The following is a 55,336-nucleotide window of genomic DNA, read 5'->3' as shown; positions in this document are numbered from 1 at the left end:
CCCGCACTGGGCATCGGCGCGGACGTGTCCGTGCCCGAGGACACCGAGCGCTACCTGGCCGCGGCCGTCGAGGAGTTCGGCAGCCTCGACCGGGTGTTCCTCAACGCCGGCATCGGCGGCGCGACGCCGTTGCTGGAGGAGACGGTCGAGCGCTTCGATGCGATCGTGGCGGTCAACCTGCGCGGGGTGTTCCTCGGACTGCGCGGCTCGCTGCGGCTGATGCGCGAGCAGGGGAAGGGTGGCGCGATCGTGGTGACGACGTCGACGGCGGCGCTGGCCGGCTCCGAGCTCGCGGCCTACAGCGCGGCCAAGCACGGTGCGTGGGCGCTGGTGCGTACCGCCGCCATCGAGGGTGCGCCGTTCGGTGTCCGGGTGAACGCGATCGCTCCGGGCTCGATCGACACACCGATGATGCGGGCGCTCGAGGGCGTCCTCGGAGGAGGAGAGGCGGCGGCACGCGCGCTTCACGCGACAACACCGCTGGGGAAGGCGCAGGACCGGTACGGCACCGGTGAGGAGGTGGCCCGGTTGGTCGGGTTCCTGCTCGGCGACGACGCGGGTTGGATCACCGGCGTGACGGTCCCCGTCGACGGTGGTGTCCTGACCGCCGACCCCTACCACTTCCCGGAGCTGCCCGCATGAGTGACGACCTCGGCTCCCGTTTCGCCAATCCCGAGATCCGCTGGTCGCCCGACTCGGTCGTGCGTCCGCAGGACGCCGACGACGTGCGTCGTTCTGTTGGCGACGCAGTTCGCCACGGCCGACGGGTCGCCGTCCGCGGTGGTGGGGTCGGCTTCTCTGGCGCTCGTCCGGGCAGCGTGCTGCTCGACCTGCGCGACCTCGACGACGTCGTCGTCGACCCTGGGAGCCGGCGGGTGCGCGTCGGCGGCGGCGCGGTGTGGCGAGACGTCAGCCGGATCCTCGCGACCTCGGGGTTCGCCGGGGCGGCGCCGCAGTTCCCACGGCTCGGCGTCGCCGGCCACGCCCTGGGCGGTGGCCACGGCTGGCTCTCGGGGAAGCTGGGCTGGGCGTCGGACACCGTTCGCGCGGTGGAGCTGGTCACCGCCGACGGCGAGCTGGTCCGTGCCGACGTCGACCACGAGCCGGACCTGTTCTGGGCACTGCGCGGCGCCGGCTCGAACTTCGGCGTGACCGTCGCGATAGAGCTCGAGGTGATGCCCCTGGCCGAGGTCGCCTTCGGGCTGGTGTGGTTCCACCCGGACGAGTCCCGGCAGGCGCTCGCCCACTTCCGCGACTGGGTGGTGGCCCAGCCCGACGAGGTGACAGCGATCGGCTCGCTCGCCGTGCCACCGCCGGACTGGAACGGACCCGCGCGCCTGGCCGGACGCCCCGCGGTTCATGTCATCGTCTGCCACTGCGGCACCGCCGAGCAGGCCGAGCGGGATCTGGCGGACCTGCGAGGTCATCGCGCCGTCGTCGCCGACTCGGTCCGGCGCATGCCGTGGGTCGACCTGGCGTGTGGCAACGACGTCTTCACCCCCGGGTTGCACCGACGTTCGCGGATGTACTACCTGCGCGCCTTCGACGATGCGGCCGTCGACCTGACCGTGGACAGGGCCGAGGAGCTGGGCCCGCTCGACATGATGTCGACCCACTACTACGGAGGTGCGATCCAGCGCGTCGCGGAGGAGGCCACCGCGATGAGTCACCGCGACAAGCCCTGGAACTACATGGTCCAGGTGACCTGGTCGGAGGGCGACGACGGCGAGGCGCGCCGTCGCTGGCACGAGGGGTACCTGGCCGACGTCGAGCGACTCTCCCACGACGCCTTCTACGTGAACTACCTCTTCGACGAGCCCGACCACGTGCCCGCGGCGTACAGCGCTCGCACCTGGCGACGACTGGTCGCTCTCAAGCAGCAGTGGGATCCGGCCAACACCTTCGCCGACAACCAGAACATCCGCGCGTGAGCACCAGGCTGCACCACCTCGCCCTGCCGGTGAGCGACCTCGAGCTCTCCGTCGACTGGTACGAGCGCGTTCTCGGTGCCGAGGTCACGCGTCGCACAGACGTGGACGATGCCGACCTCCGCGCCGGGCGCACCCGCCAGGCGTGGCTGGCGGTCGGGAGCGTCGTGGTCAACCTGGCGGAGGGCCGTGCGGTGCGACGCGAGGAGGACCAGCACTTCTTCCACTACGCCCTGAGCGCCGACGGCGATCTCGACGGCTGGCTCCGGCACCTGGGTGACACCGGTGCCGACGTCGTGGGTGTCTACGGTCACGGCGGGCTCTCGTTCGTGTCGGTCTACCTCGACGACCCCGACGGCTACCGCTGGGAGGTCGTCGTGGACTACCCGAGCTTCGAGGCGGCCCGGACAGCGGCGCTGCGCCACGGTGGGGTGCTCGGCAACCCGATGACCTCTTATGAGTGAGACGGCGCTACCTGAGGACCAGACCGCCGTCGACGCACAGCACCTGGCCGGTCAGCGCCGCGCCCCCGGGCCCGGCGAGGAACGCGACGGAGGCCGCGACGTCGGTGACGTCGAGCTCGCGGGCGAGCGCCTGTCGCCGCACGACGTCGGTGAAGGCCTCGGCGGGCATGCCCTCGCGAGCTGCCGGGGTGGGCGTGAGCCCGGGCGCGACGGCGACGACGGCGACCCCGTCACCGCCGAGCGCGTGCGCCAGCGACCGGGTCATCCCCACCACCGCCGCCTTGCTCGTCACGTAGGCGAGCAGCTCCGGGGCCGGCGGCGACCACACCGTGTCGGAGACGACGGGCACGATGCGGCCGAACCCCGCCGCGGCCATGCCGGGTGCGAAGGTCTGGGCGAGCAGCAGCAGTGCCTCGACGTTGACCGCCTGCACGCGGCGCCACAGGTCGAGGCCGACGTCGGCCAACGCCGCCTGCGAGAGGTCGGCGGCGGCGTGCACCAAGACGTCGACCCGGCCGTGCCGGGCGAGCACATCGTCGGCGGCGGCGCGTACGGCGTCGGCGTCGGCGAGGTCGACCCCGTCCACGCCGTCCATGCCGTCCACGCCGTCCACGCCGTGGCGGTCGAGGACGACGACCCGGTGCCCGCTCTCGCGCAGGGCCGTCACGATGGCACCGCCGATCGCGCCCGCTCCGCCGGTGACGACTGCGACGCGCGACTCAGCCACGAGCGGCCTGCTCGCCGGCGATCCGACCGAAGACGAGGGCGTCGGTGAGACCGCCGCCGTGGTCGATGAGATGGCCCCAGACGAGGCTCACGGCGCCCGCGGCGTACAGGCCCGGCACGACCGCGCCGTCGGTGCGCAGCACCTGGGCCCGGGCGTCGTGACGCGGACCGCCCGTGGTGCCGGCGACCCCGGGCCAGGTGGGCACGGCGTACAACCGGTCCAGCTCGAGGGGGACGAGGGTCTCGGGCTCCCGGTGGAAATCCGGGTCGACGCCGGCGGCGGCGTGCTCGTTGTAGCGCTCCAGCGAGGAGCCGAGCACACCGGCATCGAGCCCGGTGGCCGCGGCCAGCTCGACGACCCCGGCCCCGGTGCGGATCCAACCCCGCTCGACCTCGGCGCCGTTGTCCGCGCTCCACGTGTAGTCGTTGGGCGTGCCCAGGAGTCCGTTGAGCGGGCCGGCCAGCCGCGTCGGTTCGTCGAAGACCGCCCACGTGGGCAGCGCCGGTCGATTGGCGTTGCGGGGCAGGTACGTCGTGAGGGCGCGCAGCCGGTCGTGCACCTCGAAGCCGGTCTCGTCGGCGAAGCGGCGTCCCTCGGCGTCGAGGAGCACGTGGCCCGCGGCAAGGAAGTCGACGGCGAACGGCGCCGCGAACTCCGGCACCCGCACCGAGAACCAGCCGAAGAACCCGTACATGTGCCACAACGCGGCGCCGGCCTGCTGCGCCATCCGCAGGCCGGCCCCGTCGTTGTAGCCGTGCCCGACCGGGTACGTCGGTCCCAGCGGCAGATAGGCGTCGGCGAGGGCCGCGTCGCCCTCGAAGCCGCCGCAGGTCAAGACCACCGACCCGGACAGCGAGGAGCCGTCGGCCAGCACCACACCGGTCACGGCCGCTTCCGACATCATCAAACGGTCGACACGGGCCGAGCAGCGGACCTCGATCTCGCGCGAGCGCACCGCGGCCTCGAGCCCCTGCCACAGCCGGACGCCCCGCCGGCCCTCGCCGCCGGCCGCGACGGTGTAACGGACGTCCCGCCCACCCGGGAACCCTGGCCATGAGGGGAAGGTGGCTGGGAAGCGTCCCGGGGGAGGGGTGAACTCGGTCAGGTCGATGCCCAGCTCCGGAAGGCGGGTGGGCAGCTCGTGGACGCCACGACCGTAGGCCTCGAGGACGTCGAGCGGTGTGCGGTCGAAGGACAGCGATCGGAGATGGTCGACCATCCGGTCCTCCGGTAGGTCGAACAGGAAGCCGCCGCTGTACGGCGCGTTGCCGCCGCCGGCAGGGGAGGCCTCGAGGACGACGACGTCGGCTCCGGCGTCATGGGCCGCGACAGCCGCCGCGGCCCCCGCCGGACCGAAGCCGACGACGATTACGCTCACGCGCTCTCCGGTCGCTCCAGACCGCCACCGCCGAACGCCTTGTCGTGCTGCATGGTGATCTCCATGAAGGGGTAGACGTACTCGCGCATCCCGGCCTCGGCCCGGCCGACCGCCTCGACCACGTCGGTCCCGGCCCCGGCGGCGCCGCTGATCTCCTCCAGGAGGCGCTTGGCGTCCAGCAGGGCCAGGTTCGCGCCGATCCCGAGCGTCGGCAGCATCGCGTGGGCGGCGTCGCCGACGAGGGTCACGCGCGAGGGCGCCCACGGTTCGGCGGGCATCAAGAACCCGAACGGGATCTGGAAGATCGTGCTCGGCTCCATGGTGCCGACGAGCTCGATCACGCCAGGGTGCCAGCCCTCGACCGAGCGCAGCATCGACTCGCGCAGCTCCAGGGGGGTGCTCTCGGTCCACTGGTCGTTCGGCGGGATCACGGTGCCGGGGGACACCGAGGCGCTGGTCATGACGTAGTCGTCGACCGGCTCGAGCTCGACGTCGGGCGCGATGGTCCTCGCGGCCTCGTCCGGGCGCTGCCGGGCCTGGTAGGCCCCGATGAGCACCCGGCCCTGGCCGTCGGTGGCGAAGTTGACCCCCTGGAGCAGCTCGTCGGGCAGCAGCTCGAGCAACCGGGGCGTGATCGGGGTCCGTCCGAAGACCCCGATGCCCTGGACCCCGCCCGGGACGTGCGTGACGTCGGGCAGCCGCTGGGCGCGCACGGCGGAGTTGATGCCGTCGGCGCCGACCAGGAGGTCGCCCTCGGCCGAGGTGCCGTCGGCGAAGTGGGCGACCACGCGGTCGGGCAGCTCCTCGTAGGACACGATCGGCCTGCCGGGCTGGAAGGCGTCGCCGAGGCGGGCCCGCAGGATCGCCCGCAACGTGCGGCGGTGCACGCCGGTGTGCTCCCGGGGACCTGGGTTCGGCGGTCCCACGTGGGGCTGCGAGGTGATCTCGTGAAGGTCCTTGGACCACACCGTGGACAGCTTGCGCTCGTAGGACCGGCGTGAGGTCTCCAGGTACAGCTCGAAGAGATCCTCGGGCAACACGCGCCGCAGGGCCTCGCCGCCGTCGGCGTTCATGTGGAGCATGTAGCCGACCTTGCGCGTGAAGTCGGGGTCGCGCTCGTAGACCGTCGCCGAGTGGCCGTCCTTGCGCAGGCCCTGGGCCAGGGCCAGGCCGCTGAGGCCTCCTCCCGCGATGATGACGTTCAAAGGGGACGAGCTGGCCATCTGCGAGCCTCCTGGCGACGGGTCCGGTTACTTTCACTCTGCGAAAGTGACTATCTAACTGCTACGTTAGTGCGCGCCGTCACACTTGTCGAGGGTCGGAGGAGCCGGATGGACACGTCTTCGCAGCAGCTGCTCGCTGCCGTCGTCGGCCGGCTGATCCCCGGTGACGCCGCCTCGCCCGGGGCGCACGAGGCGGGCGTGCCCGACTTCGTCCGCGGTGAGCTCGGCGGTCACTTCGCCGCCGAGCAGGACGCCGTCGTCGCCGGCCTGCGATCGCTCGACGCCGCGGCTCGGACGGCCCACGGCGTGTCCTTCGTCGACGTCTCGGCGGCGGATCAGGACCACCTGCTGGCGGCGGTCGAGACGGCTCCGTTCTTCGAGATGCTGCTGCAGCTGAGCATCGACGGGTTCCTCTGCGACCCGCGACACGGTGGCAACCGCGACGGGGTGGGATGGCGCGTCGTCGGCTACCCGGGGGTCGTCCTGACGCCCACCGAGGAGCAGCAGCAGATCGGGACGCCGATCGGTTTCGGCGGGCTCACCGTCGAGGACGTCTCGCTGTGAGCGGCTACGACGTGGTCGTCGTCGGCCTCGGTGCCGCTGGCACGATCGCCACCCGCCGGCTCGCCGAGAGTGGTCTGCGGGTGCTGGCGCTGGAGGCCGGCGGCTCCTACGCCTCCACCGACTTCCTGCCCGACCAGCTGCTCAATCAGCGGCGGGGGGCCCTCACGAGCGGCAAGACGGCGGCCGAGATGCCGACCGTGCGTCGCGACGTCGCCAACGTCGCGGTCCGACCACCCTTCGGCGGGCTGACGATGAACGCGGTCGGCGGTACGAAGATCCACTCGGGCAATGGTCACCTGCGGCTGCCCCCGTGGCAGTTCCGCTCGCGCAGCAACCTCCTCGAGCGCTACGGCGAGCAGGTGCTGCCCCCCGAGATCAGCCTGGCCGACTGGCCGGTCACCTTCGACGACGTGGTGCCGTTCTACGACGAGCTCGAGCTCGTGCACGGGGTCTCCGGCGAGCCCGGGCCCGAACGCTTCGTGGGCCCCCGCACCCAGCCGTACCCGAACCCGCCGCTACGACGCTCGGGCTACAACGAGCTGATGACGGCAGCGGCCTCGCGTCTGGGTTGGACGCCGTTCGCCACGCCGGCCGCCATCCGGTCTCGGCCCTACGGCGGCCGCGGTGCCTGCACGTACTGCGGACAGTGCGTCTTCAACGGCTGCTACGCCGACGCCAAGGGCGTGCTGCGGATCGAGGACGTCCTGGGCAGTCGCGGCAGCGTCGAGGTACGTACGCACGCGCGGGTCACGCGGGTGCTCACGGGCTCGGACGGCACGGCCACCGGTGTGGAGATCGTGGCCGACGGGTCGACCACGACGGAGACCGTCCGTGCGCGGGCGGTGATGCTCGCGGCGTACACCTACGAGAACGTGAGGCTGCTGCACCTCTCCGCCGGGGGCGACCACCCGAGCGGGCTGGGCAACTCCACCGACCAGCTCGGCCGGCATTTCTCCACCCACGCGTTCGGCTTCGCCTTCGGGAGCTTCGGGGGTCGGGAGATGAACACCTGGACCGGGTCGATGTCGCAGGCCGTCTCGGTCGAGGAGTTCAACGCCGACCACGTCGACCACACCGATCTCGGCTTCGTGGGCGGCGGTTCGCTGCTGGCGATGATGGAGAAGCTCACGATGCTGATGGCCCGGCAGCCGCCCCCGTCGGCCGGGCGCTGGGGAGAGGGCTACAAGCGCTGGTTGGCCGAGGACTTCCGATCGATGGCCCACGTGCACTTCTGGGCCGACGAGATGCCGCACCGCGACGGACGTCTCGACCTCGACCCCACGCACGTGGACCCGACCGGCACCCCGGTGCTGCGGATCACCAAACCGCTGCTCGAGAACGACGCCAGGTCGTTCGCCTATCTCGCCGAGCAGGGTCACGCATGGTTGCGCGAGGCGGGTGCGAGCGAGACCTGGAGCTCGCCGTACCACCCCTTCGACATCAGCCCGCACGCCTTCGGCGGTGCTCGGATGGGCGACGACCCGGCCACGAACGTCACGGACTCCTGGCAGCGCCTGCACGACGCCGCCAACGTCTACGTGCTCGGTGGCGCCACGTGGCCGTCGTCGACCGGGACCAACCCGACTCCGACCATCGAGGCGCTCGCCATGCGCAGCGCCGGACATCTCGTGGAGGAGCTGTCATGAGATTCGACCACTGGGGCCTCAACGTCGCCGACCTCGACGCCGCGGAGGCCTGGTACGGCGAGGCTCTCGGCGTGCGGCGGGAGGTGGCGCTGCGGATCGACCCCATCTCGATGGACGTGCGCATGCTGCTGCACCCCGAGCACGGCTACCGGCTGGAGCTGCTCAGCCGCGAGGGCGCCGGCGGGGACGCGCCTGCCGATCCGGCCGAGGCGGCCCTGCGCCACGGCTACGGTCACGTGGCGCTCTCTGTCGACGACCTCGACGCCGAGCACGACCGGTTGGTCTCCCTCGGCGCACGCTCGGTGATGGCACCCCAGCCCTCGCCAGAGCCCGGGGTGAGGATGGTGTTCCTCGCCGATCCGTTCGGCAACCTGGTGGAGCTCCTGCAGCGGTGAGGTCGGCGCTCAGCGGAAGCGCTGGACGATCTCCCCGACGCCGTCGACACGGCTGACCAGGGTCTCCCCGGGCTGCAGAAAGCGCGGGGGAGTGCGGCGGTTGCCGACACCTTCCGGGGTGCCGGTGAAGATGAGGTCGCCGGGGAGCAGCCGACAGACCTCGGAGAGCCGGGCGACGAGGTCGTCGACGGGGAAGATCAGGTCGGCGGTGCTGCCGCTCTGCAGTGGCTCGTCGTCGAGGAACGAGGCGAAGCCGATGGCGTCGCGGTCGGGCAGCTCGCCGGGCGTGACCACCAGGGGACCGATGGGTCCGAAGCCGGGGTGCGACTTGGCCAGGCTGAACTGCGGCGGCTTCCCGGCGAGCTGCTGCACCCGCTCGGAGAGGTCCTGGCCGACCGTGATGCCCGCCAGGGCGTCCCACGCCTCCTCACGAGGGATGCGGTACCCGCCGCGGCCGACGACGGCCACGACCTCGATCTCCCAGTCCACGTGACCCTCGGGCAGTGTGACGTCGACGTCCGGACCCACGACGCAGCTGGGGAACTTGGTGAAGACGAGCGGCTGGCCGGGCGGGTCCCAGCCGGCCTCGGCCGCGTGGGGACGGTAGTTGAGCGCGATCGCGAACACCTGCCGCGGGGCGGGGACGGGAGCACCGAGCGACCCGGGCGCGAGCCGACGGGCCACGGACCAGTCGAGGGTGGGCTCGGCGGCGACGACGTCGTCCCAGCGAGCGAGCAGTGCGAGTGGGTCGTGGGGGAGCGAGTCGTCGGTGGCGCGGGCCAGATCCAGGAAGGTCTCGTCGCGGACGACCACCCCGCGGCCGTCGACGGTGCCGAAGCGCACTAGTCGACCGGGGCGTAGAGGTCGATGGAGTACGGCTCGGTGTCGTGGGCCGCGCTCCACGGCACGACGGTGTTGCGCAGGATGCCCAGGCCCTGCACCTCCGCCTCGACCACGTCGCCGGCCTGCAGGTAGAAGTCGAACGGGTTCGGCTGCACGGCCGCGACACCGGAGACGGTGCCGGTGCTGATCAGGTCGCCGGCCGAGTAACCCTGCGGCGAGTGGTAGGCCACCAGGTGCGGGATGGAGATGACCATCTCCTTGGTGTTGCCGGTCTGGCGGACCTGACCGTTGACCCTCAGCTCCATCGCCAGGTCGTGCGGGTCGGCGATCTCGTCGGCTGTCACGATGTAGGGCCCGATCGGGCAGAAGGTGTCGATGGCCTTGGAGAAGGAGAAGACGCCGGACTGCATCTCGCGACGCTGGATGTCGCGCGCGGTGATGTCGTTGAACACGGTGTAGCCCGCGATGTGCTCGACGGCCTCCTCGGGACTGAAGAACTTGCCGGCCCGGCCGAGGACGACGGCGATCTCGAGCTCGTAGTCGAGCTCGTTGGTGAGTCCCTCCGGGTAGACGATGTCGTCGTCGGGACCGATGATCGCGTCGACGTTCTGGAAGAAGACGATGCCCTTGTGCACCGGGTGGGACCAGTCGACCGCCGTGAGCTCCTGGTGGTGCGCGGTGAAGTTGCCGGCGGTGTGGAAGAACTTCTTCGGCGTGATGGGCGCCCGGAGCCGGACGTCCGCGACCGGGAGCCGCTGCCCCGTCTCGCCGACCTGCTGGTCGCGCTGGAAGAACTCGACGGTGCTCGCGCAGTCGAGCTCGATCACCGTGTCGAGGCCGTCGTCGCCGTCGAGTCGACCGACCCGTCCCTCGTCGAAGGTCACCAGCTTCATGGCCTCAGCCCACCATTCTCACATCATGAAAGTAACTTACAGATCCTGGTCGACGTTACACGTCGGGCGCGGCCACGCGGAAGACCCGCAGCTGCAGCGCGAGCGTCGCGTAGTAGCCGACGAGGGTCAGGAGCTCGAAGAGCTGGGCCTCACCGAGGGCCGTGACGGCTTCGGCGTACTCGGCGTCGTCGAGGTCGCCGTCGTGGGCGAGTCGCGTGGTCAACCGTGCGACGAGTGCCTCGTCGGGGTCCTCGACCACCAGTGGTTCACCGGCGCGGATGGCCGAGATCGCCTCATCGGAGAGCCCGGCCGCCCGCCCGACGGCCTCGTGCGCGTATCGCTCGAAATCGCTGTCCCATCGAGCGGCCACGACCAGGATGGCGATCTCCCGGGCCCGGTCCGACAACGCCGTGCCGTAGCGGACTGCGGCCCCGACCGCCTGCAGTGCGGCGCCCACTCGCGGGCTGAGCAGCATCGCGTTGAAGGGGCCCTCGAGGCCCCCGTCCTCGTCGAGGAGGGCGAACAGCTGCGGACCCTGGGCTCGCGGGCCGCGGGCGATCGAGGCGTACAGCTCCGCGGCGTCCGGCTGCAGAGCGGCGGGATCGAGCTTGGCGAGCCGCGTGCCGCGTGGTGCGGCGCTCACCGTGCGGCGCCGTCGGTCAGCAGCTCGGAGATCGCAGCGCAGGTCTCCAGCAGATGGGGCCGCAGCTCCTCGACGATCCGCTCGGTGGGCCAGTCGCGCGCCTGGACGGCGACGTTCGCGCCGGCCACCACGCGCTCGCCGATGCGCACCGGGGCGGCGACCGAGCGGAGCCCGAAGGCCACCTCCTCGTTCTGCAGCGACCACCCCTGCCTGCGCAGCTGCTTGAGCTCGGCCCGCAGGCCCTTCATCGTGCTCTGCGCGTTGGGGCCGTGGTTGAGCGAGAACGAGGCGGGGCTCACCCGCTCGCCGAGCTCGGTCTCGGGGAGGTAGGCCAGCAGCAGCTTGCCGATGGAGGTGTAGACCGCCGGCAGCGTCGACCCGACCTGGATGTTCGCGGTGACCAGGTCGGCGTTGCGCAGCCGCACGAGGTAGAGCGCGCGATCCTCCTGCAGCACCGCGAGGTTCACCGTCTCGCCGGTGCGCTCGGAGAGCTCCTGCAACCGTGGTGTCGCGATCTCGACCAGGTCGAGGCTGCGCAGCGCCGCGCTGCCGAGCGTGAGGACCTTGACCCCGGGACGGTAGTCACCGTTGGGCAACCGATCGAGGTAGCCCTCGGAGGTCAGCGTCATCACCACGCGGTAGACCGTCGGCAGCGGCAGGGTCGACTCGGTGGCGAGGTCGCTCACCCGCCAGGTGGGTCGCTGCTCGGTGAACATCGAGAGCAGTCGCAGTCCCTTGGCCAACGCCTCGACCCGGTACTCGGGCTTGTCGGGGTCGTCGGACGACGCGACCGCGGTCGTGCGCTTGCTGGTCTGCCTGGATTTGGGGGGCACCGGGATCTCCACGCGTCGGGGGGTGTGTCTGGACAGTGGTCGGACAGCGGTATTACTGTTTTGCGGAAGCCACTTTCACCAGACGAGAATACCTGAACCGGGAGAGCCGTGCCAAGCATGCCGACCGATTGGCTGTCGCTGACAGGACGCCGCGCACTGGTGCTCGGCGCCGGTGGCTTGGGCGGAGCGAGTGCGGCCGCGCTGGCGGCCGCGGGCGCCCAGGTCCTGGCCGTCGATCTCGACGAGAGCACCCTCGGAGCGCTCCAGGACGACGGCAAGCTGTCGGGTCACGACATCTGGACCCTGGCCGCCGACCTCTCGACGCCGTCCGGGTGCCGTGAGGCCGTCACCCGTGCGGTGGCCGAGCTGGGAACGCCCGAGGTGTTCCTCCATGCGGTGGGGATGAACATCCGCAAGCCCGTCCTCGAGCTCGACGATGACGCCTGGACCGACACCCTCACCCTCAACCTCTCCACGGCCTACTGGTCGGGTCAGGAAGTCGGGCGGCTGATGGTGCGCGCCGGCTACGGCCGCATGGTGTTCGTCTCGTCGGTCTCCGGCCTGCTCGCTCACGCCAAGCACGCGCCGTACGCCGCCACCAAGGGCGGCCTCAACCAGCTCGTGCGCGTGATGGCACGGGAGTGGGCGGCCGACGGTGTCACCGTGAACACGGTCGCTCCGGGCTACGTCGAGACCGACCTGACCAAGGACTATCTCGAGGTCGACGGCGTCCGCGCCGAGCTCACGTCGCTGGTGCCCGCCGAGCGTCTCGGCCGTCCCCAGGAGGTCGCCGACGCGGTGACGTTCCTGTCCTCGGATCGAGCCGGCTTCATCACCGGCCAGGTGCTCTATGTCGACGGCGGGCGCGTTCTCGTCTGAGACCCTTCCCGCCGGCCTCGCAACCCTCACGAAGGAGTGACCATGTCAGACCTGTCCGCCACCCCGATGCCCCGCAGGTTCGAGGGACGCAACGTCGTCGTGACCGGCGCCGGCACCGGGTTCGGTGCGGAGATCGCCGTGCGCGCCGCCCAGGAGGGCGCGGCCGCCGTCGGCGTCCACTACCGCAGCTCCCGGACCGGTGCCGAGGAGACCGCACGCCGCGTCGAGGAGGCCGGCAGCACCGCGGTGCTGCTGCAGGCCGACATCGCCTCGTGGGAGGCCGTTCGCGCCATGGCCGACGACTCCTTCGAGCAGATGGGTCACGTCGAGGCCTTGATCAACAACGTCGGCGACGTGGCTCGGGAGCAGATGTCGTGGCGCGACATCACCGAGGAGTCCGTCGACCATGTGCTCGCCGTCGACATCAAGGGCACGATGGCGTGCACGCACGAGTTCGGCGCCAAGATGGTCGACCAGGGCCACGGCTCCATCGTCAACATCGGTTCGACCGTCATCGTCCGCGGCAGCGCCCGCGCCCCGCAGTACGCGGCCGCCAAGTACGGCATCCTCGGCCTGACCAAGTCCTATGCCCACGCGCTCGCGCCCACCGTGCGCGTCAACGTGTTCGCCCCGGGCTTCATCGAGACCGAGGCCACCTTGGGCCGCGAGGACTGGAAGTCCGGTCGCGGTGACCAGCTGCGCAAGCTCACCCCGATGGGGCGCATCCCGGGCCCGGCCGAGCTCGCCGGCGCTGCGCTCTACCTCGCCACCGACGACGCCTTCCACACCACGGGCGCCTACATGATCTCCGACGGCGGCTACAACATGGTCGGGGCCTGAGGGTGGCCGTACCGGGCGGTCGGACGACCGACCTCGACCTGGCCTCGGCCCGGTCGATCGTCGAGCGCGCCATCGACAAGGGGGAGCAGCTCGGCCTTCGAGGTGGCTTCGCCGTCGTCGGCGCCAGCGGGGCCCTGGTGACGGCGTCCCGCATGGACCGCGGCGGTGCCGGGGGGATGGCCCGGGCCCGGTCGAAGGCCTGGATCTCCGCGACCCAGCAGATCCCGAGCTTCGAGCACCTGCAGCGCATGGGCTTCGTCGGCGAGCAGGTGGCGAACGGCTTCAAGCAGTGCTCACCCGAGGCCAGGTTCCCCGGGGCCGGTGGCATGCCGATCCGCGACCCGAGCGGCGCGGTGGTGGCCGGTGTCGCAGCGTCGGGGGCCACGGTCAGCCCGTTCTTCCCCACCGACATCGCCCAGGAGAACATGATCGCCGACGGGAAGCCGGCCAACCCCGAGGACCTCGTCGTGCACTACGCGATGGGATTGCCCTACGTCGGTCAGCACGGTGACGACCACAAGCGGTGGGAGATCAGCTTCGGGCCCTTCCCCGACGACCCGCCGGCGGGTCGCGGCAACGACCCGGCGCCCGTCGCTGCCGACCAGCCCGAGCACCGCTGGGCGGTCTCGCTCGCCGACGCCGTCATGGAGCGGGCGCAGGCGGCCGGCGTCCTCGTCGCGATCTCCGTGGTCGACCACCGCGGGGACCCGGTCCAGCAGGACGTCATGGACGGCGCCCCCACCGCCGCCACCTTCCTCGCCGACGGCGTGGCCGCGGCCGCCGCCCTGATGCAGGTGCCGAGCCACGTGCTGGCGGGTCGCTACCAGGAGCCGGGGACCCTCGCTCAGCTGGCGGCGCTGCTCCCCGTGCCCGTCCTCGCCTCACCCGGAGGTCTGCCGGTGAGCGTGGACGGCCGGGTGGTCGCCGGCCTGGGCGTGGGCGGACCGCCGCCCCATGTCTGCGCCGAGATCGCGCAGGATGCGCTGAGGTCGCTGTCGTGAGCGATCCGGTCCGGGTCTGCGTGGTCGGTGTCGGGGCCATCGGCAGTCTCTACGCCGCTCACCTGGGCCGCGCGGAGGAGGTCGAGGTCTGGGCCTACGACATCGTCGAGGCCCACGTCGCCGCGATCAACGACGGCGGGCTGCGCGTGACGGGCCGGGCGGACTTCGTCTCTCCCGTGCGCGCGACCAGCGACGCCGCTGCGATCCCGCCCTGCGCGCTCGGCATCGTGGCCACCAAGGCCGAGCACACGGCGACGGCGATGGCGGCCGTCGCGCACGTCTTCACCGACGGTGCCGTCGCCAGTGTGCAGAACGGACTCGGCAACGAGGAGGTCGTCGCCGAGTTCGCGCCGCGCGTCATCCGGGGAAGCATCCTGCCCGCCGGAGCGCTCGCGGGCCCAGGCGTCGTCCGGCTGGACTCGCTGGGGCCGACCTGGCTGGGCCCCTTCGAGCCGCAACCGGCCCGGGCGGAGGAGATCGAGCTGCTGGCGCGCCTGCTGACCGAGGGTGGGTTACCCGCCGAGGCGATGGCCGACGCGCGGGGCGCGCAGTGGGGGAAGGTCGCCTTCAACGCGGCCACCAGTCCCATCGCCGCGCTGACGGGCCTCAGCATCGGCCAGCTCGGCGAGCGTCCGGACCTGCGGGCGCTGGTCGAGGCCCTCGCCGCCGAGACCACCAGGGTCTGCGAGGCGATCGGCGTCGACCCGCCGGATCCGGTGACCACGCTCGAGCGCGAGATCGTCAACGCCTACGCCCACAAGCCGAGCATGCTGCAGGACGTGCTGGCCCGCCGCCGCACGGAGGTCGACGTCCTCACCGGGGGAGTGGCCTCGGCAGCTCGCGATGCGGGCGTCCGCGCACCTCTGCACGAGGCGCTCACTGCCCTGGTCCACGGGCTCGAGGCGAGCTGGGCCGCGACGTCCGAGAGCGGGATGCGGCACTAGATCCGGATCGCCTCACCGGGGGTCGGTCGGAGCACGCGGACACCCTCGCCGACGAAGGCACCGAGCATCCCGGCGTACTTGTCGACGTCGGTCAGCTCGCCCTCGTGGATGGCGATCGCGACCGACGGGCCCACCGCTCGCACGTAGTCGACGGCCTCTGCGAGCTTGAGCCACGGACCGTCGACCGGCGCGGCCAGCACCTCGACGTCACCCTCGGGCACCTCGAAGGAGTCGCCGGGGTGCAAGAAGGCGCCGTCATCGACGAGGAACGCCAGGTTCGGGCAGTCGGGCACGTCGGCGTACACCGGCGCATGGGGTCCGCCCAGCACCACGACGCGTTCGCCGCCGAGCTCGAGGGTGTCACCCGGGTGCGCCACCAGAGCGCGCTCGATGCCGCTCACCTGCCTGGCTGTGCGCTCGTCGAGCACCAGTCGGGCGCCCGGGTTGGCCGCCATGAGCGCGGGCAGCCGCTCGGCGTCCACGTGGTCGGGGTGCTCGTGGGTGACGAGCACGGCATCGAGGTCGGTCAGCGACTCGAACCCCGCCGACAACGTCCCGGGGTCGAAGAGCAGCCGGGCCGTCCCGGTCTCGAGGAGGAGGCACGCGTGGCCGAGGTGGGTGATCTGCACGGGCCGCACCGTACACGCGCCACTCGGGGCGGGTGCGGCGCCGAGTATGGACAGATGTGCTGCGCGTCACGTACTGTCGGGTCATTCCAAAAGTAACTCTCACCTGGTGAGAATGACCGGAAGGCCGGCAGGCGTGGGACAGCTGCTCGAGGTCACGGACCTCCGCGTCACCTACGGCGGGGTCGTGGCCGTGGACGACGTGTCGCTGCACGTGGCCGAAGGCGAGGTCGTGGGGCTGATCGGCCCCAACGGCGCCGGCAAGTCCTCGTTCATCGACGGCCTCACCGGCTACCTGCCCCGGCGCGGCGGCCACGTGGAGTTCGAGGGCAGGTCGCTCGACGGGCTCGCCACCTACGCCGTCGCGCGACGCGGCCTGGTGCGCACCTTCCAGTCGGTCGAGCTCTTCGACGACCTCACGGTGGAGGAGAACCTGCTGGTCGCAGCCGAGCGTCCCCGGCTGGTCACGATGCTGCGCGACCTGGTGCTGCCCTCGCGACCCGAGGGGGTCGACGACGTCGCGTGGGCCCGCATGCTGTGCGAGCTCGACGACGTCGCCCATCGCTACCCCCAGGAGCTCTCGCACGGCCAGCGCAAGCTGGTCGGCGTCGCCCGCGCACTTGCCCAGCGTCCTCGGCTGGTGCTGATGGACGAGCCTGCCGCCGGTCTGGACACCGAGGAGAGCCTGGCCTTCGGACGCCGGCTGCGCTCCCTTCCCGGTCACGGGGTCAGCGTGCTGCTGGTGGACCACGACATGGGTCTGGTGCTGAGCGTGTGCGACCGCATCGTCGTCATCGACTTCGGCAAGGTCATCGCCAGCGGCACACCGGAGGAGATCCGCGCCGACGAGGCCGTCATCGCGGCCTACCTGGGAGGTGTCGATGCCCGCCACTGAGGCCGAGCCCGAGGCCGAGGCCGTGCTGACGGTGACCGGACTCGAGGCCGGCTATCACGGCATCCCGGTCGTGCGCGGACTGGACCTGCAGGTACGCGCCGGTGAGGTCGTCGCGCTGCTGGGCTCCAACGGCGCCGGCAAGACCACCACGTTGATGACAGTCGCGGGCCTGCTGGCGCCACTCGGCGGCTCGATCAGCTTCGACGGCGAGAGCATCGGCGGTGTGGCCGCCCACCGGCTGGCCCGGCGCGGTCTGTCGCTGGTCCCGGAGGACCGCGCCCTGTTCGCCGAGCTCACCGTCCGCGAGAACCTCAGGCTGGCGCGGGCCAAGACGGGTTCGGAGCGAGACGTCCTCGACCTGCTCCCCGAGCTCACGAAGTGCCTGGACCGCAAGGCGGGGCTCCTGTCGGGCGGCGAGCAGCAGATGCTGGCGGTCGGTCGGGCCCTGGTCACTCGTCCCAAGCTCCTGGTCGTCGACGAGATGAGCCTGGGCCTGGCGCCGGTGGTGGTCGAGCGCCTGCTGCCGGTGCTGCGCCGTGTCGCCGTCGGCTTCGGCACCGGCGTGCTGGTCGTCGAGCAGCACGTGACCCTCGCCCTCGACGTCGCCGAGCGCGCCTACGTGCTGGCCCACGGCCGGCTCGTGCTCAGCGGCACCGCGGCGCAGCTGCGCGACCAGCCCGACCTGCTCACCGCGAGCTACCTCGGCGACGCCGTCCGGGCCGCGCCCTCGACGTGATCGCGGACTGACCGACCACCAGACGTCCACCGTCGGACATCACAAAGGAGAAACCATGTCAGCAAAGCTGGGCCCCAAGGTCGCTCTCGCGGCCGGGATGGCGGCGGTCGCCATGACCGCGGCCGCCTGCGGAAGCAGTTCCGGGGGGTCGAGCTCGGGCTCATCGTCCTCGTCGGCGTCGACGAATGCCGGCGTCAACACCTCGGTCGACCTCGGCGCCGCGAACGCGGCCAGTGGCACGCCGATCGTCTTCGGCGTCTTGAACCTGCAGTCGGGGCCCGTCACCTTCCCCGAGGTCCTACAGGCCGAGCAGGCGGCGGTGAAGTACGTCAACGCCTACAAGGGCGGCATCGGTGGACACCCCATCAAGCTGGTCACCTGCGCCACCGACGGCACCCCCGCCACCTCGGCGCGGTGCGCGAACCAGATCGCCGACCAGAAGCCCGTCGCCATCCTCGGTGGGGCGGACACCGGTGCGCCCGGCGCCATCCCGGTGTGGCAGCGGCTCGACCTGGCCTACATCGGGGGTGTGCCCTTCACCCCGGTGGAGCAGAACTACAAGAACGCCGTCATCTTCTCCAGCGTCTCCACCTCCGACAACGCGGCTGCCTCGGTCTACGCGGCCAAGAAGCTCGGGGTGAAGAAGGCCGCGGTCATCTACACCTCCGACACCCAGGGCACCGCCACCGGTGAGGGGGTCATCATCCCCACCATGAAGAACGCCGGCATCACCTCGGTCACGAAGGTCGGGCTCTCGCCCACCGCATCCGACGTCTCCTCGGCCGTCGCCTCGGCCATGGGGGCCTCGCCGGACCTCATCTACGTCGACGCGCCGGCCGCGTGCCCGAACATCCTCAGCTCGCTCAAGCAGCTGGGTTACAAGGGCAAGCTCATGGGCGTCGACCCGTGCACCTCGCCCAAGGCGATCAAGGGCGCCAACGGCGGCGCAGACGGCCTCATCTTCGCCTCGCCGACCCTGGACCCGACGGCCGGGACCGATGAGACCAACCTCATGCTGACGGTGCTCAAGAAGTACGCGCCCGACACCGCTCTGGACAGCCTGGCCTCCATCGGGTTCCAGTCGGTCATGAACCTGCAGTCCGTGCTGGGCAAGTCCGCCCCCGCCGACCTGACCACCGACAAGATCCTGGCCGCCTTCAGGACCGGATCGGCGATGGCGAACTTCATGGGCCACGACTACACCTGCGACGGCAAGCAGCTCGCCGGGGCCACGGCGGTCTGCAACACCTACGAGCAGATGCGCGAGGTCAAGGGGTCCAACATCGCCGTCGCGGCCAAGGACTTCTTCACCGCCGGCAGCTACTACAAGCCCACCAGCTGACCCCGTGCGACGGACCGGACGCAGCTGCACGCCGTCCGGTCCGTCGTCCGCCGGTCGTCTCCTCCTGAACCGTCGAAGGTGAGCGTCGCGTGACGTCGTACGTGTTGTTCCTGCTCCTGGGCCTGGGTGCCGGGTCCGTGTACTCGCTCCTCGGCCTGGGCATGGTGCTCAAGTACCGCAGCACGGGCGTCGTCGACTTCGCCCAGGGCGCGATCGCGATGTGGGGGGCGTACGTCTTCTTGCGGCTGCGGTTGACGGGCAAGCTCGAGCTGCCGTGGTTCGCCCTGCCGCACGAGATCTCGCTCGGCACCGGGATGGCCATCGTGCCGGCGCTGCTGATCACCCTGGTCTACGGCACGGTGCTGGGGCTCGTGGTCTTCTTCCTGGTCTACCGGCCTCTGCTGCGCGCCGCGCCGCTGACCAAGGTCTGCGCCTCGGTGGGCGTGACGCTCTTCTTCGAGGCCGTCGCAGTCTTGAACTTCGGCACGACCGCCACCTCTGCACCCCCCGTGCTGCCGAGCAAGGCCTTCGTGATCAGCGGTGTGGTGATACCCGGTGACCGGATCTGGATCGCCGGGATCGTCGTGGCGATCGCCGTGGCGCTCACTGTCACCTTCCGCTACACGCGTTTCGGCCTCGCGACGCGCGCCGGTGCCGAGAACGAGATGGGGGCGGCCCTGATCGGGCTCTCCGCCACTCGGATCGCTGCCCGCAACTGGGTCCTGGCCACCCTGCTGGCCACCCTGTCCGGCGTCCTCATCACACCGATCTCCTCGCTCGACCCCACCTCCTACACCCTGTTCGTGGTGCCTGCCCTCGGTGCCGTCCTGATCGGACGGTTCGAGTCGTTCTGGATCACCACCGCCGCCGGCCTGGGACTGGGGATCGTGCAGTCCGAGCTGGTCAAGCTGCAGACGGTGTTCACCTGGCTCCCGCAGCAGGGCCTCTCCGACGGTGTGCCGTTCCTCATCATCTTGGTCACGATGTCCCTGGCGGCCAAGCGGTTGGGTGCTCGCGGTGCCACCGGCACGCTGCGCAATCCCTCGCTGGGTCGACCGACGCGGCCCGGCGCCACGGCGCTGCTGGCGTTCGCCGTCGGCGTCGTGGTGCTGGTGGCGCTGCACGGGTCGCTGCGTGCCGCCTTCATGGCCTCGATCGTCACGGTGTGCCTGGCGCTCGGCCTGGTCGTGCTCACCGGGTACGTCGGGCAGGTGTCGTTGGCGCAGATGTCGTTTGCGGGGTTCGGTGCCTTCGTCCTCAGCCACCTCGGCCACAGCGTGGGCATGCCGTTCTTCCTGGCACTGTTGATCTCGGCGCTCTCGGCCGTCCCGCTCGGGATCTTGATGGGCCTGCCGGCGCTGCGCGTGCGCGGTGTCAACCTCGCGGTCGTGACCCTGGCCGCGGCGGCGGCGATGGATGCGCTGGTCTTCAGCAGCGTCAAGTTCACCGGGGGCCTCGGCGGCCGCAAGATCGGCAGCCCCGAGCTGTTCGGCCTCGATCTCGGCATCGCCAAGGGGAACTCCTACCCTCGTGTCGTCTTCGGCGTCATGCTGCTGGTCGTCGTCATCGGGGCCGGTTACTGTGTCGCCCGGCTGCGTACCTCGGCCACGGGACGCATGCTGGTGGCGGTCCGCTCCAACGAGCGCGCGGCCTCGGCGGTCGGCATCCGCGTGGCGCCCGTGAAGCTCTACGTGTTCGCGCTGTCGGCGTTCCTGAGCGGCCTGGGTGGTGGTCTGCTGGCCTACGAGCAGAGCTCGGTGTCGTCCTCGACGTTCACGGCGCAGGCCTCGCTGAGCCTGCTCGCGCTCGTCTACGTCGCCGGCGTGGGCCGGATCGCGGGCGCGGTGGTCGCGGGCATCATGTTCGCCTCCGACGGACTCTTCGTCTCCTTCCTCGACAAGACCCTGCACGTCGGCCAGTACCAGACCGTCGTCGCCGGCATCGCCCTGGCGCTGACCGCGATCCAGAACCCGGACGGCGTTGCCAGCAACATGGCCGGCGAGAGGGGGCCGGGCCCGAGGGTCGCCGCCCTGCGGGACCGGATCATCCCGCGCCGGCACAGACCGGTCGTCCTGGACGTGCCGGGTCAGGACGGGGCGTTCGTGGAGGACGTCGCCGGGCCGACGCCGGTGAGCCGCGCATGATGGGCGTGACGGGCATGATGGGCGTGACGGGCATACCCAACGTCGGGCTCCACGTCGACGACGTCGAGCGCTCGCTGGCCTTCTACCGCGAGGTCGTCGGGCTGGAGACGGTGGTCGACTCGGGTTGGATCGACGACCCGGCCATGCTGGCCAACACGGCGACGCCCGGTGGCGCGATCCGCATCGTCAACCTCACCTCGGGCGGTACCGGCGCGACGATCACGCTGGTGCAGGTACGCGACGTCGAGCGGCGCACAGCGCCGGGTGGCGAGTTCCACGACCCCGGGACGATGCACCTGGCGATGAGCGTCGTCGACCTCGATGCCGCACTCGCCCGGCTCGCCGAGGCAGGGGTCACCCCGCTCGCCGAGCCCGGTGAGGTGGGGGCCGGAAACGGCGCGGGCCACGCGCGGATCGCGTTCGTGCGCGACCCGGACGGGTTCTTCGTCGAGCTGGTGCAGCCGTTGGGCTGANGGGCCGTTGGGCTGGGCCGTTGGGCTGGGCCGTTGGGCTGGCGGTGGGGGTGAGGGTCACTCCTCGTGCTGGGAGAGCCCCTCGGCGAGCGACTGCAGGGCCGTCACGGCTTCCTGCAGCCGGGTGAGATCGTCCGGGGCGAGCTCGAGCAGCGCCTCGGCCATCGCCTCTCCCCAGCGCGCCTCCCGCCGATCACGCAGCCCCATGGCGGCCCGGGTCGGCGTGACCCGGACCACTCGCCGGTCGTGCTCGTCGGGTGTGCGCTCGAGGAGTCCGCGGCGCTCGAGCGAACCGACCGCGGTGCTGACGTTGGTGCCTCGCAGACCGAGGCGGTCGGCGACCTCCGTCACGCTCAGGCCCGGACGCCGGGTGAGCAACCGCATGATCTCCAGCTCGGATGCCGGGAGCGGCTCCTCACGGGTGGCGACCGCGCCGACGGTGCGTGGCAGCAGCCACGCCAGGTCGTGCAGCACGACGGACAGCTCTCGGTGCCACGGCAGCGACGTCGGCATCGTGCTCCTTGCTTCGAGGGAGTCGCCATGATATCTATCAGCTAATAGCTATAAATCCATTGCTAATATCTGGAGCTGACTCCCATGACGAGCACGATCGAGATCGAGGGCTTCGCCGGACAGCTGATCGAGCCCCACGACGAGGTCTACGACGATGCCCGCCGGGTCTGGAACGTGCTCCACGACAGGCGCCCGGCCCTCATCGCCAGATGTGCCACTGCGACGGACGTCGCCGCCGCTCTGGCCTACGCCCGCCAGCACGACCTGGTCGTCGCCGTCCGAGGCGGAGGGCACAGCCTGCCCGGGTTCAGCGTCTGCGACGACGGCCTGGTCGTCGACCTCGGCGCCATGAACCGGGTCGATGTCGACGCCGAGAGCCGTCGCGTCACCGTCGGCGGGGGTGCGCTTCTCGGCGACGTCGACCGAGCTGCGCAGCGTCACGGCCTGGTCGTGCCGGCGGGCGTCATCTCCCACACCGGCGTCGGCGGGCTCACGCTCGGGGGTGGCGTGGGTCGGCTGATGCGCCGGTTCGGGCTCACCATCGACAGCCTGCTCTCCGTCGACCTCGTCACCTGGGACGGTCGCCGCCTCCACGCATCGGCCACCGAGCGTCCCGAGCTGTTCTGGGCGTTGCGCGGCGGCGGCGGGAACTTCGGTGTGGTCACCCAGTTCGAGTTCACGGCGCACCCGCTCACCGACATCGCGGTCCTGGGTGCCTTCCATCCGATGGCGGAGCTGCCGGAGGTCCTCGCGATCGCTCGCGAGGTGATGGAGGGGGATGCCCCCGACGCCCTGCTGTGGACCAGCTTCGTCCGCAAGGCGCCCAGCCGACCCTGGCTGCCTGAGGGGCGGGAGGGCGATCTGGGCCTGACCTCGGTCATCGAGTGGTCCGGCGAGCCCGAGGAGGGCGAGGAGGTGCTGGCGGCCCTGCGCTCCCGGCTCGGCTCCGCCGACGCGACCGTGGAGACCGTGCCCTACCTCATGCTCCAGCAGGCGGGTGACGTCGAGTTCGGCCACGGCTTGATGTCGTACGTGAAGGCCACCTTCGCCGACTCGCTCACCGATGACATCGTGGCCGCGCTGGTCGAGCGCGGATCGTCTCTGGGCTCGCCCCTGACGCAGATCGAGGTGCTCTCCACCGGCGGCGCGATCCGCCAGGTGCCAGTCGATGCGACCGCCTTCCCGCACCGCACCGCCAGCTGGCTCCTCAACATCCCGGCGAGCTGGACCGAACCCGACGACACCGACCGCGAGAAGGCGTGGGTGCGCGAGACCTTCGAGACCCTCGCCCCGCTCGGCACCGGCGGTGCCTACTCCAACTTCATGGAGGGCGACGAGCAGGGTGGGGCGACGGTCGCCTACGGGGACCTGCAGGCGCGGCTGGCGCAGGTCAAGCGGGAGTACGACCCGCACAACGTGTTCCGGCTCAACCAGAACATCGTCCCCTAGGCCGTGGGTCGATCGACACGGCCTAGGGCCGCACCAGCCGGTCGTAGGCGGTGAGGACGGCTGCGGCGGCCTCGATCTCCTCGCGACGCCCGGCATGGGCGGCCGCGGTCTGCTGGATCTCCACCGCGTGCGCCTGCTTCTCGGCCATCGACAGTACCGAGGTGCTCAGATCGGTCCAGGTGACGCTGCCGCCCTCGAGCACACCACGTGCGCCACAGGTGGCGCACTCCACGTCCGGCAGCCTCAGCCTGACGACGTCGAGGTGACACATCGGGCAGAGGCCCTCCGGACCGAGGTACTGCGCCTCCTCCGCGCTGCGGCCGAGCTGACCGGCCACGTGGTGTCCCAGCTCGCCGGCCCGTGCGAGCGCGTCGACGTCGAGGACGATCGAGCGGGGCGTTCCGGCTCCCTCGAACTCCACCTGGTCCACGACGGTGGTGTGCATCGAGAACGTCGTCGTGTGCAGCAGCGGCAGGCTCAGCGTCTTCCACTGCGAGGTGAGCGAGCCGCCCACCGAGAGGAAGCCCGCCACGCGAGGCTTGAGCACGCGCTCGTCCACCCGGAACGGCACCGCGGGCTCCTCGCCGCGAGCACGCAGGTCGAGCAGGCCTGCGACGATCGCCACGTCGGCGTTGGGACCGAGCAGCCGGTCGACGACCACCTTGAGACGAGCGGCGACGGTGCGACTGATGATCGGGGTGCTGACGACGATGCCGTCGGCCTCCAGCAACCTCTCCCACAGCCACCAGGCGTCATCGGGCAGGTCGGCGTCGCGCCCGGTCGGCTCCAAGGGGAGCGCGAGCTCGATCAGCCGCACCAGCTCGACCTCGGCGCCGTCGCCCTCGGCGGCCCGCAGCGCCTCCTTAAGCAGGATCTCCGCGCTGCCGTCGACTGCTCCGCAGGACAGTCCCAGGATCTTCCCGTGAGCCATCTCGACCTCTCGGTTGTTCTCGCCAGATGAGAGCGACTTCTACCAGATGAACTTCTCCAGTATGGTGCCGGTCACACGCAGAGTCCAGGAGGAGGGCCCATGGGTCGGCTTGCCGGCAAGGTCGCGCTGGTCACCGGCACGGCCGGCGGAATCGGTCGCGCCGTGGCGCTCTCCTTCGTGCGCGAGGGCGCCACCGTGGTCTGCTGCGACCTGGACGCGGACGGCTCGCGCGAGACGGCCGCGTTGGCCGAGGGCGACGGCGTGCTCACCACCACCGCGCCGATCGACCTCACCGACCCGTCCGCCGCCGTGCGATGGGCGGACCAGGCGGCCGCCGAGCACGGCGGCATCGACATCCTGGTCAACAACGCCTCTGCCATCCGATTCGGCGCGATCGACCGGATGCCGGTCGAGGACTGGCGGTTCACGATCAGCCACGAGCTGGACATCGTCTTCTACGTGACCCGTGCCGTGTGGCCGCACCTGGTCGCGCGGGGCGGCGGCTCGATCGTCAACATCGCCTCGCTCTCAGCGTCGCGAGGGGCCTTCTTCATGGCGCAGAACGCCCACGGCGCGGCGAAGGGCGGCGTCTTGGCCCTGACCTACCAACTCGTCGCCGAGGGCGGCCCGAGCGGCATTCGGGTCAACGCCGTCAGTCCCGGCATGACGGCCACACCCCAGACGCGCCAACACCTGGAAGGACCCGGCAGCGACCGGGACGTCGTCACCCGACGGATCCCGCTGGGCAAGGTGGGTCAACCGGACGACGTCGCCGCGGCCGTGCTGTTCCTCGCCTCCGACGAGGCGGGCCACGTGAGCGGTGCGAACATCCCGGTCGACGGCGGCTCGGCCACGATCGGCTGAGGGAGGCGATCGAGCAGATGAGTGACTCAGGCTTCACGTTCGACGGGCGGCTGCTCAAGCGCGGTGAGGAGGGCTACGAGGAGGCTCGTGTCGGCCGCGTGTTCAACGCCCGCCGCCCGGACCGCTACCCGGCCGCCGTGCTGCTGGCCGAGAGCGACGACGACCTCGTCAACGCCGTCCGGTGGGCGCGCGAGGAGGGTCTGCAGGTCTCCGTGCGCTCGGGCGGACACTCCTGGGCGGCCTGGGGCGTGCGCGACGAGACACTCCTGGTCGACCTGGGGCTCCTCAAGGACATGACCTACGACGAGGAGACCGGCATCATCACCACGCGCACCGCCGTGCGCGGGGCGCTCGACCTGGCGCCTTTCCTTCAGGAGCGCGGTCGGTCGTTCCCGGGCGGGCACTGTGAGTCGGTCGGGATCGGCGGCTTCGTCCTCCAGGGCGGCCAGGGCTGGAACAGCCGCTCGCTGGGGTGGGCCTGCGAGAGCCTCGTGGCGATCGACGTCGTCACGGCAGACGGCGAGCTGGTGCGCGCCGACGCCGAGCAGAACTCCGACCTGTGGTGGGCCGCGCGCGGCGCAGGACCCGGTTTCCCCGGCCTGGTGGCACGCTTCCACCTCCAGACCTACCCGCTGCCTCCGGTGATGGTGCAGGACACCTGGACCTTCCGGGTCGAGGACACGGCCCCGGTGCTGGCCTGGCTCCACGACGTCCTGCCGGGCCTGGATCGCACCGTCGAGCCGGTCCTGGCCGCGACCCGGCTGCCCGACGTGCCCCTCCACCCCGGCGTGGAACGGCCCACGGGGACTGTGCTGCTCGTGCACACCACGTGCATGGGCGACTCGCTGGAGCAGGTCCAGCAGCGACTGACGCCGTTCGCCTCGTGCCCAGCCGGGCTGGAGGAGCTCGGTCACGTGCGGTCGCAGACCTCGATCCCCGAGGAGAACGCCGCCCAGGCCGCACAGAATCCCGAGGGCCACCGGTATGCCGTCGACTGCACGTGGAGCGACGCGAGTGCCGAGCAGCTGGCCCCGGTGCTCGAGGAGCTCTGGCGCGAGCTGCCAACGCAGCACTCGTTCTCGATCTGGTACGGCTGGGCGCCGACCCGGGCGCTGCCGGACATGGCCTTCTCGGTGGAGGCGAACGTCTACCTGGCGACCTACCTGATCTACACCGATCCCGCCGAGGACGAGCAGATGCGCGACCTCGTGCACTCACGCACGGCACGGCTCGCAGCCCTCGACGGCCGAGGCGTCTACCTCGGCGACACCGACTTCACCCGGCGCACGGACCGGTTCCTCAGCGAGGAGAACTATGCGCGCCTGGAGGAGATCCGTGCGGTACGTGATCCGGAGGGGCGCTTCGTGCACTACCTGGTCGGCGATGCGTCGCAGCTCAACGTCCACTCCTGAGGTGCAGTCCCGACCCGTCGACGCCCGCGCAGGTCGCCTAGGGCTCGAGGCGCCTAGCCTCATCGGATGCGCCCACCCGATCCGGTCTTCGCCGATCCGCGGCTGGCAGTGCTCTACGACGCGCTCGACGGCGATCGCGACGATCTGACGGCCTACGTCGGCATCGTCGAGGAGGTCGGCGCGCGCACGGTGGTCGACGTCGGCTGCGGCACCGGCTGCCTGGCGGTGCTGCTGGCCGAGCGGGGCGTGCGGGTGATCGGGGTCGACCCGGCGGCGGCGTCCCTGGAGGTCGCCCGGGCCAAGCCGTACGCCGACCGGGTCGACTGGATCCACGGCGATGCGACCGACCTGCCCGACGCCGTGTCGGGTCGGGCGGACCTGGCGCTGATGACCGGCAACGTGGCCCAGGTCTTCGTCGACGACGAGGACTGGTCGCTCACCCTCGACGCCGTCCGGCGCAGCCTGCGGGCCGGCGGCTGGTTGGCCTTCGAGACGCGACGGCCGCAGCGGCGCGACTGGGAGACCTGGGAGGTCGCGCCCACGCAGGTGGGCGAGCTGACCGTGTCGCGGACGGTGACCGACGTCGACCTGCCGCTGGTCACCTTCGCCTCGACGATGGTGGTCGACCAGGTGCCGATCACCTCGACCTCGACGCTGCGGTTCCGCGATCGCGAGGAGCTGGAGCGCGACCTGAGCGCTCACGGCTTCGAGGTGGTCGACCTCCGCGAGGCCCCCGACCGGCCCGGCAAGGAGATGGTCCTGCTGTGTCGGCGGCGTGAGGCAGAGTAGGGGTCATGGAGCAGCCGGTCGTCCTCGCGGTCGACGGCAACTCGCTGGTCCACCGCGGCTACCACGCGCTGGCGCACACCGGGATGCGCAGCCTGGCCGGCGACCCGGTGTGGGCGGTGCGCGGGCTGCTGATGCAACTGGTGCACGCGGTCGAGCGGGTGATGCCCAGCAGCGTGGTGGTCGGCTTCGACGACCCCGAGCGCAGCCAGCGGCGCGAGGCCTACCCCGCGTACAAGGCGCAGCGGCCCGACAAGCTGCGCACGCTGGTCTCCCAGCTCTCGCTGGCCGCCGATGTGCTGACGTCCATGGGGGTCGCGGTCGAGGTGCCGGCCGGGCTCGAGGCCGACGACGTGCTGGCCTCGGTGGCGGCGCGCACCCGGGAGACGGGCGGACGCACGGTCGTGGTCACCTCCGACCGTGACGCGTTCGCGCTCATCGACGACCACACCAGCGTGCTGCGGGTCATCAACGGGGGAGTGGAGGCCTCGCCGCTGCTTACCCCAGAGCGGCTGGAGATCATGCTCGGCGTCCGGCCCGACCAGTACCGCGACTTCGCCGCGCTGCGCGGCGACCCCTCGGACAACCTGCCCGGCGTCTACGGCGTCGGGCCCAAGATCGCGGCGCGGCTGCTGGCCGACCACGGCACGGCCCAGACGGCCTTCGCCGCCGGGGCCCACCCGCGCCTGGCCGCCCCCGAGGCCCACGAGAACTGGGCGCGCAACTGCGAGCTGATGGCGATGCGCACCGACCTGGTGGTCGGCACCGGCAGCCGGCTGCCGCTGGCGGTCGAGGCGGTCCGCAAGGCCTACGCCTTCTGCCGGCTGCCGGGCACGCAGGCCCAGGCGCTGCGCGCCCTGTGCGACGTCGAGCCACCGGCCGCAGCGCCGCCCCCCGACGCCCTCAACTGGGACCCGACCGCCGAGTGGCGCGCGCGGCGCAGCCACCCGCCGCTGCCGCAGCGGGAGGCCGAGCCGCGCCGCGAGTCCCAGCTGACGCTGTTCTAGCCCGCCGCCGCTAGCCCATCGTCTTCTGGCCGTCGAGGGCCTCGCGGATGATGTCGGCGTGTCCCGCGTGCTGGGAGGTCTCACCGACCAGGTGGAGCAGCACCTGCCGCGCCGACCATGAGGCGCCCGGCTCGAACCACGGTGCCTCGGGCAGCGGCTGGGTGGCGTCGAGGTCCACGGTGTCGACCAGCTCCGCGGTGCGCGCCGCGACGTCCTGGTAGGCGGCCACGAGGTCGCCCAGCGTCTCCTCGGGCAGCATGCGGTGACCTTCCTGGAAGGCCTTCACCGCCGCGGGCGGGTTGCTCCAGTCGATGTTCGACCAGTCGATGTCGGGCTGCGGCGCGGGTCCCTCGGTGATGAAGGACAGCCACTGCTCCTGGGTCTGCGCGACGTGCTTGACCAGCCCGCCCAGGGTCAGCTCGCTGACCGTGGTGCGGGTGCGGGCCTGGTCGTCGTCGATGCCCTCGACGGTGCGCAGGAACAGGGCGCGCCGGGTGTCGAGGATCTGCAACAGGTCGTCTCGTTCGCTCATGGACGTCAACCTAGAACCGCATCAGGAAGCTGACGTTCCGCAAGGACGACGGGATGGCGACGAGTTCTATAGTATTCCAATCAACTTTGTCTCTTGATCGGAGCCCGCCCTGTCTGTTGTCCCCTTCGTCGTCGAGAGCCGCGGTTCGGGCGTCGCCCAGCAGATCGCCGTCCCCGGGGACCACCCCCACGAGTTCGGCTCCGACACCTACCCGGCCTTCGGTGGCGCCGACGCCGCCCCGAGCCCGCTGGCCTACACGCTCGGTGCGCTGACCGCCTGCAACCAGATCACCGCTCAGCTGGTGGCCAAGGACCTCGGCGTGCGGCTCGGAGAGTTCTCCTTCAACGCCCGCGGCGACCTCGACCCAGCCGTCTTCGTCGGCGGTGCCGAGGGCAACGCCAACTTCGAGGCCGTCACCGTCGAGGCCAGTGTCGAGACCGACGCGGAGGGCGAGACCTTCGACCGGCTCGTCAGCGAGCTCGAGCGGCGGTGCCCGGTGACGCAGCTGTTCCGCCGCAGCGGCATCGACTACAGCTCCACCTGGAAGCCGCTGCCGCTGCCGGTCTGAGCGTCGGGCTCAGATCCCCATCGGGTGCCAGACCGTCTTGGTCTCCAAGAAGTCGGTCATCCGGTCCAGCGGCGGGGGAGCGAGCAGATCCTCCTCGGCTGGCCGGCGCACCCGCTTGAGCGTGCCGGCCGCCGCCTGCTCCACAGAGGTGGCCAGCTCCGGGTCGTCGACGCCGGTCAGGTCGAGCGCGTTGACGTCTGCGTGCGAGGCGAGCCACGGGGCGATCTCGGCGCGCTTGCCGGTGAGCACGTTGACCACGCCGCCCGGCACGTCGGAGGTGGCCATCACCTCGGCCAGCGTGATGGCGGTGAGCGGGTGCTCCTCGCTGGCGATCACGACGCAGGTGTTGCCGGTGGTGATGACCGGCGCGACGACGCTGACCAGGCCGAGCAGCGGCCCGCGCGGCGCCACGACCGCGACCACGCCGGTGGGCTCGGGGGTGGAGTGGTTGAAGTACGGCCCCGCCACCGGGTTCGCGCCGCCGACCACCTGGGCCAGCTTGTCGGCCCAGCCGGCGTACCAGACCAGCCGGTCGACCGAGGCGTCCACGTAGGTACGCGCCTTGGCCGCCGTGATGCCCTCGGTGGCGCGCAGCTCGGCCTCGAACTGCTCGCGCCGGCCCTCGAGCACCTCGGCGATGCGGTAGACCACCTGGCCGCGGTTGTAGGCCGTGCGCGACGACCAGCCGCCGAACGCCGACCGGGCGGCCTTCACGGCGTCTCGGGCGTCCTTGCGCGAGGCCAGCGAGGCGTTGGCCAGGAACCGCCCCTTGGCGTCCTCGACCACGAACGTGCGCCCGGACTCCGAGCGCGGGAACGCCCCGCCCACGTAGAGCTTGTAGGTCTTCTTGACGTCGAGCCTGCTCACTTGATGTAGCCCTCCAGTCCGTGACGGCCGCCCTCGCGGCCGTAGCCCGACTCCTGGTAGCCGCCGAACGGCGAGGCCGGGTCGAAGCGGTTGAACGTGTTGGCCCACACGACGCCGGCGCGCAGCTGGTTCGCCACCCACAGGATCCGCGAGCCCTTGTCGCTCCAGATGCCCGCCGAGAGCCCGTAGGGGGTGTTGTTGGCCTTGGCCACCGCCTCCTGCGGGGTGCGGAAGGTGAGGATCGAGAGCACCGGGCCGAAGATCTCCTCCCGGGCGATGCGGTGGGCCTGGCTGACGCCGGTGAAGATGGTGGGCGCGAACCAGAAGCCGTGGTCGGGCAGCTCGCACGGCTCGGTCCACCGCTCGGCGCCCTCGGCGTCGCCGATCTCGGCCAGCTCACGGATCCGCTGCAGCTGTTCTGCTGAGTTGATCGCGCCGACGTCGGTGTTCTTGTCCAGTGGGTCGCCCACGCGCAGCGTCGCCATCCGGCGCTTGAGCCGCTCGACGACCTCCTCGGCCACCGACTCCTGCACCAGCAGCCGCGAGCCCGCGCAGCACACGTGGCCCTGGTTGAAGAAGATGCCGTTGACGATGCCCTCGACCGCCTGGTCGACCGGCGCGTCGTCGAAGACGATGTTGGCCGCCTTGCCGCCCAGCTCCAGGGTCACCTTCTTGCGCGAGCCGGCCACCGAGCGGGCGATGGCGCGCCCGACGTCGGTGGAGCCGGTAAAGGCGACCTTGTCGACGTCCGGGTGCTCCACCAGCGCGCGACCGGTCTCGCCGGCGCCGGTGACGATGTTGACGACCCCGGGCGGCAGGTCGGCCTGCTGGCAGATCTCGGCGAAGAGCAGTGCCGTCAGGGGCGTGGTCTCCGCCGGCTTGAGCACCACGGTGTTGCCGGTGGCGAGTGCGGGCGCGATCTTCCAGGCCAGCATGAGGAACGGGAAGTTCCAGGGGATGACCTGCGCGGCGACGCCGAGCGGCTGCGGGTCCGCCCCGCTGTGTCCATTTCCTGGCAGCGCGTACTCCAGCTTGTCGGCCCAGCCGGCGTAGTAGAAGAAGTGGGCCGCCGCGGTGGGGATGTCGACGTCGCGCGACTCCTTGATCGGCTTGCCGTTGTCGATCGACTCCAGCACCGCCAGCTCCCGGCTGCGCTCGGCGATGATCCGCGCGATCCGGAAGAGGTACTTGCCGCGCTCGGCGCCCGACATCCGCGACCACACGCGCGTGTAGGCGCGGCGGGCGGCCTTCACGGCACGGTCGACGTCGGCGGCGTCGGCCTCGGCGACCTCGGCCAGCACCTCCTCGGTGGCCGGGTTGATCGTCTTGAACGACGAACCGGAGCCGGAGGTGAAGGCGCCGTCGACGAAGAGGCCGTAGGAGGAGGCGATGTCGACGATCGCGCGCGACTCCGGGGCGGGGGCGTACTCGAACTTCATGGATTCAGTCCCGTTCGATCAGTCGAGGGTGACGTAGTCGGGGCCGGAGTAGTGGCCCGTGGCCAGCTTCTGGCGCTGCATCAGCAGGTCGTTGAGCAGCGTCGAGGCGCCGAAGCGGAACCAGTCGGGGTGCAGCCAGTCCTCGCCCGCCACCTCGTTGACCATCACCAGGTACTTGATCGCGTCCTTGGCGGTGCGGATGCCGCCGGCCGGCTTGACGCCGATCTGGGTGCCGGTGGTCTCGCGGAAGTCGCGGACCGCCTCCAGCATCACCAGCGTGACCGGCATGGTCGCCGCCGGCTGCACCTTGCCGGTGGAGGTCTTGATGAAGTCGCCACCGGCCAGCATGCCCAGCCACGACGCGCGTCGCACGTTGTCGTAGGTCTGCAGCTCGCCGGTCTCGAGGATCACCTTCAGGTGGGCCCGGCGATCTCCTTGGCCGCAGGCCGCCTTGGTGGCGACGATCTCCTCGTAGACCTCGAGGTAGCGACCGGCCAGGAACGCGCCCCGGTCGATCACCATGTCGATCTCGTCGGCACCGGCCGCCACCGCGTCGCGGACGTCGGCCAGCTTGACCTCCAGCGGCACGCGGCCCGCGGGGAACGCGGTGGCCACCGAGGCCACCTTCACCCCCGACGTGCCGAGCGTCTCCTTGGCCACGCCCACCAGGTCGCCGTACACGCACACGGCGGCCGTGGCCGGGCAGCCCGGGTCGGTGGGGTCCGGGCGCATCGCCTTGGCCGCCAGCGTGCGCACCTTGCCGGGGGTGTCGTTGCCCTCCAGCGTGGTCAGGTCGACCATCGAGACGGCCAGGTCGAGAGCCCACGCCTTGGCGGTCGTCTTGATCGACCGGGTGCCCAGGGCGGCGGCCCGCTGCTCCGCGCCGACCTGGTCGACGCCGGGCAGCCCGTGCAGGAAGCCGCGCAGGGCGCTGTCGGACGCGACCGCGTCCGACAGCGCCGTGGCGGTGGATGGGGTGATCGTCACTCGCGCCACTCTCCCACGGGGTGCCTCACTTCAGGGAAGCCGGAACGTCGGCGGAGTCGCCGATCTCGACCAGGTGCGAGGCGTAGTCCTTGACGCTGTCCTTGGTGATCAGCTCGCCCTCGAGCACCTTGTTCGAGGTCACCTTCTTGCCCTGGGCGAGCTGCAGGATCAGGTCGGAGACCCGCTGCCCCAGCGCGTACGGCGACTCCGCGTTGGTGGCGTACATCTGGCCGTCCTGGATCGCCTGCAGGGCATCGGAGATGCCGTCGTTGCCGACCAGCACCACCTTGCCGGCGAGCTGGCGCGACTTCAGCGCCGCGAGCACGCCCATCGCCATCTCGTCGTTGGCGGCGTAGACGCCGTCGATGTCGGGGTGCGCCTGCAAGATGTCGGTCATCGTGTTGAGCGCCTTGCCGCGGTCGAAGTCGGCCGACTGCTTGGCGACGGTCTTGATGTTGGGGTACTTCGCGATCTCGGTCTCGAAGCCCTTCGAGCGGTCCTGGGCGACGTTGGTGCCGAGGATGCCCTGGATCTCGACGATGGAGCCCTTCTCGCTGCCGTTCTTGGCGGCCATGCCCTTGGCCAGGGCGTCGGCGGCGTTCTTGCCGGCCTGGACGGCGTCGTAGCCGACGAAGCTGGACAGGGTGCCGCCGTCGGGCTTGCGGTCGAAGGCCATCACGGGGATGCCGGCGGAGTTGGCGGCCTTGACGCTGGCGGTGGCCGACTCGCTGCCCACCGGGTCGATGACCAGCACGCCCGGCTGCTTGGCGATGGCGGTGGTGGCCAGGTTGAGCGCGGTGCCGTCGGAGTTGTTGGCGTTCTGCACGTCGAGCTTGATGCCGTTCTTCTTCGCCTGAGCAGCTGCGCCGTTCTTGACCGAGACGAAGAACGGGTTGTTCAGCGTGCTCATGATCATCACCGCGGACTTGTCGCGGCCCTTGCCGGTGCCGCCGGCCTTGGCGTCGTCGGACTTGCGGCTGCAGCCCGCGGCGGTGAGCGCGAGGGTGGTCGCCGCGAGCAGCGCGGCGCTGCGCTGGAGGTGACGGTTCATGAGGTGACCCTTTCGGTGGTGGTGGTGCGGGTGAACCAGCCGCGGACGACGGCTGCGTTGCGGTCGAGCAGCACGGCGGCGAGGATCACCAGACCCTTGACGACGCTCTGCAGGAACGGGCTCACGTTGAGCAGGTTGAGCCCGTTGTCGATGACCCCGAGGATGAGAGCGCCGACGACCGTGCCGAGCATGTCGCCGCGGCCGCCGGCCAGGCTGGTGCCGCCGATGATGACGGCGGCGATCGCCTCCAGCTCCAGGCCCGTGCCGGCCGTGGGCTCGGCGGTGGAGAGCCGGGCGGTGATGATGAAGCCAGCCAGCGCGGCCAGGGAGCCGCTGAGCACGAACGCCGCGATCTTGACCGTGTGGGTGGGCACGCCGGAGAGCCGCGCGGCCTCCTCGTTGTCACCGGTGGCGTAGACGAACCGGCCGAAGCGCGTGCGTGCCAGCAGCAGCCCGAAGGCGAGGAAGACGACGGCCATGATCCACACCGGCACCGGGATGCCGGCGGCGTAGGCCTGGCCGATGTTCTGGAAGCTGTAGTCGCTCACGCCCACCGGGTTGCCCTGGGTGACCTGCAGCGCGAGCCCGGCCAGCACCGACATCATCGCCAGCGTCGCGATGAACGAGGGCAGCCGCATCTTGGTCACCAGCACCCCGTTGACCAGGCCCACCACCGCGCCGGCGCCGATGCCGACGACCATGCCGACCAGCGTCGGCTGGTGGCGCAGGGTGAGCGCGGTGATCGCGGCGGTGAAGCTGAGGGTCGCCCCCACCGAGAGGTCGATCTCGCCCAGGATGATGACGAACGTCTGCCCGACCGCCAGGAGCGCGGTCACCGACGTCGCCAGCGCGACGTTGAGCAGGTTGTTCGACGTCGCGAAGTGCGACGAGGCGATGCTGAGCACGACGCCGAGGGCGAGGAGCACCCAGACCGAGCGCAGGTTGGACAGGATCTGCAGGGTGCGGCTCACGAGGCCTCCACCTCCAGGGAGTGGGTCAGGATGTGCTGCTGGTCGAGGTCGTCGCCGGCCAGCTCGGCGACCACGCGACCACCGCGCATGACCAGCGCGCGGTCGGACATCGCCACCAGCTCGGGCAGGTCGGAGCTGACCAGCACGACGGCGACGCCGTCGGCGGTCAGCCGGTTGAGGATGCGGTAGATCTCGGTCTTCGCGCCGACGTCGACGCCGCGGGTGGGCTCGTCCATCAGCAGCACCCGTGGTCCGGTGAGCACCCAGCGGGCGATCAGCGCCTTCTGCTGGTTGCCGCCCGAGAGCGAGCCCACCGGCTGGGCCGGGCCGCTCGCGCGCACCCGCAGGTCGTCCATCGCCTGCCGCACGACGTCGTGCTCCTTGCCGCGCTGCACCAGCCCGGCGGGTCCGCCGTGCTCGGCCAGCGAGGCCAGCGTGATGTTGTCGCCGGTGGAGCGGTGGGGGAGCAGCCCGCGCTCGCCGCGGTCGGGCACGACGTAGGCCAGACCCGCGCGGATCGCGCGGCGCGGGCTGGTCGTGCGCACCTGCCGGCCGGCGACGCTGACCGTGCCGGCGTCGGTCGGCAGCACCCCGAACAGCGTCTGCAGCACTTCGCTGCGCCCCGAGCCGAGCGCCCCGGCCAGTCCGAGCACCTCGCCGGGACGCACCTCGAGGTCGACGTCGGCGAACGCGCCCCGCGTCGTGAGGCCGCGCACCACGAGGGCGGGGTCGGCGTCGGCGCGAGTGTGGTGCTCCTTGGGGTAGAAGTCGTCGACCTGGCGGCCTACCATCGCCGCGACCACCTCGGTACGGGTGGTCTCCGCGATGGCCGACTCGTGCGCGACGACTCCGTCGCGCAGCACCACCACGCGGTCGGCCAGCGCGAACACCTCGTCGAGGCGGTGGCTGATGTAGAGGATGCCGACGCCGTCGGCCTGCAGCCGGCGCACCTGGGCGAAGAGCTGCTCGGACTCCTGGTCGTCGAGCGCGGCGGTGGGCTCGTCGAGCATGAGCACCTCCGTGCGCCCGCCGAGCGCCTTGGCGATCTCGACCATCTGCTGCTGGGCCACGCCGAGCCGGCCGACCGGGCGGGCGACGTCGAGTTCCACGCCCACGCGGGCCAGCAGCTCGCGGGCGGCGGCGCGGGTGCGATGCGGACGGGTGACCACGCGGGCCAGCCCGGTGGCCTCGGAGTGCATCAGCAGGTTCTCGGCCACGCTGAGGTGCGGGAACAGGTTGTGCGAGAACTCCTGGTAGATCACCGAGATGCCGCGGGCCATCGCGTCCTGCGGGCGCGAGAACGACACGTCGTCGCCGTCGACGCTCAGCGTGCCCGACGTCGGCCGCAGCGCCCCCGAGAGAATGCGGGTGAGCGTCGACTTGCCTGCGCCGTTCTCGCCCACCAGCGCGACGACCTCGCCGCCGGCGACCTCGAGGTCGACGCCGCGCAGCACGGCGTTCTCGCCGAAACGGTGGTGGATGTCGCGGGCCTGCAGCTTCATCAGTAGACAACTCCGCAGGTCAGGAGCACGTTCGCGAACGCCGTGAACTCACCCGAGCGCACCGCCGCCCGCGCGCCGGCGGTGGCGGCCTTGAACTCGACGTGCGGCACGTACTGCGGCGTGACGCCGCGCTCGGTGAGCCGGCGCAGGATCTCCTCGTGCATGGCGGGGCTGGCCCCGCGCACGTCCTCGCTCATCAGGGCGCCCTCGATCTCGACCTCGGCCAGCACCGTGTCGAGCACGTCGAGGAACGCGGGCACGCCCTCGCGCAGGGCCAGGTCGACGCGCTCGACGCCGGCCGGGATCGGCAGCCCGCCGTCGGTGACCACGAGCAGGTCGGTGTGGCCCAGCTCGGAGATCACCCGGGAGAGCTGGCCGTTCAGGGTGCCGCCGTTGCGCCTCATGCTCGTTGCTCCAGGAAGGTGTCGATCTCGGTGGCCGAGGGCAGCGAGGGGCTGGCTCCCGGCTTGGTCACGGCGAGTGCGCCGGCGGCCATCGCGCGGGGGACGGCCTCGGCGAGCGGGGTCCCGGCGGCCAGGGTGGCGCCGAGGGTGCCGGTGAAGGCGTCGCCGGCGGCCGTCGTGTCGACGGCCTCGACCTCGTAGGCGTCGTGGCGCCGGCTCCCGCCGGAGGTGGCCATAAGCACGCCGTGGCCGCCGAGCGTGAGGATCACCGTGGCGACGCCCCGGTCGAGGAACCACCGCGCGGCGGCGTCCTCGTCGGTCTCGCCGGTGATCGCGGCGGCCTCGGTCTCGTTGGGGGTCACCACGTCGACGTCGGCCCACACCGACTCGGGCAGCTCCACCGCCGGCGCCGGGTCGAGCACGACCAGGAGCCCCGCCTCGTGGCCGGCGCGCGCCGCGTGGGCGGTGGTGGCGGCCGGGATCTCCAGCTGCAGCAGCAGTACGTCGCCGGGCTCGGCCTGCGCGAGGGCCTGGTCGACGCGGGCCGCGTCCACGTGGTCGTTGGCCAGCGGCACGATGACGATGTCGTTCTCGCCGTCGGCCACCCGGATGTGGGCCACGCCGGTGGGGCCGTCGACCGGCGTCACCTGGTCGGTCTCGACGCCGTTGTCGCGCAGCCCGGCCAGCGCGATCTCGGCGAACGGGTCACGGCCCACGTGGCCGACCATCGCGGTCCGCGCGCCGGCGCGGGCGGCGGCCACGGCCTGGTTGGCGCCCTTGCCGCCCAGCACCAGCGTGAGCTCGCGGCCCAGCACGGTCTCGCCGCGTCCGGGCAGCCGGTCGGCGAAGGCGGTGACGTCGCAGGTGATCGAGCCGATCACGAGTACCCGGCCCATCAGGCCTCCTGTCGGGGTGTGGCGGTGCTGCCGCGGACCAGCAGCGTCGTCTCGAGCACCACCCGGCGGGGCGGCACCTGGGGGGTCTCGGCCAGGCGCGCGTGGCCGAGCCGCTCGACCAGCAGCTCCATGACGGTGCGTCCCTGACGCACCTCGTCGCGGACCACGCAGGTCAGCGGCGGCTGCAGCAGGCCGCCGAGGGTGAGGTCGTCGAAGCCGATGAGCGAGATCTCGTCGGGCACCGGGACCGACGCCGCCTGCAGCGCGCGCAGCGCCCCGACGGTCATCTGGTTGTTGGCGGTGAAGATCGCGGTGGGCCGCTCGGGCAGGGCGAGCAGCTGCTCGGTGAGCCGGCGCCCCGACTCCTCGAGGAAGTCGCCCACCAGGTCCAGTCCGGGCTCCACGACGACGTCGTGCTCGGCGAGCACGCTCAGGAAGCCCTCGCGGCGCTCGCGACCGGGGGTGGTGTTGGCCGGGCCGCTGATGACGCCGATGCGTCGGTGGCCCAGGTCGAGCAGGTGGCGCGCGGCCGACGCGGCGCCGCCCGCGTTGTCGACGAGCACGACGTCGCAGTCCTCGCCGCCGTCGACCTCCCGGTCGAGCAGCACCACCGGCACGCCGCGGCGCACGAGCTCCAGCGGCAGCCGGTCCTGCTCGTTGACCGGCGCCAGCACGTAGCCGTCGACGCGCGAGTCAAGGTCGGCCAGCAGCCGCGCCTCCAGCTGCGCGGACTCCTCGGAGCTGGCCAGCAGCATGTGCAGCCCGCCGTCGGGGATGCCCTGCGCCAGACCCTTGACGATGGCGGCGAAGAACGGGTTGCCGATGTCGGGGACGATCACGCCCACGGCACTGTGCCGCCCGGTACGCATCGCCTGGGCGGCGACGTCGGGCCGGTAGCCCAGCGCGTCGACCGCCTCGCGCACGGCGTCCGCGCTGCGCACCGTCTGGCCCGAGAGGAACCGGGAGACGGTGGCCACGGAGACGCCGGCTCGCGCGGCGACGTCCTGGATGGTGGGCACGTGGCTCCTTGCTGTAATCGTTTACAGAAAACGTTTACAGAGGACTGTGACAGCGGTCACCCGATCCGTCAAGGGCGGCCCACGACGCCGGTCAGCGGACGGTCAGCACCCCGGCCTTCGTCGCCTGGTCCGAGGAGGTGCCGACGTAGACCTCCACCTGCCCGGGCTCGACGATGAAGCGCGCCTGGTCGTCGTAGAAGCCGACGTCCTCGCGCGTCAGGGTGAACCGCACCGTGCGCTGCTCGCCGGGCGCCAGCGTCACTCGCTCGAAGCCGCGCAGCCGCCGCACCGGCTGCACGATGCTGGCCACGGGGTCGTGCAGGTAGAGCTGCACCACCTCATCGCCGGCGCGCGCGCCGGTGTTGCGCACGGTGGCGGCGACGGTGACCCGGCCGTGGCGCCGGGGGAGGGTGTCGGAGGAGAAGCGCACGCCACTCACCTCGAAGCTGGTGTAGGACAGCCCGAACCCGAACTCGTACAGCGGGCCGTCAGGCAGGTCGAGGTACTTCGAGGTGTACTTGTTGTCCGGGTCGTAGGGGCGCCCGGTGTTCTCGTGGTTGTAGTAGATCGGCACTTGGCCCACCGAGCGCGGGAAGCTCACCGGCAGCTTGCCGCCGGGATTGGTGATGCCGAACAGCGCGTCGGCGATGGCGTTGCCGCCCTCGAGGCCGGGGGCGAACGCCTCGAGGATCGCCGGCACCGCTGCAGCGAGCTGCGTCAGCGTGAGCGGCCGGCCGTTGAGCAGCACCGCGACGGTGTGCGGCTGTGCGGCGCCGACGCGGTCGGCCAGCTGCTGCTGCACGCCGGGCAGCCCGATGTCGCTGCGGGCCGCGGCCTCGCCGCTCATGGCGGCGGTCTCGCCGAGCACCAGCACGCAGACGTCGGCGGCGCGGGCGGCGGCCACGGCGGCGTCGATGCCGGAGGTGTCGGTGTCGTCGACCGCGCAGCCCGGCGTGTAGGTGACGCTCCCGCCGGAGATCGCCTTGATCGCGTCGAGCACGGTGGTGGGCTCGGTGGTCGAGGCGCCGGTGCCCAGGCCCGACCAGGTGCCGTTGAGGTCGTAGGTGGCCGTGCCCAGCGGGCCGACCACGGCCACGGTCCTGCCCTTGCTCAGCGGGAGCACGCCGTTCTCGTTGCGAAGCAGCACCAGGCTGCGCGCCGCTGCCGTCCGGGCGGCCGCGCGGGCCTGTGCCGAGACGCTGACGGTCTCGCCGGCGGGGTCGACGAACGGGTTGTCGAACAGGCCCAGGTCGTCCTTGACGGTGAGGATGCGGCGCACCGCGTCGTCGATCTCGCGCTGGGAGATGGCGCCGGTGCGGAGCAGGTCGCGGGCGTGCTCGACGTAGTTGGTGCTGGTCATCTCCATGTCCACGCCGGCGCGGATTCCCTCGCGGGCGGCATCGGTGCCGTTGCCGGCGATGCCGTGCGGGATCAGCTCCTGGATGCCGGTGTAGTCGCTGACCACGAACCCGTCGAAGCCGTAGCGCTGCTTGAGCACCTCGCGGATCGTGTAGGCGTTGGCGTGCGCGGGCACGCCGGAGATCGTGTTGAAGCTGGCCATCACGGTGGCGATGCCGGCCTCCACGCAGGCCCGGAACGGCGGCAGGTAGGTGTTGTGCAGCCGCTGGATGCTGACGTCGACGGTGTTGTAGTCGCGGCCGCCCTCGGGCTGGCCGTAGCCGACGTAGTGCTTGGCGCAGGCGGCGAGCGTGTCGGGTCGGGCCAGGTCGGCGCCCTGGTAGGCCTTCGTCTTGGCCACCGCGAACCGCGTGGTCAGGTACGGGTCCTCGCCGTTGCCCTCGGCGATCCGGCCCCAGCGCGGCTCGTGGCTGACGTCCATCATCGGCGCGTAGGTCCAGGTGATGCCGCTGCGGCGGGCCTCGGCGGCGCTGGTGCGGGCGTCGGAGGCGGCCACCTCCGGGTCCCACGAGGCCGCCTGGCCCAGCGGGATCGGGAAGTTCGTGGTGTAGCCGTGGATGACGTCGAGCCCGACGATGAGCGGGATCGCCAGCCGGGTCTGCAGCGCCTGCTGCTGCAGGGCGTTGAGCTGGGCGGCGCCGACGACGGAGAAGACGCCGCCGCAGCCCGTGGTGCGCAGTGCCGCCTCGGTGTCCTCGGCGGTGTTGGCCAGCCGCAGCTGGCCGATCTTCTCCGCCAGCGTCATGCGCGCCAGCAGGCGCTCGACGCGGTCGCGGCGGCGTGCCGTGCGGAACGGGGCGGCCTGGGCCGGTGTGCCGATCAGCCCGGTGGACAGGCCGGTGGCGGCTGCCCCGACGGTGGTGGAGCCGAGTAGGGAACGGCGGGTGAGCTGGGTCATGGATCCTCCCGAGATGTGACCGAGCTCACGAACCTAGCGAAGTCCGTACCCTGGTGGCCATGGCCGGCCCATCCACCCCCGAAGTCGGCAGGTACACCTTCCCGTCCAGCCAGGGCACCGTCAGCGGCATCGTCGGGATCGGCCTGGTGATCCTCCTGGTCGTCGTCATCGCCGTCGACGGCTGGGGCCTCGACGGGCTGCGGGTGCAGCTGGCGCTGGTCGCCTTCGGGGTGCTCACCTGGGCGTTGATGCTGCGCCCGAAGATCCTGGTGCGAGGCGGCCGGCTGGTGCTGCGCAACCCGTTCCACGAGCTGTCGCTGCCGCTGCACCTGGTCGACGACGTCGAGGTGCGCGCGGTGACCAAGGTGCACTCCGGCGCCCGCACCTACGTCGGCATCGCGGTCGGGCGCAAGACCCGGCAGATGGTGCGACCGACGACGATGGGCGCGCCCTTGGGTCCCTTCGGGATGCGGCGTTCGGAGGGCAGCCCGGCCGGCGACACGAACGCCGACCTGCTCGAGGAGTGGGTCAACCGCGCCGCGGCCGACGCCCGCCGCGACGCCAAGCGCCTCGGCGCCGGCGAGGAGGAGATCCGGCGTACGCCGTTCGTGGGGCTCTACGCCGCGCTCGGCGTGCTCGTGGTCGCCTTCGTGGTCACGCTGTTCCTCTAGCGGGCCCTACAGCCCCGCCGCCGTGCGGACGTCGGCCTTGATCGCGTCCAGCCGGCCCGCGGCGGCGATGCGGGCGGCGTCGACGCCGTCGTCCTCCTCGCCCACCGGCACCACCACCTCGAGGTAGCACTTCACCTTCGGCTCGGTGCCCGAGGGACGCACCACCACGCGGGCGCGCTCGGCCAGCCGGTAGCGCAGGCCGTCGGTCGGCGGCAGGTCGTCGGAGCCGGCCGAGAGGTCGTCGACGCCCAGCACGTCGAGGCCGCCGAGGGTCTGCGGCGGCGTGCCGCGCAGCCGTTCCATCGTGGCCGGGATCTGGGCCAGGTCGTCGAAGCGGACGCTGAGCTGGTCGGTGGCGAACAGCCCGTGCTCGCGGGCGATCCGGTCCAGCGCGTCGCGCAGCGTCTGGCCCTGCGCCTTGAGCGAGGCGGCCAGGTCGCAAGCCAGCAGCATCGCCGAGAGGCCGTCCTTGTCCTTCACGTGCGCGGGGTCGACGCAGTAGCCCAGCGCCTCCTCGTAGCCGAAGGCGAGGTCGGGCACGCGGCCGATCCACTTGAAGCCGGTGAGGGTCTCGACGAACCGCTGCCCGGCCGCACGCGCCAGCTCGCCCAGCAGCGAGGAGGAGACGATCGAGCAGGCGTAGGTGCCGGTCCGTCCGCGCTGCAGCAGCTCGCTCCCGAGCAGGACGCCCACCTCGTCGCCGCGCAGCATCTGCCAGCCCGTCCCGTGACGCCGCGGGCCGGCCACTCCGAGGGCGCAGCGGTCGGCGTCGGGATCGTTGGCCACCACCAGGTCGGCGTCGACCTCCTCGGCCAGGGCCAGCGCGAGATCCATCGCGCCCGGCTCCTCGGGGTTCGGGAAGGCCACGGTCGGGAAGTCCGGGTCGGGCTCGGCCTGCGCCACCACCTCGTGGACGTCGGTGAAGCCGGCCCGGCGCAGCACCTCGAGCGCCGAGGTGCCGCCGACGCCGTGCATCGGCGTGTAGACGATGCGCAGGTCCTTGCGCCCGGCGTCCGCGACCGAGACGACACTGTCGAGGTACCGGTCGACGACGTCGTCGCCGAGCAGCTCGCCGCCGTCGCCGCGTGCGACGTCGGCCAGGGCGCCGACCGCCTCGATCTGCGCGGCGATGTCGGCGTCCGCGGGTGGCACGATCTGGCTGCCGTCGCCCAGGTAGACCTTGTAGCCGTTGTCCTGCGGCGGGTTGTGGCTGGCGGTGACCATGACGCCCGCGACGCAGCCGAGGTCGCGGATCGCGAACGCCAGCAGCGGAGTGGGAAGCGGTCGTGGCAGCGTGAGGGCGCGCAGCCCGGCGCCGGTCATCACCTCCGCGGTGTCGCGGGCGAAGACGTCGGAGTTGTGACGGGCGTCGTAGCCGATCACCACCGCGTCCTCGGCGCCGGCGCCGTTCGCCCTCAGGTACGCCGCCAGCCCCGCCGCCGCGCGCGTCACCACTACCCGGTTCATCCGGTTGGGCCCGGCGCCCAGCGCGCCGCGCAGGCCCGCGGTGCCGAACTGCAGCGTCCCGGCGAACCGGTCGGCGAGCTCGGCCTCGTCGCCGCGGTCGAGCAGCTCCTGCAGCTCGGCCCGGGTCTGGGGGTCGGGGTCCTCGGCCAGCCAGGCCCTCGCGGTGTCGTGGAGACTCACCGGCGCGACGTTACTAAGGTCAGCCGGGTGCGGACGGTGTGCGTGTACTGCGGGTCCTCGAACGGTTCCTCCCCGGCCTACGCGGACGCGGCGCGCCGCCTCGGTGAGACGCTCGTCGAGCGCGACCTCGGCCTGGTCTACGGCGGCGCCCACGTCGGGCTGATGGGCGTCGTCGCCGACGCCGTGCTGGCCGGCGGCGGCACCGTCGTCGGCGTCATCCCCGCCGGTCTGCGCGACAAGGAGCTCGCCCACACCGGCCTCACCGAGCTGCACGTCGTCGACACGATGCACGAGCGCAAGCAGCTCATGGCCGAGGTCGCCGACGCCTTCGTCGCCCTCCCCGGCGGCACCGGCACCCTCGACGAGCTCTTCGAGACGTTCACCTGGCTGCAGCTGGGCCTGCACAGCAAGCCGATCGGCCTGCTCGACGTCGAGGGCTACTGGCGCCCGCTCGTCGCCTTCCTCGACACCGCCGTCGACGCCGGCTTCCTGCCCCGCGAGCACGCCGACGCCATGCTGCTCCGCGACGACCCGGACGCCCTGCTCGACGCCTTCGCCACGTGGCTGCCCCCGCACCACGAGAAGTGGCAGTGAGCGCCGCCTTCCGGGCCGGCCAGACCGGGCTCATCGCGCCGGTGCCGGCGGCCGAGGCCGCGGTCGGCGACCAGCGCGCCGCGCACGACTCCTCGACGCAGCTCGGCGTGCCCGCCCACGTCACGGTGCTCTTCCCCTTCCTGGAGCTGGCCGAGGTCGACGACCAGGTCCTCGACGAGCTGGCACGCCTGGTGCGCGGCCACGGGCGCTTCGAGGTCGCGTTCCGCGCGGCGGGGCGGTTCCCAGGCGTGCTCTGGCTCGACCCCGATCCCGACGTACCGTTCCGCGCGCTCACCGGTGAGGTCGCCCACCGCTGGCCGCAGTGCCCGCCGTACGAGGGCGTCTACGACGACGTCGTACCGCACCTGACGGTCGCCGAGGGCGACGACGAGGTCCTCGACGCCGCCGAGCGCGTGGTCCTGCCCCGCCTACCGGTGGTCACGAGCATCGCGGAGGTCCGGCTGATCGGCTTCGACGGCGGGCAGTGGGAGACCGTGGCGCGCTTCGACCTCGCCTGAGCGCGCCGGAGAGCTCCGGTTTCGAGACGGTGCTGGCGCACCTCCCCAACCTCCGCAGTCCGGTGCGTGCTTCCTCAGGCGTCGATGGAGGACAGGTCCCCGTAGCGCTCGCCGGCGACGGCGTCGCGGGGGACGGCCTCGTCGAGGGCGCGCAGGTCGTCGGCGGAGAGGTCGACGTCGACGGCGGCGGCGTTCTCCTCGAGGTACTTCACGCGCTTGGTGCCCGGGATCGGCGCCACGTCGGAGCCCTGCGCCAGCACCCAGGCCAAGGCCAGCTGGCCGGGGGTGCAGCCCTTGGCGTCGGCGAGCTGGCGGATCTTGGCCACCAGCTCCAGGTTGTGGGCGAGGTTGTCGCCGGAGAAGCGCGGGAAGTACGCCGTGCCGCGCGAGTCGCCCGCCTCGGCGTCGGGGGTGGTGGTGATGGCGCCGGTGAGCAGCCCGCGGCCCAGCGGGGAGTAGGGCACCAGGCCGATGCCGAGCTCGCGCAGGGTGGGCAGGATCTCGTCCTCGATGTGGCGAGTGAACAGCGAGTACTCGGTCTGCAGCGCGGTGATCGGGTGCACGGCCTGCGCGCGGCGGATGGTCTGCGCGGACGCCTCGGAGAGGCCGAGGTGGCGCACCTTGCCCGCCTCGACGAGCTCGGCCATCGCGCCGACGGTGTCCTCAATGGGGACGGTCTTGTCGACGCGGTGCTGGTAGTAGAGGTCGATGTGGTCGACGCCGAGACGCTGCAGCGAGGCGTCGCAGGCGCGGTGGACGTACTCCGGGCTGCCGTTGATGCCCAGCCGGGTTCCGTCCTCCTCGCGCTCGTTGCCGAACTTGGTGGCCAGCTGGACCTCGTCGCGGCGCCCGGCGATGGCCCGGCCGACCAGGCGCTCGTTGATGAACGGGCCGTACATGTCGGCGGTGTCGAGGAACGTCACGCCGAGGTCGAGGGCCCGCTGGATGGTCTCCACGCCCTGCTGCTCGTCGCGTTCGCCGTAGAACTCCGACATGCCCATGCAGCCCAGGCCGAGGTCGGAGACGGCGAGGGAGGAGGTCGTACCGAGAGTGCGCATGGGTTCAGCCAACACCGGTGGTCAAGCGGCGCCGGGGGTGGGTCCGCTGCGGGTGGGTCCGTGCGGGCGGGAGGATCGCTGACGTCATACCTGGTGGTCGCCAGGGCAGCCACGACGTATGACGTCGTGGCCGGCGCGTCCGGGACGTCATACGAACTTCTCGCTCGGGCAGCCACGACGTATGACGTCCGACGCCCGCGCAACGATGCGCACGGTGCCGGCCTACGACAGGCCTAGTCGGTCGCCAGCGCGGACTGCCAGCGTCGCAGGATCGCCTCGAGCCGTGAGGCATCGGTAGGGCTGAGCAGGTCGACCAGGTACCGCTCGTTGGCCATGTGTGCGGCGTAGGCGCGGTCGATGACGCCGAACCCGGACGGGGTGAGACGCACCATGCGGCGGCGTGCGTCGTCGGTACCGGTGGTGCGCTCCAGCAGACCACGCGCGACCAGGCGGTCCACCCGCTTGGTCAGTCCGCCGGTGGTGACCATGGTGTGCTCGGCCAGTTCGCCGGCGGCTCGCTCGTACGGGGGACCGCTGCGACGCAGGGTGGCCATCAGGTCGAACTCCGGCTCGCTCAGCCCGGACTCGGCGTAGAGCTCTTCGATCCGCCGAGTGAGGGCGAGGCCCACGCGATGCAGCCGGCCGATCACGGACATCGGTGAGGTGTCGATCTCGGGCCGCTCGCGGGCCCATTCCTCGCGGATCCGGTCGACGTGGTCGGCACTCACGTGTGGAGTTTACCTGCCATGGAAGGTAAAGTATCTTCCATGGAAGAGAACCGCCTCAAGAGTCTCGCGGTCACCGCCTTCGCACCGGTGATGTGGGGGAGCAACTACGTCGTGATCCACCAGCTGCTACCGGCCGGCGTGCCGTTGTGGGCGGCGACGCTGCGCGCCCTGCCCGCCGGTCTGCTCGTGCTGGCGCTGGCCCGACGGCTGCCGCGCGGGGATTGGTGGTGGCGCTCGGCGGTGCTCGGCACGCTCAACGTCGGCGGCTTCTTCGTGCTCGTCTACGTAGCGGGTCAGCGGCTGCCCTCGGGTGTCGCCGCGACGGTGATGTCGGCGTCCGCGGCGTGCCTGGCCCTCATGGGGTGGCTGCTGCTGGGCCAGCGTCCGGCCAACCGGCTGCTGTTCGGGGCGGGCGTGGGACTGGTCGGCGTCATGCTGATGGTCGGGGTGGGCGTGCAGCTGGTCGACCCGTGGGGCGTCGCGGCCTCGCTCGGCGCCATGCTCTCGACCTCGGTCGGCTTCGTCCTGGGCGTGCGCTGGAAGCGCTACGACGCGCCCGGGCCGCTGACGATGACGGCCTGGCAGCTTCTCGCCGGCTCGGTGGTGCTGCTGCCGCTCGCCGTGCTCGTGGAGGGCGCCCCGCCTGCGGTCACGGCCACCTCGGCCCTCGGCTTCGGCTACGTCGCGGTGCCGGCCACCGCCCTGGCCTACGTGGCCTGGTTCAGCGGGCTCTCGCGCGTGGCGCCCGCGGTGGCTGGCGTCGTCGGTCTGCTCAACCCGCTCACCGGGACGCTGCTGGGCGTGCTCCTGGCCGGAGAGTCCCTCGCGACCGGGCAGCTGGCCGGGCTGATGCTCGTCCTCGCCGGCGTCGTCCTGGGGGCTCAGATCCGCGGCACGACCTCGGCCAGCAGGTCGCCCATCCGTCCGGCGGCGGCCTTCCCGGCGGCGAGGACCTCCTCGTGGTCCAGCGGCGCGTCGGAGATGCCGGCGGCGAGGTTGGTGACCAGCGAGATGCCGAGCACCTCCATGCCCGCCTCGCGGGCGGCGATGGCCTCCAGCGAGGTCGACATGCCCACCAGCGAGCCGCCCATGACGCCGGCCATGCGGACCTCCGCCGGCGTCTCGTAGTGGGGGCCGCGGAACTGGACGTAGACGCCCTCGGCCAGCGAGGGATCCACCGAGCGGCACAGCTCGCGCAGGCGCGGGCTGTAGAGATCCGTGAGGTCGACGAAGTGGGCGCCCTCGATCGGGGAGGCCGCGGTGAGGTTGATGTGGTCGCTGATGAGCACCGGCGTGCCGGGCGACCACGACGGGTCGAGCCCCCCGCAGCCGTTGGTGAGGACGATGCTGGAGCAGCCCGCCTGGGCGGCGGTGCGGACGCCGTGGCACACCGCGCGCACGCCGAGGTCCTCGTAGAAGTGGGTGCGCCCCAAGAAGACCAGCAGGTTGCGCGACCCCGACCTGACCGACCGGATCTTCCCGGCGTGCCCCTCCACGGCCGGGGGCGCGAACCCGGGCAGGTCGGTGGTGCTGATCTCGGCCGTCGCCTCGCCCAGGGCGTCGACGGCGGGCAGCCAGCCGCTGCCCATCACCAGCGCGACGTCGTGCCGCTCGACGCCGGTCAGCTCTCGCAGCGTGGCCGCGGCCCGCTGCGCCTCCTCGGTGTAGGTCGCCACTCGCGGGACCCTAGTGGGCCGCGCCGAGCTCGTCGTCCTCGAGGGCTGCCTCGTGGGTGGTCTCGTCGATGTAGGCGCGGGCCTGGTCGTCGGGCAGGCGCATGGCGTACGCCATCGCGTAGATCACCACCGAGAGCACCAGGAGCAGCCCGGCCGAGAGCTCGAAGTTCAAGGCGTTGAGGTTGCCGGCGGCGGGCTCGGGGTAGTTGCCGACCCACGAGATGACGGTGAGACCGAGCAGCCAGGGCAACACCCAGATGCCCGAGCGCACGTCGAGGGACTTGCCGCGCAGGCCGCCGGTGGCCATGAAGACCCCGAGCAGCACGAAGCCGATGAGGATGGCGACCATCAGCTTCCAGACCACGGTCCAGCCCGACCAGTAGACGACGAGGTTGGCGCCCCAGAAGGCCAGCAGCGGGATCACGTGGCCGCCGGGCAGCCGGAACGGCCGCTCGTGGTCGGGCACCTGGCGCCGCAGCGAGGCCATCACCAGCGGGCCGTTGGCGAAGGAGAGCACGGTGGCCGAGCTGATGAAGCCGACCAGCTGCTGCCAGCTGGGGAAGGGCAGGAAGACGATCAGCCCCAGCACGAACGCCAGCCCGAGCCCGATCATCGGCGAGCCGTTGCGGCTGGTGCGGGCCAGCGCCTGCGGGGCGTTGCCGTTGCGGGCCATGGCGAAGGAGATCCGCGAGGTGATCGTGGTGTAGATCAGGCCGGTGTCGCCGGGGGAGATGATCGCGTCGAGGTAGAGCAGGGCGGCCAGCCAGCTCAGCCCGAGGATGGTCGCGACGGCGGCGAGTGGGCCGAAGTCGTTCTCGAAGGACAGGTTGGCCCAGCCGTGGTCGAGGTCGCCGGGACGCAGCGCGCCGATGAAGGCGACCTGCAGCAGCACGTAGATCACGCCCGTGAGCACGACGGATCCGATGACGGCGATGGGCACGTTGCGGCGCGGGTTGTCGGTCTCGCCGGCCAGCTCGATGCCTTGCCGGAAGCCAAGGTAGGAGAACACCACACCGCTGGTGGCGATGGCGGTGAAGACGCCGTGCAGGCCCGCGGGGGCGAAGTCGTGGGAGGTGAAGTTCGCGGAGTGGAAGGCGGTGAACAGGAAGGCCGCGATGACCAGCACGATGATGAGCAGCTTCCAGCCCACCAGCACGTTGTTGATGCGCGCGAACCAGCGCACGCCGAAGTAGTTGACCAGCACGAACACCGCCATGAGCACCACGGCCGAGCCGTAGCCGAGCGCGGTCAGCGTGTGCACGGTCTCGCCGCCCACGGTCTTCTCGGTGGTGAAGGGGGCGTACTTGGTGGCGTACTGCAGCGCGCCCTCGACCTCGATGGGTGCGGTGGTGGCCACTGCGACGTAGGTGATCCAGCCGCCGGTGAAGCTGGCCAGGTTGCCGAAGGACATGTGCGGGAAGCGCACGACCCCGCCCGAGAGGGGGAACATGGTGCCCAGCTCGGCGTAGGTCAGCGCGATGAGCAGGATCAGCACGCCGCCGATGGCCCAGGAGAGGATCGCGGCGGGACCGGCGGTCTGGGAGGCGTTCAGCGCCCCGAAGAGCCAGCCCGAGCCGATGATCGAGCCGACGCTGGCGAAGAGCAGCCCGACCACGCCCACGTGCCGCTTGAGGTTCGGCTGCTCGTCGGAGCCGCTCTTCTGGTCGGTCGTCGTGGACATGGGAGGGACAGTTACCGACGAGCGGCGGTCCAAACCTCGACCCGGTCTGTGAGGTTGACCTAACTAAGGCTAGCCTTACCTGCCATGAGACTCCGACGTTCCTCCGCCGCCGTCCTCGCCGCCCTCGCGCTGGCCGCGACCGCGGCGTGCAGCTCCGGGCCCACCGACTCCGCCGCCGCCGGCCCCACGAAGAGCACCACCGCCGCGGGCGGGGTCGAGAAGGGCGCCTTCCCGGTGACCATCACCGACTCGCTGGGTTCGGTGACCATCAAGAGCGAGCCGCAGCGGGTCGCGACCGTGGGCTGGGCCGACGCCGACAACGCCCTGGCCCTGGGGGTGGTGCCGGTCGGGGCCACCAAGATCACCTACGGCGGCAACGCCAACGGCTCCACGCCGTGGTTCGACGCCGCTCTGGAGAAGATGGGCGGCACCCAGCCCACCCGCTACGCCGACACCGACGGCGTCGACTTCGACGCCATCGCCAAGCTCTCCCCGGACCTCATCCTCGCCACGAGCTCGGGGGTGAGCAAGGCCGACTACGCGAAGCTGTCGAAGATCGCACCGGTCGTGGCCTGGAAGGGCGCCGCCTTCGGCACGCCATGGCAGACCCAGACCGAGATGGTGGGCCAGGCGCTGGGACGGCCCGCCGCGGCGAAGAAGCTCGTGGCCACCGCGGAGGCGGAGATCGACGCCTTCAAGGAGGCCAACCCGGCCCTCTCGGAGACCTCGGCGGCGATGCCCTACTTCGACGTCAAGGACACCTCGCAGATCGGCTTCTACACCACGCGCGACCTGCGTCCGCAGATGCTGAACCAGCTGGGCTTCTCGACCCCGTCTGTGGTGGAGAAGCTGAGCAAGGGCTCCTCGTCGTTCTACGAGAGCATCTCCTCCGAGCGCGCCTCCTCCGTCGACGCCGGGGTGCTCGTCAGCTACGACGACCCCAAGGGCACCGAGAAGAAGGTGCTGGCCGACAAGCTGTGGTCGCAGATCCCGGCCATCAAGTCCGGGGCGACCGTGTGGCTGGCCGACCGGGGCGACTCGCTGTCGATGTCGCTGCCCACGCCGCTGGCCATGCCGTACTTCCTCAAGACCATCGGCCCCGACCTCGCCGCCGCGGCGAAGAAGGCCCAGGGCTAGCGGTCGTGTCCCTGCCCGTCGTGGGCCGGCCTGTCGTGGGCCGGGCCCTGACCAGCACCACGGTCGCCCTCGCGGCGGCCGTGGTGCTCTCGATCTGCGTGGGCTCGCGGATGGTCCCCGTCGGCGACGTCGTGCACGCGCTGCTCACCGCCAGTGATCCGGTGCACCCCATCGTCGACGCGCGGGTGGTCCGCACCGTCGTCGCCGCGCTGGTCGGGGCGGCGCTCGCGCTGGCCGGGGCCGGTCTGCAGGGGCTCTCGCGCAACCCGCTGGCCGATCCCGGCCTGCTCGGCATCAACGCCGGCGCCGCCACCGCCGTGGTGATCGGCATCAGCTGGTTCGGGCTCGGTTCGCGATCCTCCTTCGTCGTCGCCGCGCTGCTCGGGGCAGCGGCGGCGGCCGTCCTGGTGCAGCTGCTGGCCACGGCGGGCCGGCAGGGCGCCACGCCGGCGGCGCTGGTGCTCGCCGGGGCCGCCACCACGGCGGTGCTGACCAGCGTCATGACCACCGTCCTGCTCTCCGACAGCGAGACCATGGACGTCTTCCGGTACTGGTCCGTCGGCTCCGTCGGTGGCCGCAGCTGGGGCTCGGTGGTCGCAGTGCTGCCGCTGCTCGTCATCGGGGCGCTGGTCCTGCTCGGCCGCGCGCGCACGCTGAACGCGCTGGCGATCGGCGACGACGCCGCGCGCGGCCTGGGCGGCTCGCTGGTGCGCGACCGGCTGCTGGTCGGCCTGGGGGTGGTGCTGCTGTGCGGCGCCGCCACCGCGCTGGCCGGTCCGATCGCCTTCGTGGGCCTGATGGTGCCGCACGGACTGCGAATGCTCGGCGTCGTCGACTACACCGTGCTGCTGCCCGCGAGCCTGCTGGGGGGCGCGGCGCTGGTCCTGCTGGCCGACACGCTGGGCCGGGTGCTCGCGCCGCCCACGGAGGTGCAGGTCGGCGTGATGACCGCCCTGGTGGGCGTCCCGGTGTTCGTCTGGGTCGTGCGCCGCGGTCGAGAGGTGGCCCTGTGAGCGCCACGACGACCAGCGCCGAGGCAGTGGCGCGCGTCCGGCTGGTCCGGCGCCGGACGGCTCGCCGCGGCCGGCTGATCGTGGCGGTGCTCACCGTCGTGTTGCTGGCGGCCTTCGCCGCCCGGGTGCTGCTCGGCGACTACCTGGTCACCGTGCCCGACCTCGTCCGCGTGCTCTCCGGTGAGAACCTGCCCGGCACCTCCTTCGTCGTCTTGGACTCCAAGCTGCCCCGGGCGGTGGGCGCGGTGCTCGCTGGCGCCGCCTTCGGGCTGGGGGGCGCCCTGTTCCAGACGGTGCTGCGCAACCCGCTGGCCAGTCCCGACATCATCGGCATCGGCGCCGGGGCGAGTGCGGCGGCGGTCGCCGCCATCGTCCTGTTCGGCGTGACGGGCGGCTGGCTGGCCGTGTGGGCTGTGGTCGGCGCGCTCGGCACGGGCCTCGCGATCCTCCTGCTCGCCGGGCCCCGCTCGGGGGCGCGGCTGGTGCTCATCGGCGTCGCCTGCTCGGCGGCCCTGGTCTCGGTCGTGCAGTACCTGTTCACCCGCGCGAGCCTCTACGACGCCCAGGAGGGCCTGCTGTGGATCACCGGCAGCCTGAACCAGGCCGCCTGGCCCGGCCTGGGCCGGCTCGCCGTCGAGGTGCTGGTGCTCGTCGCGGCCACCGCCGCACTGGCCCCCCGGCTCGCCGCAGCCGAGCTGGGTGCCGACAGCGCGGCCGGACTGGGGGTGCCCGTGCGGGGGGTGATGCCACTGCTGCTCGTGGGGGTGCTGCTCACGGCGCTGGCCACCGCGGTCACCGGACCGATCGCCTTCGTCGGACTGATCGCGGGTCCGCTGTCGCGACGGCTCAACCGCGACCGGGTGACGCTGCCGGGCGCGGCGCTCGTCGGCGCCGTGGTGGTCGAGATCAGCGACTACATCGGCGCCTACGCCGTCCCCGAGACCAACCTGCCGGTCGGTGTCATCACCGGCGCCGTGGGCGCCGTGGTGCTGATCTGGCTCATCGCCCGCGACCCCTCCCGGAGGAGAGCATGACCACGCGCCTGAACACGAGCCGGCTGGTGGCCGACGCCGTCCGCCTCGGCTACGGCGAGCGCACCGTCGTCGACGGACTCTCGCTGCACGTGCCCGACGGGCAGGTCACCGCCATCGTCGGCGCGAACGCGTGCGGCAAGTCCACCCTGCTGCGCGGCATGGCGCGCCTGCTGGCGCCCGCGTCGGGCGGCGTGCTCCTCGACGGCGAGCTGGTCCACCGTCGGCCCACGCGCGAGGTGGCGAAGGTCCTCGGTCTGCTCCCGCAGTCACCAGTGACGCCCGAGGGCATCACCGTGGCCGACCTCGTCGCCCGTGGCCGCTACCCCCACCAGCGGTTCTTCGTGCGCCGCAGCAGCCAGGACGACGAGGCCGTGGCCCGGGCGCTGGAGCTGACCGGCACCGTGGACCTGGCCGAACGGTGCGTCGACGAGCTCTCCGGCGGTCAGCGGCAGCGGGTCTGGGTGGCGATGGCGCTGGCCCAGGAGACCGAGCTGCTGCTGCTCGACGAGCCGACCAGCTATCTCGACCTGGCCCACCAGGTCGACCTGCTGGACCTGCTGCACGAGCTCAACGCCGAGCGCGGCACCACCATCGTGATGGTGCTGCACGAGCTGAACCTGGCCGCCCGCTACGCCGACCGGCTGGTCGTCATGAAGGACGGCGGCATCGTCGCCGAAGGACCGCCGGCGGTGCTCACCGAGCAGGTCGTCGAGGACGCCTTCGGGCTGCGCAGCCGGGTCGTGCCCGACCCGGTGACCGGCACGCCGCTCGTCGTCCCGATCGGGCGGCGTCACCAGCACAGTCACCAGCACAGTCACCAGCAAGCTCACGAGGAGAGAGAGCGACACCGCATGATCATCGAGGAGGTACGCGTGGCCCGCCGCGAGCGGCTCTCGCCGAGCTTCGTCCGGGTGGAGCTGACCGGGCAGGGGCTGGCCGAGCTCGGCGTCGACGGGCCCACCTACGACCAGCGCATCAAGCTCGTCTTCCCCGGCGCCGCCGGCACCCTGCCGCGCCTGGAGGCCGGCCCGCCCGGCGAGTACTCCTGGTACTCCGACTGGCAGGCGCTGCCCGAGGCCGAGCGCGGCCACATGCGCACCTACACCGTGCGCGACCTCTACGGCAGCGGGGAGGCCAGGCGGCTGGTGGTCGACGTCGTCGTGCACCCCGCTCACGACCCCGGCGACGTCGGCCCGGGCGCCGCCTGGGCCGAGCAGGTGCAGCCCGGCGACGCCGTGGTGGTGGTCGGGCCCAAGATCGGCGTCGACTGGGGCGGCATCGCCTTCGCCCCGGGCACCGCCGACGACCTGCTCCTGGTGGGCGACGAGACCGCGGTGCCGGCCGTCGCCGCCATCCTCGGCCAGCTGCCCGCCGACGCCCGTGGCACGGCGTACCTGGAGGTGCCGTGGGTCGAGGACATCCAGCAGCTACGCGCACCGCGGGGGGTGGAGGTGGTCTGGCTCTCCCGCTGCGGCGAGGCGCCCGGATCCCATGTGGTGCCCGCACTGCGCCGTCATCTGGGTCTGGGCGGCGACGCCGTCGTCGAGCGCGCCGAGAACGAGATATGGGACGAGCCGGAGGTACCGGTGGCCGCCGGGCGCTACGCCTGGATCGCGGGGGAGTCCGGGGTGGTGCGCACCCTGCGACGCACGCTGGTCTCGGAGGCGGGCTGGGACAAGGGCGAGGTCGCGTTCATGGGCTACTGGCGCATCGGCGTGGCGATGGCCTGACTACAACCCGGTCGAGCGGCACTCGCGGGCCCGGAGTGCCGTGACGTAGTCGACGGGTGCGTCCGCGGCCTCCGCGGCGTCGGCGATGGCGCCCAGGTGGATGGCCGAGGGCAGGCCGCCCTCGAACGCGTCGAGTACGTACACCCAGGCCACGACCTCGCCGTCGAGCAGCGAGACCCGCACCTTGAGCTTGCGGAACAGCCCGGTGTCGGCCGACTCCCACTGGTCGAGGGCCACGACGTCCTCGTCGGTGACGTCGTAGACGGCGACGAAGACCTGCTCGAAGGGGTCCTGCACGACGGTGGCCATGGCGCCGTCCCAGCCGAGGTCCTCACCGCCGAAGGTGAGCCGCCACCCCTCCAGCCAGCCGACGCCGCGCAGCGGTGAGTGCGGACAGCGGGCGCCCATGCGCACGGGGTCCAGGTTCGGGCCGTACGCGGCATAGAGCGTCACGCCGAGCAGATTAGTGGGAACCGGTCGTGGACAATGGGCCGCGTGGACCGCGTCGTGATCATCGGTGGTGGACCGGGCGGCTACGAGTCGGCCCTGGTGGCCGCTCAGCTGGGCGCGGAGGTGACGGTCGTCGACTCCGAGGGCATCGGCGGCTCCGCGGTGCTCACCGACTGCGTGCCCAGCAAGACCCTCATCGCCACCTCCGACCTCATGATCGAGCTGGCCGGTGCCGCCGAGCTCGGCATCGCCTTCGCCGGTGCGGGCAGCAACGTGGTGGTCGACCTGGGCCGGGTCAACCAGCGGGTCAAGCAGCTGGCCGCCGACCAGTCCGGCGACATCGCCCGACGCCTGGAGCGCGAGGGGGTGCGGGTGGTCACCGGCCGGGGCCGGCTCGACGGGCCCGACCAGGTCGGCGTCGAGCTGCCCGACGGGCGCACCGACGCCATCCGGGCCGACGCGGTGCT

56 protein-coding genes and 1 pseudogene (2 of these 57 only partly in view) are annotated in these 55,336 nt (G+C 71.8%); 30 read left to right on the top strand and 27 right to left on the bottom strand.

The window, feature by feature from the left end:
- The 3 genes in view from D9V37_RS08955 to D9V37_RS20220 are tightly spaced (each overlapping or abutting the next) and all read left to right on the top strand, a layout consistent with a single transcriptional unit that may run on beyond the window.
- Positions 1–642, top strand: partial view of an SDR family NAD(P)-dependent oxidoreductase gene (locus D9V37_RS08955; RefSeq protein WP_121805752.1) — the 3' portion only. It extends 159 nt beyond the left edge of the window; 642 of the gene's 801 nt are visible here — the last part of the coding sequence; its start codon lies beyond the left edge, outside the window; the stop codon is at positions 640–642.
- Positions 639–1,931, top strand: coding sequence for an FAD-binding oxidoreductase (locus D9V37_RS08950; protein ID WP_121805751.1), 1,293 nt, complete (start codon positions 639–641; stop codon positions 1,929–1,931). Before D9V37_RS08955 ends, D9V37_RS08950 begins: the two co-directional genes overlap by 4 nt.
- Entirely contained in the window at positions 1,928–2,392 is a 465-nt protein-coding gene (locus tag D9V37_RS20220) for a VOC family protein (RefSeq protein WP_158604426.1), read from the top strand. Before D9V37_RS08950 ends, D9V37_RS20220 begins: the two co-directional genes overlap by 4 nt.
- Positions 2,393–2,399: 7 nt before the next feature.
- On the opposite strand, the gene D9V37_RS08940 is transcribed toward D9V37_RS20220, so the two are convergent.
- From D9V37_RS08940 to D9V37_RS08930, 3 genes are read right to left on the bottom strand one after another with little or no spacing between them, the layout of a single operon-like run.
- Positions 2,400–3,119: an SDR family NAD(P)-dependent oxidoreductase gene (locus D9V37_RS08940; RefSeq protein ID WP_121805750.1), complete on the bottom strand. Its 720-nt coding sequence runs from the start codon at positions 3,117–3,119 to the stop codon at positions 2,400–2,402.
- A complete protein-coding gene (locus D9V37_RS08935; RefSeq protein WP_158604425.1) occupies positions 3,112–4,497 on the bottom strand; it encodes an FAD-binding protein in 1,386 nt (461 codons plus the stop codon). The genes D9V37_RS08940 and D9V37_RS08935 overlap by 8 nt, the downstream gene beginning before the upstream one ends.
- Positions 4,494–5,720, bottom strand: coding sequence for an FAD-dependent oxidoreductase (locus tag D9V37_RS08930; protein ID WP_121805748.1), 1,227 nt, complete (start codon positions 5,718–5,720; stop codon positions 4,494–4,496). The genes D9V37_RS08935 and D9V37_RS08930 overlap by 4 nt, the downstream gene beginning before the upstream one ends.
- Before the next feature lie 108 nt (positions 5,721–5,828).
- Here D9V37_RS08930 and D9V37_RS08925 point away from each other — a divergent pair, with 108 nt between their 5' ends.
- The 3 genes from D9V37_RS08925 to D9V37_RS08915 are packed head-to-tail and all read left to right on the top strand — an operon-like array spanning position 5,829 to position 8,325.
- Complete coding sequence (locus D9V37_RS08925; protein ID WP_121805747.1) at positions 5,829–6,284, top strand: gluconate 2-dehydrogenase subunit 3 family protein; 456 nt, start codon at positions 5,829–5,831, stop codon at positions 6,282–6,284.
- The gene (locus D9V37_RS08920) at positions 6,281–7,930 is read left to right on the top strand and encodes a GMC oxidoreductase (protein ID WP_158604424.1); all 1,650 of its coding nucleotides are present in this window, start codon (positions 6,281–6,283) and stop codon (positions 7,928–7,930) included. Before D9V37_RS08925 ends, D9V37_RS08920 begins: the two co-directional genes overlap by 4 nt.
- On the top strand, positions 7,927–8,325 hold the full coding sequence (locus D9V37_RS08915) for a VOC family protein (RefSeq protein ID WP_121805745.1): 399 nt from the start codon (positions 7,927–7,929) through the stop codon (positions 8,323–8,325). Before D9V37_RS08920 ends, D9V37_RS08915 begins: the two co-directional genes overlap by 4 nt.
- A 9-nt stretch (positions 8,326–8,334) precedes the next feature.
- Here D9V37_RS08915 and D9V37_RS08910 read toward each other — a convergent pair whose 3' ends face one another.
- Genes D9V37_RS08910 through D9V37_RS08895 form a run of 4 tightly spaced genes read right to left on the bottom strand, consistent with a single transcriptional unit; the run spans position 8,335 to position 11,537 of the window.
- On the bottom strand, positions 8,335–9,168 hold the full coding sequence (locus tag D9V37_RS08910; RefSeq protein ID WP_121805744.1) for a fumarylacetoacetate hydrolase family protein: 834 nt from the start codon (positions 9,166–9,168) through the stop codon (positions 8,335–8,337).
- Positions 9,168–10,061, bottom strand: coding sequence for a fumarylacetoacetate hydrolase family protein (locus D9V37_RS08905; protein ID WP_121805743.1), 894 nt, complete (start codon positions 10,059–10,061; stop codon positions 9,168–9,170). The genes D9V37_RS08910 and D9V37_RS08905 overlap by 1 nt, the downstream gene beginning before the upstream one ends.
- A gap of 55 nt (positions 10,062–10,116) precedes the next feature.
- Positions 10,117–10,704 (bottom strand): carboxymuconolactone decarboxylase family protein, encoded by a 588-nt coding sequence (locus D9V37_RS08900; RefSeq protein ID WP_121805742.1) that lies wholly within the window; start codon positions 10,702–10,704, stop codon positions 10,117–10,119.
- Positions 10,701–11,537 (bottom strand): IclR family transcriptional regulator, encoded by an 837-nt coding sequence (locus tag D9V37_RS08895; RefSeq protein WP_198412445.1) that lies wholly within the window; start codon positions 11,535–11,537, stop codon positions 10,701–10,703. Before D9V37_RS08895 ends, D9V37_RS08900 begins: the two co-directional genes overlap by 4 nt.
- Before the next feature lie 117 nt (positions 11,538–11,654).
- Here D9V37_RS08895 and D9V37_RS08890 point away from each other — a divergent pair, with 117 nt between their 5' ends.
- From D9V37_RS08890 to D9V37_RS08875, 4 genes are read left to right on the top strand one after another with little or no spacing between them, the layout of a single operon-like run.
- On the top strand, positions 11,655–12,416 hold the full coding sequence (locus D9V37_RS08890) for an SDR family NAD(P)-dependent oxidoreductase (RefSeq protein ID WP_198412444.1): 762 nt from the start codon (positions 11,655–11,657) through the stop codon (positions 12,414–12,416).
- Positions 12,417–12,458: 42 nt separating this feature from the next.
- Entirely contained in the window at positions 12,459–13,256 is a 798-nt protein-coding gene (locus D9V37_RS08885) for an SDR family NAD(P)-dependent oxidoreductase (RefSeq protein ID WP_121805741.1), read from the top strand.
- Positions 13,257–13,258: 2 nt separating this feature from the next.
- Complete coding sequence (locus D9V37_RS08880) at positions 13,259–14,257, top strand: GlcG/HbpS family heme-binding protein (protein ID WP_121805740.1); 999 nt, start codon at positions 13,259–13,261, stop codon at positions 14,255–14,257.
- Positions 14,254–15,201, top strand: coding sequence for a ketopantoate reductase family protein (locus D9V37_RS08875; RefSeq protein WP_158604423.1), 948 nt, complete (start codon positions 14,254–14,256; stop codon positions 15,199–15,201). The genes D9V37_RS08880 and D9V37_RS08875 overlap by 4 nt, the downstream gene beginning before the upstream one ends.
- Here the strand turns inward: D9V37_RS08875 and D9V37_RS08870 are convergent.
- Positions 15,198–15,830: an MBL fold metallo-hydrolase gene (locus D9V37_RS08870; protein WP_121805739.1), complete on the bottom strand. Its 633-nt coding sequence runs from the start codon at positions 15,828–15,830 to the stop codon at positions 15,198–15,200. The two genes, D9V37_RS08875 and D9V37_RS08870, sit on opposite strands and share 4 nt — an antisense overlap.
- 133 nt (positions 15,831–15,963) lie before the next feature.
- On the opposite strand from D9V37_RS08870, the gene D9V37_RS08865 reads away from it, so the two are divergent.
- From D9V37_RS08865 to D9V37_RS08845, 5 genes are all read left to right on the top strand, one after another.
- Positions 15,964–16,722 (top strand): ABC transporter ATP-binding protein, encoded by a 759-nt coding sequence (locus D9V37_RS08865; RefSeq protein WP_198412443.1) that lies wholly within the window; start codon positions 15,964–15,966, stop codon positions 16,720–16,722.
- Positions 16,709–17,458: an ABC transporter ATP-binding protein gene (locus D9V37_RS08860; RefSeq protein WP_121805914.1), complete on the top strand. Its 750-nt coding sequence runs from the start codon at positions 16,709–16,711 to the stop codon at positions 17,456–17,458. Before D9V37_RS08865 ends, D9V37_RS08860 begins: the two co-directional genes overlap by 14 nt.
- A gap of 55 nt (positions 17,459–17,513) precedes the next feature.
- Complete coding sequence (locus D9V37_RS08855; protein WP_121805737.1) at positions 17,514–18,800, top strand: ABC transporter substrate-binding protein; 1,287 nt, start codon at positions 17,514–17,516, stop codon at positions 18,798–18,800.
- Positions 18,801–18,889: 89 nt separating this feature from the next.
- Positions 18,890–20,944, top strand: coding sequence for an ABC transporter permease (locus tag D9V37_RS08850; protein ID WP_121805736.1), 2,055 nt, complete (start codon positions 18,890–18,892; stop codon positions 20,942–20,944).
- Positions 20,944–21,417: a VOC family protein gene (locus D9V37_RS08845; protein ID WP_158604422.1), complete on the top strand. Its 474-nt coding sequence runs from the start codon at positions 20,944–20,946 to the stop codon at positions 21,415–21,417. The genes D9V37_RS08850 and D9V37_RS08845 overlap by 1 nt, the downstream gene beginning before the upstream one ends.
- Positions 21,418–21,474: 57 nt before the next feature.
- On the opposite strand, the gene D9V37_RS08840 is transcribed toward D9V37_RS08845, so the two are convergent.
- On the bottom strand, positions 21,475–21,930 hold the full coding sequence (locus D9V37_RS08840) for a MarR family winged helix-turn-helix transcriptional regulator (protein ID WP_121805734.1): 456 nt from the start codon (positions 21,928–21,930) through the stop codon (positions 21,475–21,477).
- Between the two features lie 84 nt (positions 21,931–22,014).
- Here D9V37_RS08840 and D9V37_RS08835 point away from each other — a divergent pair, with 84 nt between their 5' ends.
- Positions 22,015–23,379, top strand: coding sequence for an FAD-binding oxidoreductase (locus D9V37_RS08835; RefSeq protein ID WP_121805733.1), 1,365 nt, complete (start codon positions 22,015–22,017; stop codon positions 23,377–23,379).
- Positions 23,380–23,401: 22 nt separating this feature from the next.
- Here D9V37_RS08835 and D9V37_RS08830 read toward each other — a convergent pair whose 3' ends face one another.
- Positions 23,402–24,310: a flavodoxin family protein gene (locus D9V37_RS08830; protein WP_121805732.1), complete on the bottom strand. Its 909-nt coding sequence runs from the start codon at positions 24,308–24,310 to the stop codon at positions 23,402–23,404.
- Between the two features lie 99 nt (positions 24,311–24,409).
- On the opposite strand from D9V37_RS08830, the gene D9V37_RS08825 reads away from it, so the two are divergent.
- From D9V37_RS08825 to D9V37_RS08810, 4 genes are all read left to right on the top strand, one after another.
- Positions 24,410–25,174, top strand: a complete 765-nt coding sequence (locus D9V37_RS08825; protein WP_121805731.1) for an SDR family NAD(P)-dependent oxidoreductase — start codon at positions 24,410–24,412, stop codon at positions 25,172–25,174.
- Positions 25,175–25,191: 17 nt separating this feature from the next.
- Positions 25,192–26,586 carry an FAD-binding oxidoreductase gene (locus tag D9V37_RS08820; protein WP_121805730.1) on the top strand — a complete coding sequence of 465 codons (1,395 nt, stop codon included), beginning with the start codon at positions 25,192–25,194 and terminating at the stop codon, positions 26,584–26,586.
- A gap of 66 nt (positions 26,587–26,652) precedes the next feature.
- Positions 26,653–27,375 carry a class I SAM-dependent methyltransferase gene (locus D9V37_RS08815; RefSeq protein WP_121805729.1) on the top strand — a complete coding sequence of 241 codons (723 nt, stop codon included), beginning with the start codon at positions 26,653–26,655 and terminating at the stop codon, positions 27,373–27,375.
- 5 nt (positions 27,376–27,380) lie between these two features.
- Positions 27,381–28,379 carry a 5'-3' exonuclease gene (locus D9V37_RS08810; RefSeq protein WP_121805728.1) on the top strand — a complete coding sequence of 333 codons (999 nt, stop codon included), beginning with the start codon at positions 27,381–27,383 and terminating at the stop codon, positions 28,377–28,379.
- A 10-nt stretch (positions 28,380–28,389) separates the two neighbouring features.
- On the opposite strand, the gene D9V37_RS08805 is transcribed toward D9V37_RS08810, so the two are convergent.
- On the bottom strand, positions 28,390–28,911 hold the full coding sequence (locus D9V37_RS08805) for a DinB family protein (protein ID WP_121805727.1): 522 nt from the start codon (positions 28,909–28,911) through the stop codon (positions 28,390–28,392).
- A 109-nt stretch (positions 28,912–29,020) separates the two neighbouring features.
- On the opposite strand from D9V37_RS08805, the gene D9V37_RS08800 reads away from it, so the two are divergent.
- Positions 29,021–29,479, top strand: coding sequence for an OsmC family protein (locus D9V37_RS08800; RefSeq protein ID WP_121805726.1), 459 nt, complete (start codon positions 29,021–29,023; stop codon positions 29,477–29,479).
- A 9-nt stretch (positions 29,480–29,488) separates the two neighbouring features.
- On the opposite strand, the gene D9V37_RS08795 is transcribed toward D9V37_RS08800, so the two are convergent.
- The 10 genes from D9V37_RS08795 to bglX form a co-directional block, all read right to left on the bottom strand.
- Positions 29,489–30,346 (bottom strand): aldehyde dehydrogenase family protein, encoded by an 858-nt coding sequence (locus D9V37_RS08795; protein WP_121805725.1) that lies wholly within the window; start codon positions 30,344–30,346, stop codon positions 29,489–29,491.
- The gene (locus D9V37_RS08790) at positions 30,343–31,785 is read right to left on the bottom strand and encodes an aldehyde dehydrogenase family protein (protein ID WP_121805724.1); all 1,443 of its coding nucleotides are present in this window, start codon (positions 31,783–31,785) and stop codon (positions 30,343–30,345) included. The genes D9V37_RS08795 and D9V37_RS08790 overlap by 4 nt, the downstream gene beginning before the upstream one ends.
- 18 nt (positions 31,786–31,803) lie before the next feature.
- A complete protein-coding gene (gene deoC / locus D9V37_RS08785) occupies positions 31,804–32,772 on the bottom strand; it encodes a deoxyribose-phosphate aldolase (RefSeq protein ID WP_232524824.1) in 969 nt (322 codons plus the stop codon).
- 25 nt (positions 32,773–32,797) lie between these two features.
- Complete coding sequence (locus tag D9V37_RS08780) at positions 32,798–33,823, bottom strand: substrate-binding domain-containing protein (RefSeq protein WP_121805722.1); 1,026 nt, start codon at positions 33,821–33,823, stop codon at positions 32,798–32,800.
- Positions 33,820–34,794, bottom strand: a complete 975-nt coding sequence (locus D9V37_RS08775; protein ID WP_121805721.1) for an ABC transporter permease — start codon at positions 34,792–34,794, stop codon at positions 33,820–33,822. Before D9V37_RS08775 ends, D9V37_RS08780 begins: the two co-directional genes overlap by 4 nt.
- A complete protein-coding gene (locus tag D9V37_RS08770) occupies positions 34,791–36,296 on the bottom strand; it encodes a sugar ABC transporter ATP-binding protein (RefSeq protein WP_121805720.1) in 1,506 nt (501 codons plus the stop codon). The genes D9V37_RS08775 and D9V37_RS08770 overlap by 4 nt, the downstream gene beginning before the upstream one ends.
- Positions 36,296–36,700 (bottom strand): D-ribose pyranase, encoded by a 405-nt coding sequence (gene rbsD, locus D9V37_RS08765; RefSeq protein ID WP_121805719.1) that lies wholly within the window; start codon positions 36,698–36,700, stop codon positions 36,296–36,298. Before rbsD ends, D9V37_RS08770 begins: the two co-directional genes overlap by 1 nt.
- The gene (locus D9V37_RS08760; RefSeq protein WP_121805718.1) at positions 36,697–37,596 is read right to left on the bottom strand and encodes a ribokinase; all 900 of its coding nucleotides are present in this window, start codon (positions 37,594–37,596) and stop codon (positions 36,697–36,699) included. The genes rbsD and D9V37_RS08760 overlap by 4 nt, the downstream gene beginning before the upstream one ends.
- Positions 37,596–38,615 carry a LacI family DNA-binding transcriptional regulator gene (locus tag D9V37_RS08755; RefSeq protein ID WP_121805717.1) on the bottom strand — a complete coding sequence of 340 codons (1,020 nt, stop codon included), beginning with the start codon at positions 38,613–38,615 and terminating at the stop codon, positions 37,596–37,598. Before D9V37_RS08755 ends, D9V37_RS08760 begins: the two co-directional genes overlap by 1 nt.
- A 91-nt stretch (positions 38,616–38,706) precedes the next feature.
- On the bottom strand, positions 38,707–40,932 hold the full coding sequence (bglX, locus tag D9V37_RS08750; RefSeq protein ID WP_121805716.1) for a beta-glucosidase BglX: 2,226 nt from the start codon (positions 40,930–40,932) through the stop codon (positions 38,707–38,709).
- A 59-nt stretch (positions 40,933–40,991) separates the two neighbouring features.
- On the opposite strand from bglX, the gene D9V37_RS08745 reads away from it, so the two are divergent.
- Entirely contained in the window at positions 40,992–41,603 is a 612-nt protein-coding gene (locus tag D9V37_RS08745) for a hypothetical protein (protein WP_147455900.1), read from the top strand.
- Positions 41,604–41,609: 6 nt separating this feature from the next.
- Here D9V37_RS08745 and D9V37_RS08740 read toward each other — a convergent pair whose 3' ends face one another.
- Positions 41,610–43,250 (bottom strand): phospho-sugar mutase, encoded by a 1,641-nt coding sequence (locus D9V37_RS08740; RefSeq protein ID WP_121805714.1) that lies wholly within the window; start codon positions 43,248–43,250, stop codon positions 41,610–41,612.
- 27 nt (positions 43,251–43,277) lie between these two features.
- Here D9V37_RS08740 and D9V37_RS08735 point away from each other — a divergent pair, with 27 nt between their 5' ends.
- Complete coding sequence (locus D9V37_RS08735; protein WP_121805713.1) at positions 43,278–43,844, top strand: LOG family protein; 567 nt, start codon at positions 43,278–43,280, stop codon at positions 43,842–43,844.
- On the top strand, positions 43,841–44,362 hold the full coding sequence (locus D9V37_RS08730) for a 2'-5' RNA ligase family protein (RefSeq protein WP_158604421.1): 522 nt from the start codon (positions 43,841–43,843) through the stop codon (positions 44,360–44,362). Before D9V37_RS08735 ends, D9V37_RS08730 begins: the two co-directional genes overlap by 4 nt.
- 74 nt (positions 44,363–44,436) lie before the next feature.
- Here the strand turns inward: D9V37_RS08730 and D9V37_RS08725 are convergent, their stop codons facing one another.
- Both D9V37_RS08725 and D9V37_RS08720 read right to left on the bottom strand, forming a co-directional pair.
- Positions 44,437–45,420 (bottom strand): aldo/keto reductase, encoded by a 984-nt coding sequence (locus D9V37_RS08725; RefSeq protein ID WP_121805711.1) that lies wholly within the window; start codon positions 45,418–45,420, stop codon positions 44,437–44,439.
- A gap of 233 nt (positions 45,421–45,653) precedes the next feature.
- The gene (locus D9V37_RS08720; protein WP_198412442.1) at positions 45,654–46,148 is read right to left on the bottom strand and encodes a MarR family winged helix-turn-helix transcriptional regulator; all 495 of its coding nucleotides are present in this window, start codon (positions 46,146–46,148) and stop codon (positions 45,654–45,656) included.
- A gap of 18 nt (positions 46,149–46,166) precedes the next feature.
- Here D9V37_RS08720 and D9V37_RS08715 point away from each other — a divergent pair.
- Positions 46,167–47,012, top strand: a pseudogene (locus D9V37_RS08715) (EamA family transporter); the annotation flags it as partial.
- 17 nt (positions 47,013–47,029) lie between these two features.
- On the opposite strand, the gene D9V37_RS08710 reads toward D9V37_RS08715, so the two are convergent.
- Together D9V37_RS08710 and D9V37_RS08705 are read right to left on the bottom strand one after the other, a co-directional pair.
- Positions 47,030–47,824, bottom strand: a complete 795-nt coding sequence (locus D9V37_RS08710; protein WP_121805710.1) for a purine-nucleoside phosphorylase — start codon at positions 47,822–47,824, stop codon at positions 47,030–47,032.
- Positions 47,825–47,834: 10 nt separating this feature from the next.
- Complete coding sequence (locus D9V37_RS08705) at positions 47,835–49,505, bottom strand: APC family permease (RefSeq protein ID WP_121805709.1); 1,671 nt, start codon at positions 49,503–49,505, stop codon at positions 47,835–47,837.
- Positions 49,506–49,589: 84 nt separating this feature from the next.
- On the opposite strand from D9V37_RS08705, the gene D9V37_RS08700 reads away from it, so the two are divergent.
- Genes D9V37_RS08700 through D9V37_RS20955 form a run of 4 tightly spaced genes read left to right on the top strand, consistent with a single transcriptional unit; the run spans position 49,590 to position 54,419 of the window.
- The gene (locus D9V37_RS08700; RefSeq protein ID WP_121805708.1) at positions 49,590–50,642 is read left to right on the top strand and encodes an iron-siderophore ABC transporter substrate-binding protein; all 1,053 of its coding nucleotides are present in this window, start codon (positions 49,590–49,592) and stop codon (positions 50,640–50,642) included.
- Positions 50,643–50,647: 5 nt separating this feature from the next.
- On the top strand, positions 50,648–51,655 hold the full coding sequence (locus D9V37_RS08695) for a FecCD family ABC transporter permease (RefSeq protein WP_198412441.1): 1,008 nt from the start codon (positions 50,648–50,650) through the stop codon (positions 51,653–51,655).
- A complete protein-coding gene (locus tag D9V37_RS08690) occupies positions 51,652–52,689 on the top strand; it encodes a FecCD family ABC transporter permease (RefSeq protein ID WP_121805707.1) in 1,038 nt (345 codons plus the stop codon). Before D9V37_RS08695 ends, D9V37_RS08690 begins: the two co-directional genes overlap by 4 nt.
- Positions 52,686–54,419 carry an SIP domain-containing protein gene (locus D9V37_RS20955; protein WP_121805706.1) on the top strand — a complete coding sequence of 578 codons (1,734 nt, stop codon included), beginning with the start codon at positions 52,686–52,688 and terminating at the stop codon, positions 54,417–54,419. The genes D9V37_RS08690 and D9V37_RS20955 overlap by 4 nt, the downstream gene beginning before the upstream one ends.
- Here D9V37_RS20955 and D9V37_RS08680 read toward each other — a convergent pair whose 3' ends face one another.
- Entirely contained in the window at positions 54,420–54,872 is a 453-nt protein-coding gene (locus D9V37_RS08680) for a gamma-glutamylcyclotransferase family protein (protein WP_121805705.1), read from the bottom strand.
- 42 nt (positions 54,873–54,914) lie between these two features.
- Between D9V37_RS08680 and D9V37_RS08675 the strand changes: the two genes are divergently transcribed.
- Positions 54,915–55,336, top strand: the 5' portion of a protein-coding gene (locus D9V37_RS08675; RefSeq protein ID WP_198412440.1) for an NAD(P)H-quinone dehydrogenase. Its footprint extends 964 nt past the window's final position; 422 of the gene's 1,386 nt are visible here — the first part of the coding sequence; it begins with the start codon at positions 54,915–54,917; its stop codon lies off the right edge, out of view.

The sequence above is a fragment of the Nocardioides mangrovicus genome (assembly GCF_003674065.1).
Classification (GTDB): domain Bacteria; phylum Actinomycetota; class Actinomycetes; order Propionibacteriales; family Nocardioidaceae; genus Marmoricola; species Marmoricola mangrovicus.
The sequence above is the reverse complement of the archived record's forward strand: the minus strand, read 5'-3'. Positions and strand labels throughout refer to the sequence as shown.

Excerpts from the sequence above, each read along its gene's own strand:
- D9V37_RS08790 (WP_121805724.1), bottom strand. The coding sequence starts at position 31,785 with ATGAAGTTCGAGTACGCCCCCGCCCCGGAGTCGCGCGCGATCGTCGAC.
- D9V37_RS08760 (WP_121805718.1), bottom strand. The coding sequence starts at position 37,596 with ATGGGCCGGGTACTCGTGATCGGCTCGATCACCTGCGACGTCACCGCC.
- D9V37_RS08905 (WP_121805743.1), bottom strand. The coding sequence starts at position 10,061 with ATGAAGCTGGTGACCTTCGACGAGGGACGGGTCGGTCGACTCGACGGC.
- D9V37_RS08705 (WP_121805709.1), bottom strand. The coding sequence starts at position 49,505 with ATGTCCACGACGACCGACCAGAAGAGCGGCTCCGACGAGCAGCCGAAC.
- D9V37_RS08840 (WP_121805734.1), bottom strand. The coding sequence starts at position 21,930 with ATGCCGACGTCGCTGCCGTGGCACCGAGAGCTGTCCGTCGTGCTGCAC.
- D9V37_RS08820 (WP_121805730.1), top strand. The coding sequence starts at position 25,192 with ATGAGTGACTCAGGCTTCACGTTCGACGGGCGGCTGCTCAAGCGCGGT.
- D9V37_RS08815 (WP_121805729.1), top strand. The coding sequence starts at position 26,653 with ATGCGCCCACCCGATCCGGTCTTCGCCGATCCGCGGCTGGCAGTGCTC.
- D9V37_RS08805 (WP_121805727.1), bottom strand. The coding sequence starts at position 28,911 with ATGAGCGAACGAGACGACCTGTTGCAGATCCTCGACACCCGGCGCGCC.
- D9V37_RS08810 (WP_121805728.1), top strand. The coding sequence starts at position 27,381 with ATGGAGCAGCCGGTCGTCCTCGCGGTCGACGGCAACTCGCTGGTCCAC.
- bglX (WP_121805716.1), bottom strand. The coding sequence starts at position 40,932 with ATGACCCAGCTCACCCGCCGTTCCCTACTCGGCTCCACCACCGTCGGG.
- D9V37_RS08925 (WP_121805747.1), top strand. The coding sequence starts at position 5,829 with ATGGACACGTCTTCGCAGCAGCTGCTCGCTGCCGTCGTCGGCCGGCTG.
- D9V37_RS08700 (WP_121805708.1), top strand. The coding sequence starts at position 49,590 with ATGAGACTCCGACGTTCCTCCGCCGCCGTCCTCGCCGCCCTCGCGCTG.
- D9V37_RS08745 (WP_147455900.1), top strand. The coding sequence starts at position 40,992 with ATGGCCGGCCCATCCACCCCCGAAGTCGGCAGGTACACCTTCCCGTCC.
- D9V37_RS20955 (WP_121805706.1), top strand. The coding sequence starts at position 52,686 with ATGACCACGCGCCTGAACACGAGCCGGCTGGTGGCCGACGCCGTCCGC.
- D9V37_RS08855 (WP_121805737.1), top strand. The coding sequence starts at position 17,514 with ATGTCAGCAAAGCTGGGCCCCAAGGTCGCTCTCGCGGCCGGGATGGCG.
- D9V37_RS08780 (WP_121805722.1), bottom strand. The coding sequence starts at position 33,823 with ATGAACCGTCACCTCCAGCGCAGCGCCGCGCTGCTCGCGGCGACCACC.
- D9V37_RS08725 (WP_121805711.1), bottom strand. The coding sequence starts at position 45,420 with ATGCGCACTCTCGGTACGACCTCCTCCCTCGCCGTCTCCGACCTCGGC.
- D9V37_RS08915 (WP_121805745.1), top strand. The coding sequence starts at position 7,927 with ATGAGATTCGACCACTGGGGCCTCAACGTCGCCGACCTCGACGCCGCG.
- D9V37_RS08835 (WP_121805733.1), top strand. The coding sequence starts at position 22,015 with ATGACGAGCACGATCGAGATCGAGGGCTTCGCCGGACAGCTGATCGAG.
- D9V37_RS08860 (WP_121805914.1), top strand. The coding sequence starts at position 16,709 with ATGCCCGCCACTGAGGCCGAGCCCGAGGCCGAGGCCGTGCTGACGGTG.
- D9V37_RS08830 (WP_121805732.1), bottom strand. The coding sequence starts at position 24,310 with ATGGCTCACGGGAAGATCCTGGGACTGTCCTGCGGAGCAGTCGACGGC.
- D9V37_RS08770 (WP_121805720.1), bottom strand. The coding sequence starts at position 36,296 with ATGAAGCTGCAGGCCCGCGACATCCACCACCGTTTCGGCGAGAACGCC.
- rbsD (WP_121805719.1), bottom strand. The coding sequence starts at position 36,700 with ATGAGGCGCAACGGCGGCACCCTGAACGGCCAGCTCTCCCGGGTGATC.
- D9V37_RS08885 (WP_121805741.1), top strand. The coding sequence starts at position 12,459 with ATGTCAGACCTGTCCGCCACCCCGATGCCCCGCAGGTTCGAGGGACGC.
- D9V37_RS08930 (WP_121805748.1), bottom strand. The coding sequence starts at position 5,720 with ATGGCCAGCTCGTCCCCTTTGAACGTCATCATCGCGGGAGGAGGCCTC.
- D9V37_RS08845 (WP_158604422.1), top strand. The coding sequence starts at position 20,944 with ATGGGCGTGACGGGCATGATGGGCGTGACGGGCATACCCAACGTCGGG.
- D9V37_RS08950 (WP_121805751.1), top strand. The coding sequence starts at position 639 with ATGAGTGACGACCTCGGCTCCCGTTTCGCCAATCCCGAGATCCGCTGG.
- D9V37_RS08890 (WP_198412444.1), top strand. The coding sequence starts at position 11,655 with ATGCCGACCGATTGGCTGTCGCTGACAGGACGCCGCGCACTGGTGCTC.
- D9V37_RS08825 (WP_121805731.1), top strand. The coding sequence starts at position 24,410 with ATGGGTCGGCTTGCCGGCAAGGTCGCGCTGGTCACCGGCACGGCCGGC.